The 56447-nt window shown below is 71.6% G+C and carries 56 protein-coding genes (1 of these 56 only partly in view); 42 read left to right on the top strand and 14 right to left on the bottom strand.

Going from position 1 to position 56447, the window contains the following annotated elements:
* Positions 1–162: 162 nt before the first annotated feature.
* The 3 genes from BMZ50_RS14150 (at position 163) to BMZ50_RS14160 (ending at position 2653) form a co-directional block, all read left to right on the top strand.
* Positions 163–1002, top strand: a complete 840-nt coding sequence (locus tag BMZ50_RS14150; RefSeq protein WP_091325682.1) for a carbon-nitrogen family hydrolase — start codon at positions 163–165, stop codon at positions 1000–1002.
* A 360-nt stretch (positions 1003–1362) separates the two neighbouring features.
* A complete protein-coding gene (locus BMZ50_RS14155; RefSeq protein WP_091325683.1) occupies positions 1363–1914 on the top strand; it encodes an LURP-one-related/scramblase family protein in 552 nt (183 codons plus the stop codon).
* A gap of 454 nt (positions 1915–2368) precedes the next feature.
* Positions 2369–2653, top strand: coding sequence for a DUF4333 domain-containing protein (locus BMZ50_RS14160; protein WP_218146250.1), 285 nt, complete (start codon positions 2369–2371; stop codon positions 2651–2653).
* Between the two features lie 110 nt (positions 2654–2763).
* Here the strand turns inward: BMZ50_RS14160 and BMZ50_RS14165 are convergent, their stop codons facing one another.
* From BMZ50_RS14165 to BMZ50_RS14180, 4 genes are all read right to left on the bottom strand, one after another.
* Positions 2764–3834 (bottom strand): sodium:calcium antiporter, encoded by a 1071-nt coding sequence (locus BMZ50_RS14165; RefSeq protein WP_091325685.1) that lies wholly within the window; start codon positions 3832–3834, stop codon positions 2764–2766.
* Between the two features lie 200 nt (positions 3835–4034).
* Entirely contained in the window at positions 4035–4616 is a 582-nt protein-coding gene (locus tag BMZ50_RS14170; RefSeq protein WP_091325687.1) for an antibiotic biosynthesis monooxygenase, read from the bottom strand.
* Between the two features lie 279 nt (positions 4617–4895).
* Positions 4896–5714, bottom strand: a complete 819-nt coding sequence (locus tag BMZ50_RS14175; RefSeq protein ID WP_177212785.1) for an alpha/beta fold hydrolase — start codon at positions 5712–5714, stop codon at positions 4896–4898.
* Between the two features lie 82 nt (positions 5715–5796).
* The gene (locus BMZ50_RS14180) at positions 5797–6132 is read right to left on the bottom strand and encodes a hypothetical protein (RefSeq protein WP_091325691.1); all 336 of its coding nucleotides are present in this window, start codon (positions 6130–6132) and stop codon (positions 5797–5799) included.
* Positions 6133–6224: 92 nt separating this feature from the next.
* Between BMZ50_RS14180 and BMZ50_RS14185 the strand changes: the two genes are divergently transcribed.
* Complete coding sequence (locus BMZ50_RS14185; protein ID WP_091325693.1) at positions 6225–7490, top strand: MFS transporter; 1266 nt, start codon at positions 6225–6227, stop codon at positions 7488–7490.
* Between the two features lie 99 nt (positions 7491–7589).
* Here BMZ50_RS14185 and BMZ50_RS14190 read toward each other — a convergent pair whose 3' ends face one another.
* Positions 7590–8489: a LysR family transcriptional regulator gene (locus BMZ50_RS14190; RefSeq protein ID WP_177212786.1), complete on the bottom strand. Its 900-nt coding sequence runs from the start codon at positions 8487–8489 to the stop codon at positions 7590–7592.
* A 208-nt stretch (positions 8490–8697) separates the two neighbouring features.
* On the opposite strand from BMZ50_RS14190, the gene BMZ50_RS14195 reads away from it, so the two are divergent.
* The 5 genes from BMZ50_RS14195 to BMZ50_RS14215 all read left to right on the top strand — a co-directional run bounded on the left by BMZ50_RS14195 (position 8698) and on the right by BMZ50_RS14215 (position 12326).
* Entirely contained in the window at positions 8698–9411 is a 714-nt protein-coding gene (locus BMZ50_RS14195; RefSeq protein WP_218146251.1) for an alpha/beta fold hydrolase, read from the top strand.
* A gap of 73 nt (positions 9412–9484) precedes the next feature.
* A complete protein-coding gene (locus tag BMZ50_RS14200; RefSeq protein ID WP_091325699.1) occupies positions 9485–9790 on the top strand; it encodes a hypothetical protein in 306 nt (101 codons plus the stop codon).
* A gap of 86 nt (positions 9791–9876) precedes the next feature.
* Positions 9877–10218 carry a PspC domain-containing protein gene (locus BMZ50_RS14205; RefSeq protein WP_091325701.1) on the top strand — a complete coding sequence of 114 codons (342 nt, stop codon included), beginning with the start codon at positions 9877–9879 and terminating at the stop codon, positions 10216–10218.
* A 231-nt stretch (positions 10219–10449) separates the two neighbouring features.
* On the top strand, positions 10450–11589 hold the full coding sequence (locus BMZ50_RS14210; RefSeq protein WP_091325703.1) for a globin domain-containing protein: 1140 nt from the start codon (positions 10450–10452) through the stop codon (positions 11587–11589).
* Complete coding sequence (locus BMZ50_RS14215; protein WP_091325705.1) at positions 11586–12326, top strand: DivIVA domain-containing protein; 741 nt, start codon at positions 11586–11588, stop codon at positions 12324–12326. The genes BMZ50_RS14210 and BMZ50_RS14215 overlap by 4 nt, the downstream gene beginning before the upstream one ends.
* Positions 12327–12338: 12 nt before the next feature.
* Here BMZ50_RS14215 and BMZ50_RS14220 read toward each other — a convergent pair whose 3' ends face one another.
* Positions 12339–12620, bottom strand: coding sequence for a hypothetical protein (locus tag BMZ50_RS14220; RefSeq protein ID WP_091325707.1), 282 nt, complete (start codon positions 12618–12620; stop codon positions 12339–12341).
* Between the two features lie 16 nt (positions 12621–12636).
* The gene (locus BMZ50_RS14225; protein WP_091325708.1) at positions 12637–13032 is read right to left on the bottom strand and encodes a VOC family protein; all 396 of its coding nucleotides are present in this window, start codon (positions 13030–13032) and stop codon (positions 12637–12639) included.
* A 195-nt stretch (positions 13033–13227) separates the two neighbouring features.
* Here BMZ50_RS14225 and BMZ50_RS14230 point away from each other — a divergent pair, with 195 nt between their 5' ends.
* The 17 genes from BMZ50_RS14230 to BMZ50_RS14310 all read left to right on the top strand — a co-directional run bounded on the left by BMZ50_RS14230 (position 13228) and on the right by BMZ50_RS14310 (position 30730).
* Positions 13228–13845, top strand: coding sequence for an LURP-one-related family protein (locus tag BMZ50_RS14230; protein ID WP_245753651.1), 618 nt, complete (start codon positions 13228–13230; stop codon positions 13843–13845).
* A gap of 393 nt (positions 13846–14238) precedes the next feature.
* Complete coding sequence (locus BMZ50_RS14235; RefSeq protein ID WP_091325713.1) at positions 14239–15069, top strand: mycofactocin-coupled SDR family oxidoreductase; 831 nt, start codon at positions 14239–14241, stop codon at positions 15067–15069.
* A 111-nt stretch (positions 15070–15180) separates the two neighbouring features.
* Entirely contained in the window at positions 15181–16152 is a 972-nt protein-coding gene (locus BMZ50_RS14240; protein ID WP_091325715.1) for an aldo/keto reductase, read from the top strand.
* On the top strand, positions 16149–16988 hold the full coding sequence (locus BMZ50_RS14245) for an SDR family NAD(P)-dependent oxidoreductase (protein WP_091325717.1): 840 nt from the start codon (positions 16149–16151) through the stop codon (positions 16986–16988). Before BMZ50_RS14240 ends, BMZ50_RS14245 begins: the two co-directional genes overlap by 4 nt.
* Before the next feature lie 335 nt (positions 16989–17323).
* Entirely contained in the window at positions 17324–18142 is an 819-nt protein-coding gene (locus tag BMZ50_RS14250) for an acetoacetate decarboxylase family protein (protein ID WP_091325719.1), read from the top strand.
* 108 nt (positions 18143–18250) lie between these two features.
* Complete coding sequence (locus BMZ50_RS14255) at positions 18251–19009, top strand: SDR family NAD(P)-dependent oxidoreductase (protein WP_091325721.1); 759 nt, start codon at positions 18251–18253, stop codon at positions 19007–19009.
* Between the two features lie 231 nt (positions 19010–19240).
* A complete protein-coding gene (locus BMZ50_RS14260; RefSeq protein WP_091325724.1) occupies positions 19241–20146 on the top strand; it encodes an SMP-30/gluconolactonase/LRE family protein in 906 nt (301 codons plus the stop codon).
* Entirely contained in the window at positions 20143–20865 is a 723-nt protein-coding gene (locus BMZ50_RS14265; RefSeq protein ID WP_091325726.1) for a bifunctional 4-hydroxy-2-oxoglutarate aldolase/2-dehydro-3-deoxy-phosphogluconate aldolase, read from the top strand. The genes BMZ50_RS14260 and BMZ50_RS14265 overlap by 4 nt, the downstream gene beginning before the upstream one ends.
* A complete protein-coding gene (locus tag BMZ50_RS14270; protein ID WP_091325728.1) occupies positions 20865–21971 on the top strand; it encodes a sugar kinase in 1107 nt (368 codons plus the stop codon). The genes BMZ50_RS14265 and BMZ50_RS14270 overlap by 1 nt, the downstream gene beginning before the upstream one ends.
* Before the next feature lie 103 nt (positions 21972–22074).
* Complete coding sequence (locus BMZ50_RS14275; protein ID WP_091325731.1) at positions 22075–22941, top strand: IclR family transcriptional regulator; 867 nt, start codon at positions 22075–22077, stop codon at positions 22939–22941.
* Positions 22942–23442: 501 nt separating this feature from the next.
* Complete coding sequence (locus BMZ50_RS14280) at positions 23443–24483, top strand: substrate-binding domain-containing protein (protein ID WP_091325733.1); 1041 nt, start codon at positions 23443–23445, stop codon at positions 24481–24483.
* Between the two features lie 33 nt (positions 24484–24516).
* The gene (locus tag BMZ50_RS14285; protein WP_218146252.1) at positions 24517–26025 is read left to right on the top strand and encodes a sugar ABC transporter ATP-binding protein; all 1509 of its coding nucleotides are present in this window, start codon (positions 24517–24519) and stop codon (positions 26023–26025) included.
* Positions 26022–27056 (top strand): ABC transporter permease, encoded by a 1035-nt coding sequence (locus tag BMZ50_RS14290; protein ID WP_091325735.1) that lies wholly within the window; start codon positions 26022–26024, stop codon positions 27054–27056. Before BMZ50_RS14285 ends, BMZ50_RS14290 begins: the two co-directional genes overlap by 4 nt.
* Entirely contained in the window at positions 27053–28075 is a 1023-nt protein-coding gene (locus tag BMZ50_RS14295) for an ABC transporter permease (RefSeq protein ID WP_091325738.1), read from the top strand. Before BMZ50_RS14290 ends, BMZ50_RS14295 begins: the two co-directional genes overlap by 4 nt.
* 141 nt (positions 28076–28216) lie before the next feature.
* Positions 28217–28990 carry an SDR family NAD(P)-dependent oxidoreductase gene (locus BMZ50_RS14300; RefSeq protein ID WP_177212788.1) on the top strand — a complete coding sequence of 258 codons (774 nt, stop codon included), beginning with the start codon at positions 28217–28219 and terminating at the stop codon, positions 28988–28990.
* A gap of 53 nt (positions 28991–29043) precedes the next feature.
* Positions 29044–29589, top strand: a complete 546-nt coding sequence (locus tag BMZ50_RS14305; RefSeq protein WP_091325743.1) for a type 1 glutamine amidotransferase domain-containing protein — start codon at positions 29044–29046, stop codon at positions 29587–29589.
* 13 nt (positions 29590–29602) lie between these two features.
* Positions 29603–30730, top strand: coding sequence for a mandelate racemase/muconate lactonizing enzyme family protein (locus BMZ50_RS14310; RefSeq protein WP_091325745.1), 1128 nt, complete (start codon positions 29603–29605; stop codon positions 30728–30730).
* 222 nt (positions 30731–30952) lie between these two features.
* Here the strand turns inward: BMZ50_RS14310 and BMZ50_RS14315 are convergent, their stop codons facing one another.
* Positions 30953–33283, bottom strand: a complete 2331-nt coding sequence (locus BMZ50_RS14315; RefSeq protein ID WP_177212789.1) for a putative bifunctional diguanylate cyclase/phosphodiesterase — start codon at positions 33281–33283, stop codon at positions 30953–30955.
* 166 nt (positions 33284–33449) lie between these two features.
* Between BMZ50_RS14315 and BMZ50_RS14320 the strand changes: the two genes are divergently transcribed.
* Positions 33450–34403, top strand: coding sequence for a DUF1028 domain-containing protein (locus BMZ50_RS14320; protein WP_091325751.1), 954 nt, complete (start codon positions 33450–33452; stop codon positions 34401–34403).
* 126 nt (positions 34404–34529) lie between these two features.
* On the opposite strand, the gene BMZ50_RS25075 is transcribed toward BMZ50_RS14320, so the two are convergent.
* A complete protein-coding gene (locus BMZ50_RS25075) occupies positions 34530–35441 on the bottom strand; it encodes a histidine phosphatase family protein (protein ID WP_091325752.1) in 912 nt (303 codons plus the stop codon).
* Between the two features lie 182 nt (positions 35442–35623).
* On the opposite strand from BMZ50_RS25075, the gene BMZ50_RS14330 reads away from it, so the two are divergent.
* Positions 35624–36967 carry a cation:proton antiporter gene (locus tag BMZ50_RS14330; RefSeq protein ID WP_091325754.1) on the top strand — a complete coding sequence of 448 codons (1344 nt, stop codon included), beginning with the start codon at positions 35624–35626 and terminating at the stop codon, positions 36965–36967.
* Between the two features lie 26 nt (positions 36968–36993).
* Positions 36994–38190, top strand: coding sequence for a sulfate adenylyltransferase (gene sat / locus BMZ50_RS14335; RefSeq protein WP_091325756.1), 1197 nt, complete (start codon positions 36994–36996; stop codon positions 38188–38190).
* Between the two features lie 19 nt (positions 38191–38209).
* Here the strand turns inward: sat and BMZ50_RS14340 are convergent, their stop codons facing one another.
* On the bottom strand, positions 38210–39130 hold the full coding sequence (locus BMZ50_RS14340; RefSeq protein WP_091325758.1) for a sulfotransferase family protein: 921 nt from the start codon (positions 39128–39130) through the stop codon (positions 38210–38212).
* 320 nt (positions 39131–39450) lie between these two features.
* On the opposite strand from BMZ50_RS14340, the gene BMZ50_RS14345 reads away from it, so the two are divergent.
* Positions 39451–40020, top strand: a complete 570-nt coding sequence (locus tag BMZ50_RS14345; protein ID WP_091325761.1) for a flavin reductase family protein — start codon at positions 39451–39453, stop codon at positions 40018–40020.
* 41 nt (positions 40021–40061) lie between these two features.
* Here BMZ50_RS14345 and BMZ50_RS14350 read toward each other — a convergent pair whose 3' ends face one another.
* Positions 40062–40745, bottom strand: a complete 684-nt coding sequence (locus BMZ50_RS14350) for a GntR family transcriptional regulator (protein WP_177212791.1) — start codon at positions 40743–40745, stop codon at positions 40062–40064.
* A gap of 308 nt (positions 40746–41053) precedes the next feature.
* Here BMZ50_RS14350 and BMZ50_RS14355 point away from each other — a divergent pair, with 308 nt between their 5' ends.
* The 5 genes from BMZ50_RS14355 (at position 41054) to BMZ50_RS14375 (ending at position 47943) form a co-directional block, all read left to right on the top strand.
* Positions 41054–42481, top strand: a complete 1428-nt coding sequence (locus tag BMZ50_RS14355; RefSeq protein WP_091325766.1) for an amidohydrolase family protein — start codon at positions 41054–41056, stop codon at positions 42479–42481.
* A gap of 71 nt (positions 42482–42552) precedes the next feature.
* Positions 42553–44109 (top strand): 4-hydroxyphenylacetate 3-hydroxylase N-terminal domain-containing protein, encoded by a 1557-nt coding sequence (locus tag BMZ50_RS14360; protein WP_218146253.1) that lies wholly within the window; start codon positions 42553–42555, stop codon positions 44107–44109.
* Between the two features lie 107 nt (positions 44110–44216).
* Positions 44217–45428 carry an alpha/beta fold hydrolase gene (locus BMZ50_RS14365; RefSeq protein ID WP_177212792.1) on the top strand — a complete coding sequence of 404 codons (1212 nt, stop codon included), beginning with the start codon at positions 44217–44219 and terminating at the stop codon, positions 45426–45428.
* 36 nt (positions 45429–45464) lie between these two features.
* On the top strand, positions 45465–46367 hold the full coding sequence (locus BMZ50_RS14370; RefSeq protein WP_091325774.1) for a fumarylacetoacetate hydrolase family protein: 903 nt from the start codon (positions 45465–45467) through the stop codon (positions 46365–46367).
* A 187-nt stretch (positions 46368–46554) separates the two neighbouring features.
* Positions 46555–47943, top strand: coding sequence for a hypothetical protein (locus BMZ50_RS14375; protein ID WP_091325777.1), 1389 nt, complete (start codon positions 46555–46557; stop codon positions 47941–47943).
* Positions 47944–48016: 73 nt separating this feature from the next.
* Here the strand turns inward: BMZ50_RS14375 and BMZ50_RS14380 are convergent, their stop codons facing one another.
* The 3 genes from BMZ50_RS14380 to BMZ50_RS14390 all read right to left on the bottom strand — a co-directional run bounded on the left by BMZ50_RS14380 (position 48017) and on the right by BMZ50_RS14390 (position 51497).
* Positions 48017–48772, bottom strand: coding sequence for a succinate dehydrogenase/fumarate reductase iron-sulfur subunit (locus tag BMZ50_RS14380; RefSeq protein WP_091325779.1), 756 nt, complete (start codon positions 48770–48772; stop codon positions 48017–48019).
* A 62-nt stretch (positions 48773–48834) separates the two neighbouring features.
* Entirely contained in the window at positions 48835–50781 is a 1947-nt protein-coding gene (locus BMZ50_RS14385; protein ID WP_091325781.1) for a fumarate reductase/succinate dehydrogenase flavoprotein subunit, read from the bottom strand.
* 14 nt (positions 50782–50795) lie between these two features.
* The gene (locus BMZ50_RS14390) at positions 50796–51497 is read right to left on the bottom strand and encodes a succinate dehydrogenase cytochrome b subunit (RefSeq protein WP_245753652.1); all 702 of its coding nucleotides are present in this window, start codon (positions 51495–51497) and stop codon (positions 50796–50798) included.
* 157 nt (positions 51498–51654) lie between these two features.
* Between BMZ50_RS14390 and BMZ50_RS14395 the strand changes: the two genes are divergently transcribed.
* The 7 genes from BMZ50_RS14395 to BMZ50_RS14425 all read left to right on the top strand — a co-directional run.
* The gene (locus BMZ50_RS14395) at positions 51655–52263 is read left to right on the top strand and encodes a sulfite oxidase-like oxidoreductase (RefSeq protein WP_091325786.1); all 609 of its coding nucleotides are present in this window, start codon (positions 51655–51657) and stop codon (positions 52261–52263) included.
* On the top strand, positions 52256–52972 hold the full coding sequence (locus tag BMZ50_RS14400) for an FAD-binding oxidoreductase (protein ID WP_245753653.1): 717 nt from the start codon (positions 52256–52258) through the stop codon (positions 52970–52972). Before BMZ50_RS14395 ends, BMZ50_RS14400 begins: the two co-directional genes overlap by 8 nt.
* Positions 52973–53075: 103 nt before the next feature.
* Positions 53076–53591 (top strand): GNAT family N-acetyltransferase, encoded by a 516-nt coding sequence (locus BMZ50_RS14405; RefSeq protein WP_091325788.1) that lies wholly within the window; start codon positions 53076–53078, stop codon positions 53589–53591.
* A 270-nt stretch (positions 53592–53861) separates the two neighbouring features.
* Positions 53862–54560: a sensor histidine kinase gene (locus BMZ50_RS14410; protein WP_091325790.1), complete on the top strand. Its 699-nt coding sequence runs from the start codon at positions 53862–53864 to the stop codon at positions 54558–54560.
* Positions 54561–54590: 30 nt separating this feature from the next.
* Positions 54591–55220 carry a response regulator gene (locus BMZ50_RS14415; RefSeq protein ID WP_091325792.1) on the top strand — a complete coding sequence of 210 codons (630 nt, stop codon included), beginning with the start codon at positions 54591–54593 and terminating at the stop codon, positions 55218–55220.
* Between the two features lie 82 nt (positions 55221–55302).
* Positions 55303–55947, top strand: a complete 645-nt coding sequence (locus BMZ50_RS14420) for a response regulator transcription factor (protein WP_091325794.1) — start codon at positions 55303–55305, stop codon at positions 55945–55947.
* 218 nt (positions 55948–56165) lie between these two features.
* Positions 56166–56447, top strand: the 5' end (the start) of a protein-coding gene (locus BMZ50_RS14425; protein WP_091325796.1) for an NAD-dependent epimerase/dehydratase family protein. It continues 693 nt past the right edge of the window; 282 of the gene's 975 nt are visible here — the first part of the coding sequence; the start codon lies at positions 56166–56168; its stop codon lies beyond the right edge, outside the window.

Raw genomic sequence — 56447 nt, forward strand, 5'->3', positions numbered from 1 at the left:
CGTGGCTGTGTGCTCGCCGGCCGACGGCTGGCGAGCACACAGCCGCGTCCAACCAAGGCTGGGCCTGGAGTGCCCACTCGACAGAGGAAGAACGAACGACGAGCCGTGACACGACTTCCGCAGCCGACGCCCTCCGCACCGGTCGGGCATGACGCCCGGCCGGTGCTCCAGGTCCGTGTCGTCCAGGTCGCTTATGGCGACGACGAGTCCGTCGAACAGCGAGTGACCCGTGTCGCCCAACTGGTGCGCCAGCAGCAGGACGCGGACCTCATCGTGCTGCCCGAACTGTGGTCGCACGGCGGGTTCGCACACTCCGCGTGGCGTGCGCGTGCCGAGCCGCTCACCGGCCCGACGGTCGCCGCCCTGTCGGCCGCCGTGCGGGAGACCGGTGCCGTCGTCCACATCGGCTCGTTGGTGGAACGGGTCGCCTCCGGGTCGTCGCCCGGCCCGGAGGGGCGTGGCCTCTGGAACACCTCCGTGGTTCTGGGCCCCGACGGGCAGATCCGCGCGACGTACCGCAAGGTGCACCGTTTCGGGTTCGGTGAGGGTGAGCCGGTGCTCCTCGAGGCGGGGGAGGAGATCGTCACGAGCGAGCTGACCGGCCGGCGCGGGGGCGGGGTCACGCTGGGCCTCGCCACCTGCTACGACCTCCGGTTCCCCGAGATGTTCCGTGCTCTGCTCGACGCGGGCAGCGAGGTGTTCGTCGTCCCCGCGGCGTGGCCCCTGGCTCGGGTGGAGCACTGGCAGCTCCTCGGTCGTGCCCGTGCCCTGGAGAACCAGTGCTTCGTCATCCAGTGCAACACCGCCGGGACGCACAGCGGCGTGGCCATGGGCGGAAACAGCCAGGTGGTGGGGCCGGACGGAGCAGTGCTGGCCCGCGCGGGAGTGGGGGAGGAGGTGCTGTCGGTCGCCCTCGACCTGGCCGAGTTGGAGGACTTCCGCAGCTCGTTCCCGGTACTCGGTGATCGCCGGCTCCTTCCGTCCTCCGGTCACGACAGCTAGAGGGGCACGGGTACCGGTTCGCGAAGACGCGGGAGATCGCCGGCAGTGGGAGCCGGGTCCACGGAGGCAGGGCCACCTCGGCATCGTTCTTGGTGGGGCCGGTGCCGGGACTTTCCGATCTCGGGCACAGCACGCGCAGGCAGCGCTCATGAGCTACGAGGGGGCGCGTGGAGGAGCTCCGCCGCTGTTCATCGCCTCTTGTCAGACCCCGAGCGCCTGCTGGGGACTCACCATCCCGGCGTCGAGAGGCGGAGGGTGCCCGTCAGGGCAGTGGGGTGCGGTCGATCCGCCACAGCGGATGAGGCGCTGTCCCGGCGCGCCCGCGAGGCTGAGGCCTGCGAACCGAAGTGAGGTGACGGCATGCTGCGAGGCAGGCGGGAACGACGCGAGGAGCGGCGGGAAGAGCGCCGGGGCGGCGAACAGCGGGTGCACTACAGAATGCGCCAGCGGCTGGTCTCCATCGGCGACGACTACTGGATCGAGACCGACCGCGGGCAGCGAGCGTACAAGGTCGACGGCAAGGCGCTGCGGCTGCGCAAGACGCTGGTCTTCGAGGACCCGGACGGGCGCGAGTTGGCGAAGATCCAGGAACGGGTCGCCCGGATCAAGGACTCGATGGAGATCGAGGACGCCGAGGGCCACCGGGTGGGGATGGTGAAGAAGGCGCTGATCACCCCGCTGCGGGATCGCTGGGTCGTGAAGATCGGAGACGGGCCGGACCTGGACATCCAGGGCAACGTCCTCGACCACGAGTACACGGTCACCGACGGCCGCACCCCGGTGGCCAGCGTGTCGAAGAAGTGGTTCCGGGTGGCCGACACCTACGGCGTGGAGATCGCACCCGACCAGGACCCGGTCGTCGTACTGGCAGCCACGGTCGCGGTCGACATGATGGCGCACCAAGGGCGGTGACACCGGCGCCGGCCAACGAGGCGAACGCCGAGGGTCGGCGCCCGTGAATGCGACGGCCGTCCTCGTCATCGCCGCGGCGATCTTCCTGTGGGCCGTGCCGTCGGCGCGGTTGGAGCGGGCAGGTCCCGGCCCGGGGCGCGGCTGACATTGGCCGCGCGGGTGGCCACCAAGCCCGGCTGTCGGCGTTCCGGTCCGTCACCGCCGGAGCTGGACCACCTCGTCGAGCCGGAGGTCAACCGGCCGTGACGCGCGGGGTGGGCGACCCGGGCTCGCACCGCGGGTGGTCGTGGATCACCGTCTGCCACTCGCGTCACGGCTCGACGCATCAGCGGATGCGAATGCCCAGCTCAGCGACATCCCGCTGCTACTTTCCCGGCGCTTCGCACGGGAACCTTCCGCGTGCGTCCGACCCGGGGAGATAGTCATCAGCCGCACCGCACGCCGCCTGTACCTGTTGGCAGCCGCGCCCGCACTCGTTCTCGGCCTGAGCGCCTGCTCGAGCTCCATCGCCTCGGACGACCTGGCGACCCGGACCGCCGATCTCCTCGAGGAGGAGGTCGGCGTCCGTCCGGACATCTCCTGCGACGAGGACCTCCCGGCGGAGGTTGACGCGACCACCCGCTGCCTCCTCACCGACGAGGAGACGGGCGAGGAGTACGGCGTCACGATCACCGTGACCGCGGTCGACGGCAGCGACGCCGAGATCGACATCGCGGTGGACGACGCCCCGAGCGAGTGACGACGCCGGGAACCGGCGTCCGGCAGGGGCGGGCGCAGCACTCGAGCGCCGGCGCCTGAGGATTCCGGACCCCGGGGCGGTCGTCCCTGACGGCCGCCCCGGGGGCCTCATCAGTCCAGTTCGACGGGAGCTCCGCCGAACGCGACGAGGCTGACCACCCAGTAGGCGGCGTAGAGCGCCAGCAGGGTGCAGCCGTGCCATCGCTTCAGCCGGCCGGTGGACAGGAAGTACGCGGCGAGGCCGGTGAGGCCGATCAGCGCCGGCAGGTGCCAGGTGAGCACGTCCGCGCCGACGACGATGCCCCCCGCCAGCAGGGTGATGCCCAGCTTCCCGGTGACCGAGAAGACGACGCTGCCGATGACGTTTCCGACTCCCATCTCCGGCACGCCCCGGCGGAAGGACTCCACCGTCAGGAAGATGTCCTCGATGGTCAGCACGGCGGTGGCGATGGTGGCCCCGAACACCGTGCCCTCCAGCCCGTAGGTCGAAAGGATCCCCGCGGTCCCGGTGCTGGTGGTCGCCGCGCCGATGATGAGCCCGGCGAGCGCGAGCACCGCCAGCCCGAGGTTGGCCCAGCCGGGCAGCTCGCGCGCCTGGGCGATCGGCATGTCGTCGAGGGCCTGCCGCTCCCGCTCGGCCGCGTCCCGTGCTCCGCCGCCGGCCGGTTCGACCCGCCCCACGTACGTCTCCGGCCCACCGACGGTGGCGGCCTCGTAGATCTCCACGTCCCGGAACACCGGCACGCTCCGGCGCAGCTCCCGCGCCGCGACATAGGCGATGAACAGGACGAACAGGCCCAGGAGGATCAGGCCGTCGGTGCGGGTGAGCGGCGCGGTGAGCGTGAACGGCACCGTCACCAGCGGGGCGGCGGCGAACAGGACGACGTAATCCCGCGGGATGTCGACCCGGCTCGGCGTGAGGATCGCGGCGAGCGCCAGCACCACCCCGGTGAACGACAGTGCCGTCCCGAACACGATGCCGAGCGCGACCCCGCTGAACCCCTCGAGGTTCAGCGCGACGCCCAGCGTGATGTCGTCGAACTCCACCCCGGTGAACACGATGGCGAGCAGGAACAGCGGGAGCCGCAGACCGCTGGCCGCCCCGACGAGGTGGGTGATCAGCTTCTCGGCGCTGACGATCAGCAGCGTCGCCCCGGAGATGAAGATGAAGATCGAGGTCACAGGCGGAGCTCCTCCCCGCCGCGGCCGGACGGCCGGGGCGTCGAAGCCTCAACCCGCGCAAGCTAGGGCGGCGCCGGGCGGGGTGACAATCCCTTCGGACCGCGGAGACGCCGGGTTCGCCGCGGAACGGCGGGGCCGCTGGGCGCGGCACACACGAAGCGCTACGGCCGGCGAACTCCCACCGGACCGGAACCGCGCGATCAGAGCCAGCGGCGTAGACCCCGGGTGACGACCGGCATCACGACGTACGTCATCAGCGTCAGCAGCACCAGCGGGAACAGCGCCGAACGCACCGGGAGCGGCAGGGACTCCGTGCGGGGCACGACGAAGGTCTGGAAGGCCAGTACCAGCGGGTAGATGGCCAGCAGCGAGACCAGCCACATCTTCCACCGCGGTGGGGGCCGCATCATCGCCGTCGGATGGGAGGGGACGTGGAACCAGGTCTCCAGCCCGGTCCGTTGCTGCACCGCCGTGCGGGCATCCGCCAGCGCGGCGCCCCGCTCGACCCACCGCGCCCGTTCCTCGGAGTCCAGCCAGCGTTGGAGGTCGCTCTGGTGGGCGAACTGGTGGATCAGGTGGAAGTCGCGGCTGCCGTCCTCGTGGATGACGGTGGCGCCCAGATGCCCGCGGAACCGGGCCGTCGCCGCGTGCGCCTCCTGCGCCCAGTCGGCGAACTCCTCCTCGCGTCCCGGCGCGGCCCGCCAGCTGAAGACGGCGGTCACCGGGTCGTCGCGGACAGCGCCGCGCCCTCGCTCAGCGGACTCGTCGCCGGCCCCGGCCATGCCTTCAGTGTCCGGCCGACACCGCGGCCCCACCACACGTCCTACGTCCTACGTCCTGCGTCCGGCTCCGCAGCCCGGCCTCGACGTCGCGCCGGGCCGTCGGGCTGCCCTGACCGTCGTCGAGAACGCCTGCCAGTTCCCCGACCGACGGGTTGTGGCCGACGACGGCCAGCGTCCGCACGTCCTCGGGCACGTCCCGTCAGGCGGAGAGCAGCGACTCGACGGAGTTGCCGTAGATCCGCGCGTCGACGAGGAGTCGGCGTGGCTGCACCGGCAGCGTCAGGTCCCGGCGACGGCCAGGCCCACCTGCGTCCGGACGAACTCGGCCACGACCTCGTGCACGGCCTCGCGGTCGTGCTCGTTGAGGACGTCGTGCAGGTCGCCGGGGAAGGTGCGCAGCGTCGCCCGCGGCAGCTGCGCGACGAGCGCCCGCGAGTCCACGACCGGGACCATCGGGTCGTCCTCGCCGTGCACGAACAGCGTCGGGATCGACGGCCGGCCCTCGGCCACCGCGGCCGCCACCTCCGGCCAGGTGCGCATCACCGCCTCCATGGTCGGCCGCGGGGCAGGCCCGCGGTAGACCAGCGGATCGTGCAGCAGCGCGTCCACGTAATCGGGGTGCGTGCTGAACATCTGCCGGGGGTCGGGCGACTCGATCTCCTCGGCGCCGGCCTCGAGCTCCGCCGCCACCCACGGCAGCGGACTCGCCGGCGGCGCGGAGACGACCAATGCCTGCGCCAGCCGGGGCGAGCGCTGGGCCAGCAGCAGGGCGGCCAGCCCTCCACCGCTGTGCCCCATCAGCACCAGCGGCCGGTCCGGGTGCTCGGCGCGGGCGAGGTCGGCCAGCGTGCGCGCGTCGTCGACGTACTCGTCCCAGGACAGGAACAGGTCACGCTCGCCGTCGCTACGGCCGTGGCCGATGGCGTCCAGGGCGTGCACGGCCATCCCGTCGGCGGTCAGCCGCCGGGCCAGCGCGTCGTAGAGCCCGAGGTGCTCGCCGAACCCTCCGTGGCAGAAGACGACGATGCCGCGGACGTCGCCGTCCGGCAGCCAGGCGTCGTGGTGGATGCGTCCCCGGGAGCCGATGAAGAACGGCATCGTCGGGATCCTTCCTGAACGGGCCCGTCCAGCAGATGGCGGGGAGCATCCACCGGTCATCGCGCCGCCCGCAAGGCGGTGGCTACTCGGCCTGGTCCGGGTCGTCGCCGTGCGCCTCGGCCGGAGGGTCGTTCGCGGGGTGGTCCGGCTCAGGTACGGCGTCGGGGCGCATCTCGTCGAGGCGACGCTGCAGGTCGCCGCGGACGGCGTCGTTGCGAGTGCTGTCCCTGGCCTCGGTCAGAGCCGCGCGGTAGGCCAGGGCGCCGACCGCCGTGCCTGCGGCTCCTGCCCGCCGGTACCACCCGTACCTCTCGACCACCTCGCCGGTGCCGGAGTGCAGTCGGCAGACCAGGTGCCACTCCTGCTGCTTGCGCAACGTCCAGTAGGTGCCATCGCGCGTGTACGCCGTGTAGGACATGGGCTCCGTGTACCCCGCCGACACCGGGCAGCCCCAACCCGACGGCGAGAGGGCATGCGGCGCACGGCGTTCGACCGGCGCACAGTGATCTGGTGACTTCGACGCGCGACGCCGCAGGCGCTCCGTCGCCACCGGCCGGGTCGGCGGACCACGCGGGCCACCGGGTCGGTGAGCCCGGTTACCGCCGGATCACGGGAGCGCTGTTCGCCGCGGGGGTGGCGACCTTCGCGGTGCTGTACAGCACCCAGGCGCTGCTCCCGGAGCTCGCCCGCGCGTTCTCCGTCTCCGCCGCGCAGAGCACGCTGTCGCTGTCGCTGACCACGGTCGGCCTCGGCGTCGCGCTGCTCGTGGCCGGCCCGCTCTCGGAGGTGGCCGGCCGCACGCGGCTGATCCACCTCTCGCTGACGGCGTCCGCGGTGGTGGCGCTGGCCTGCGCGGCCGCGCCCAGCTGGGAGGTGCTCCTGGGCATGCGGCTGCTGGAGGGGATCACCCTCGCCGGGCTGCCGGCGGTCGCCACCGCCTACCTGCGCGAGGAGTTGCACGCCGACACCCACGCCCGCGCCGCCGGCCTCTACATCGGCGGCACCGCCCTGGGCGGGATGACCGGCCGCCTGGTCACCGGCGCCGTCGCCGACGTCGCGGGCTGGCGCTGGGCGCTGGCGGCCGTCGGGGTCCTCGTCCTCGCCTGCGCCCTCGTCGTCCGGCTGTTGCTGCCGCCCTCGCGCAACTTCGTCCCCGCACCGGCCCGGCTGGGTTCCCTCGCGACCATGACGCGGCGCGCGGTCGCCGACCGCGGCCTGCTCGCCCTCTACGCCATCGGCGCCACCTCGATGGGCGCGTTCGTCGCGGTCTTCAACGCGATGGGCTTCCGCCTCACCGCGGCGCCGTTCTCCCTGGGGCTCGCCGCCGCCGGCCTGGTCTTCCTCGTCTACCCGATCGGCTCGCTGAGCTCGATCGTCGCCGGACGCCTGGCCGACCGCTTCTCCCGCCGCGGGGTCGCGCCCATCGGCTGCCTGATCACCGTCGCCGGCGTGCTGCTCACGCTGCCCGGCTCGCTGCCGCTCGTCCTGCTCGGCCTCGCCGTGATGACCGCTGGGTTCTTCGCCGTCCACGGGGTCGCCAGCGGCTGGGTGCCCACGCGTGCCCACGCCGGCGGCGTCGCCGCCGGCCAGGCGGCCTCGCTCTACCTGTTCGCCTACTACCTGGGGGCCTCGGTCTTCGGCAGCCTCGCCGGCCGGGCCTGGACGGCGGGCGGCTGGCCGGCGGTCGTCGCGCTGTCCTCCGCGCTGGTCCTCGTCAGCGGCCTGCTCGCCCTCCTGCTGCGGCGCACCCCCTCGCTCGACCCGGTCCGTCGCTGACCCGGGGGGCTCAGGTGCGCGGATCGTTCACGACGGCGAGGAACAAGGGCGAGCGCGTCGCGGGCCGATCTCGATCCCGTGACGCCGAGGGCTGCGGGGCTACCCCCGGGCCCCGAGGCTCGCGATCTGCTCCCGGTAGGCGGCGAGGAAGGCGCGGCCGGCGGCTCCGCGGAGCGTCTCGTCCCGGGTGACGATGCCGAGCTCCCAGAGGGGGGCGCCGGTCAGCGTGGCGACGGCGACGCCGTCGAAGATCTCGTGGTCGACGCAGTCACGCGGCCCGTAGGCGATGCCCATGCCCTGCTGCACCATGCTCAGGAGACCCCACCAGCCGTCGACCTCGAGGCGTACCTGCCGCCGCACGCCGTGCTCCTCCAGCAGCCGGTCGAACAGCTCGCGGGACTGCCATCCGGGGGTCAGGTCGATGATCGACTCGTCGACGAGGTCGTGGGGGTCCACGTCGTGCGCTCCGGCCAGGCGGTGCCCCGCGGGGCAGAAGACGGCGAGCGGCGTGCTGATCAGCGGCTCGAACTGCAGCGCGGGAGTCATGCGCTCGGTCCTCGGGGCGAGCGCGAAGTCGACCTGACCGTCGATCACCAGGTCGGTCATGGACCTCGCACCGGCCGGCACCACGCGCACGTCCACGCCCGGATGCTCGGCGTGGAACCGGCGGATCGTCGCGACGATGTCGAGGCTGCGGGGGGCGGCCACGGCAGCGACGCGGACCGACCCGCGGAGCAGCCCGGTGATCTCCGCGACGGCGTTCCGTGCCCGGTCGGCGTGCTCGAGCACGGCCCGCGCCGGCTCGAGGAAGGCCCGGCCCGCATCGGTGAGCTCGGCGCCGCGCCGGCCACGGATGAACAGCTCCGTGCCGAGCTCGCGCTCGAGCGCCAGCAGCGATGCCGAGAGGCTCGACTGCGCCAAGAACACGCGTCCTGCGGCGGAGGTGAACGAGCCCCCCTCGACGACGGCCAGGAAGTGTTCCAGCTGTCTCAGTTCCACAAACGGAGGAAACGATCGATGCGGACAACGGCAACGGAGAGTGATCTTGGGTGCTCGGCTCCACCGGCAGAAGTGATGGCCCCCGGCGTGCCGACCTGACGGCGTCCGCGCCCCGGCCACGCCCTACGCTGGGCAAAACGCTTTCCTCCACCCAGCGAGAGAGGCTTCCATGCACTCCGGGTCCGCGTCATCCCTCCCGACCTCCACCGTGACCCCCACGGTCGTCCTCGTCCACGGGGCCTGGCACGGTCCCTGGTGCTGGGACAAGATGCTGCCCCTGCTGGCCGAGCAGGGCCTCCAGGTGCGCACGGTAGACCTGCCCAGCAGCGGCCCCGACGTCGACGCCCTGGGCACCCTGGACGACGACGTCGCCGTCGTCACCGCGCTGCTCGACGAGGTGCCCGGCCCCAAGGTGCTGGTCGGCCACTCCTACGGGGGGCTGCCGATCACCGAGGCCGCGGCGGGGCGGGACGACGTGGTGCACCTGATGTACGTCTGCGCCTTCATGCTCGACGTCGGCGTCAGCCTGCTGGACGCCGCCGGTGGTCAGCCGATGTCGTGGTGGCAGGTCTCCGAGGACGGCCGGTCCATCACGGCGGGACGGCCGGAGTCGGTGTTCTACGACGACTGCGACCCGGAGGAGACGGCGGCCGCGGTCGCGCGCCTGACCCCGCAGTCGATGAGCTCGTGCACGACCCCGCTGCGCGCTGCCGCCTGGTCCACGGTCCCCTCGACCTACGTCGTGGCCGACCTCGACCCCGAGCTGCCCCAAGCCGTGCAGGAGATGATGGCCGCCGGCAAGGCGACGCACGTGCGGCACATCGACGCGGCGCACTCCCCGTTCCTCTCCCGCCCGCGGGAGCTGGCCGCGCTCATCACCGAGACCGTGCGCGCGGCAGTGGCGGAGCCGGCCGAACGCTGAGTTCCCCCGGCGGCTGCCGGCGAGGAGCCCGGACGGGCTCCTCGCCGGCCGGTCATCCGGCACGCTCACCGACATGAGCGACACCGCGCAGGTCGGGCTGGCCGTCGTCTGCTACGCCGTGGCGGTGTCGGCGCAGCTGGCCGGCCTCGCCCTGCTGGTCACGGAGGCGCGGAGGACCGGCGCCGCCCTGCGCCGGTGGCGCGACGAGGATCCCGAGCGCCGGTGGAGCGACGAGGACCCCGAGCCGGCGGGGCAGCACGGGGACCTCGACCGCGTGGTGGCCCGCCTCGTGGGCAACTCCTTCGACCGGACGGCCGCCGTCGTCCTGCTGGCGGTCGGCGTCGTGGCCGGCGCCCTGGGCCACTTCCTCAGCCTCTGACCGGGGACCTCCCCGACCCCGGAACCCGGGACGGATCCGGGCGTTCCCCGATGGTCCGCGGCCGGGCCGGTCGCGAGGCTGCTCCCATGACTTCAACGCCGAACCCCGTCCCGCCGGCCGTGGCCCAGCCCACCGGGGAGCAGCGCCCGCCGGTCCGCCCCCTGCTCCGCAGCGGCACCGATCGGATGGCCGGGGGCGTCTGCGGCGGGCTGGCCGAGTACAGCGGCATCGACACGGTCCTCTGGCGCGTCGGCTTCGTCGTCCTCACGCTCCTCGGCGGGGCCGGCGTCCTCGTGTACCTGCTGCTGTGGGTCCTCACCCCGTCCGCGCCCCTGGCGCCGGACCGCGCGCCCACCCCGCTCGACGGGCTGGTCGACCGGCTGCACGCGACGCTCACCGGCCGCCCCCGCCCGGGTGAGCGCGGCTAGCGGACCGGCGCTGGGCAGGGGCGATCAGCCGCGGGCGGGTGCCTGGCCGCATCGGACCGGAGGCGCCGTCGCCCTCGCGCGAGTCCATCGCTACGCTGGGTGAGTGGCTGCTGCCGCATTCCGCACCGCCGGGATGGGGTTGCCGCTGCTGACAGTCGGGTGCGACGGTCTCCGGGAAGGGTGCCTCGCCTCAGGAGATCCGAACAGCACGGGGGAGATGGAGGCGCGCGCTTGGACATCCCCGCGATGCGGGCCAGCTTCGCCAAGGCCGCTGCGGCCGGCGACGAGGCTCCCCTGTACTTCTACTCCCACCTCTTCCTCAGCCACCCCGAGACCCGGCGGTTGTTCCCCGTCTCGATGGCCCACCAGCGCGACCGGCTGTTCCAGGCGCTCGGCGACGTGGTCGCCTACGTGGACGACCTCGACCGGCTCGTGCCGATCCTCCAGGCGCTGGGGCGCGACCACCGCAAGTTCGGCACCGTCGCCGAGCACTACCCGGCCGTCGGCGCCAGCCTGCTCGCCACGCTCCAGCACTTCGACGACGAGTGGACCCCGGAGCTGGCGCAGGACTGGACGGCGGCCTACCAGCTGGTCGCGCAGGTGATGATCGAGGCGGCCGAGGAGGCCGCCGATGCGCCGCCGTGGTGGAACGCCGAGGTCGTCGCGCACGAGCGGCGCACGATCGACACCGCGGTCCTGTGGCTGCGTCCCCGGCCGGACTTCCCGTACCTGTCGGGGCAGTCGGTCTCGCTGGAGACCGACATCCGCCCCAAGCTGTGGCGCTACTACTCCCCGGCCAACGCCCCGCGCCCGGACGGGCTGCTGGAGATCCATGCCCGCGCCTACGCCGGCGGCCCGGTCAGCACCGCCCTCGTGCGCCGGGTCGGCGTGGGCGACGTGCTCCGCCTGGGGCCGCCCCTGGGGCACATCGACTTCGACGTGGACTCCGACCGCGACCTGCTGCTCGTCGCCGGCGGCACGGGGCTCGCGCCGCTCAAGGCGGTGATCGACCAGGTTGCGCGGTACGGGCCGCCGCGCCGGGTCGACCTCTACGTCGGGGCGCGCACCGAGGAACAGCTCTACGACCGCGCCGACCTGGAGCGCCTGGCGGCCGAGCTCCCCTGGCTCACCGTGACCTTCGCCGTCTCCGACGACGAGCTCTCCTCCCTGGAGCACGGGGACGTGGGGGACGTCGTCCTGCGGCACGGTCCGTGGGCGAGCCGGGACATCTACGTCGCCGGGCCGGAGCCCATGGTCGAGGACACGAACCGGCGGCTGCTCAAGGACGGCGTGCGGCCCGAACGGATACGCAGCGAGGTGTTCGCCCCCAGCCGGCTGGGGCCCAGTCTCGACGGAGAGGTGACCGAATGACCAGCCACGAGCACGGCCCCGTGCAGGGCGAGCGACGTCTGGCCCCGGCCGACGTCCGGAACGTCCAGTTCACGCGGGGGACCATGCTCCGCCCGGGCTACAGCGAGGACGAGGTCGACCGCTTCCTGCTGTGGATGGCCGACGAGCTGGCCCACCTCCACGCGGACAAGGCGGAGCTGCGCGACCAGGTGCGCGCCCTCCAGGCGCAGGTGGCCGACGCCTCCGCGGTCGAGCCGCCGAGCGAGCAGGCCGTGCGCATACTGGCCACCGCGCAGCAGACGGCCGACAGCTACGTCGCCGAGGCCGAGGACTTCAGCCGGCAGATGACCACCGATGCCCGCGCGCAGTACGAGGAGCAGCTGCGCCGGGCGCGGGACAACGCGGGCGCGATCATCGCCGCGGCCCAGGAGGCCGCGGCCAAGCTGGTCGCTGGCGGGCAGCCCGCGCCCGACGCCGCCGAGCGCCCCACCACCCAGGAGCTCGAGGACCAGGTCGCCTACCTGAAGGCGTTCGCCCAGGCCTGCCGGGTGCAGCTGCGGGCCTACCTGGAGGCGCTGCTCACCGACGTCGAGACCGAGTGGGGCCGGGCCGACCCGGGCTCCCTGCCGCAGCCGCCCCTCCGGGCCCCGGCGCAGCGCTCGACCGCCGACGCCGCCTCCTCCGCGCTGAACGTGGCCCGCGAGGTGCCGCTGGACGACAGCACGGGCAGCTCCGGGGTGATCACGCCGCGCGGGTGAGCCCGGGACCGCTCAGCGGGCGGCGAAGTGCTCGCTGATCCGGCGGGCGTAGTACTGCTCCCAGGGCTGCGCCGGCTGCACGTCGGCGATCTCCCTGTCCAGGAGGACGAGGAGGTAGGTCAGCTCGCTGCGCACCGGTGTGCGTCCCAGCAGTTGCGGTAGCTCGGACAGCTCGACGAGCCACTGCGCGTACCAGGACGCCCAGTCCGGGTCCTCCCCGTCGGTGATCCGGTAGACCCGGTGGTGGGTCTCGGCGGCCTCGTGCAGGAGATCGGCGATCGGTCCCGGTTCCATTGCGGCCCGTCCCCGGTCAGCCGCGCGGCGCGGCCTGGTCGATGCACATGGTGTTGCCCTCGCTGTCCTTGAACCAGGCCGCCCGGCCCATGCCGTCCAGGGTGGCGATCTCGCCGTCCCACCGGACGCCGGGCATGTCCGCGTAGACCTCGAAGGTCACGCCCTTGGCCTTGAGGTCACGCACCTCGGCCTCGATGTCGTCGACGTGCCACTGGGCGATCGTGTGCCCGGCCTGCCCGGCGTAGGCGGTCCGGTAGATCTGGAACGACGTCCCGCCCGCGGTCGTGTAGGCGAGGTACACCTCATCGACCTCGAGGGTCGGGGAGAGGCCGAGCTTGTCGGCGTAGAAGTCCCGCGCGCGCCGCAGATCGGCCGCCGGGATGTTCGCCTCGACCCTGCTGGTGGTGAGCATGCTTGCTCCCGACTCGCTGTCGTGCGCGCTGCACCGCTGGGGTGCCGCGACGCTAGTCCTGGCGCCGGCAGCGGGCAATGCCTGCGCCGACGCGGGAGCCCACCTCACCACGTCCGTGCTCCCGCCCGGGGGGTGCGCCAGGATGAGGTCCGCTCTCACCGCTGCACTCAGCCTCCGACTCCCGGGAGTCCCGCCGTGACCTCTCCTTCCGGCCAGCCGCCGGCCGCCATGGTCGTGCCCGCGTTCTTCGTGAAGCAGCGGATCACGATGATGGTCAACCGGTACGAGATCCTCGCCGCCAACCCCGACGGCAGCGAGGGGCAGATGCTGGCCTTCGCCGAGCAGAAGCGGATGAAGCTCAAGGAGGAGGTCGTCTTCTTCGCCGACGAGTCGAGGACCCGCCGGGTGTTCTCCTTCCGGGCGCGCCAGGTGCTCGACGTCTCGGCGCAGCACGACGTCCTGGACGAGAACGGCGTGGCGCTGGGCATGTTCAGCAAGGAGTTCGGCGCCAGCCTGCTCCGCTCGACGTGGCACCTGTCCGCGCCGGGCATCGAGGCCGTCGGCCAGGAGCGCCGCCCGCTCATCGCGATTCTCCGTCGGGTCTGGGACTTCATCCCCTACGTCGGCGACGTGTGGGTGCCCTTCGTCTTCCACTTCGACTTCGTCGACACCGCCACCGGCGCGGCCGTCCTGGTCAGCGAGCGGCAGAAGGCCATCCGCGACCGCTATGCCGTGACGGTGCCCGACCCCCGCCTGGACTTCCGCGTCGCGGCGTCCATGGCCGTGGCGCTGGACGCCCTGCAGAGCCGCTGACCCCGGCGAGGAGGGGGGCACCGGCTGTCGACCGGTAGCCGCCACCCGACCATGCGCTGGCCTCCCCGCACACAGGATCCCCAGGACGACGTCGACTCCGGCGCAGCAGCACTCCTCCACATCGCCGCCCACGTAGGTCCCGTCGGCAGCGCCGTGTCCGGCCTCGCGGCCGGCATCCGGGGGGTGCCTGCACCCGCATGTCGTCGGCGCACTCGCCGACTGTGCGTGGGGCCTTGACGACTGTGATGCACGTCCCTAGCCTTTGACTCAGTGAGACGCCATTCCGTTCAGCGGAACCACCTCACATGCATTGTGTCCTAACCGCAATACGGCGGGCTCTGTCACTCCCGGCATGGGAACGGCCTGTCGAACCACATCAAGGGAGATGCCTCCATGGGACGTGTCGAGGGCAAGGTTGCATTCATCACCGGGGCGGCTCGCGGGCAGGGGCGGTCTCACGCGGTGCGGCTGGCCCAGGAGGGCGCCGACATCATCGCCGTCGACTTCTGCACCCAGATCGACACCGCCCCGTACGACCTGGCGACCCCTGAGGACCTGGCGCAGACGGTCAAGGAGATCGAGGCGCTCGATCGGCGGGTCGTCGCGGTCCAGGCCGACGTGCGGGACTACGGCGCGCTGAAGGCCGCGCTCGAGCAGGGCGTCGCCGAGCTCGGCAAGGTCGACATCGTCGTCGGAAACGCGGGAATCCTCAGCCTCGGTCGGGCGCACGAGCTCACCGAGCAGGAGTGGCAGGACATGCTGGACATCAACCTCACGGGCGTCTGGCACACCGTGAAGGCCGCCATCCCGCACATGCTCGAGGCCGACAACGGCGGGTCGATCATCCTGACCAGCTCCACCGCCGGCACCAAGGGGCTCGGCAACGCGGCCCACTACGTCGCCGCCAAGCACGGTGTCGTCGGCATCATGAAGACGCTCGCCGTCGAGCTGGGGCCGCACAACATCCGCGTGAACACGGTGCACCCCACCCAGGTGAACACGCCGCTGATCTTCCACAAGCCGCTGTACAAGGCGTTCCGGCCCGACCTCGAGGACCCGACGCTGGAGGACTTCATCCCGCCGTCGATCGGGATCAACCTCATCCCGGTTCCGTGGATCGAGTCCGTCGACGTCAGCAACGCGGTGCTGTTCCTCGCCTCCGACGAGGCGCGTTACGTCACCGGCACCGAGCTGCGCATCGACGCCGGAGCCCTCACCAAGTAGTCCGCCGGGATGGTGACCGAGGCCAGGGATGGGTCGCGATCGACTGCGCGTCCCGCGACCCATCCCTCAGTCCGGCCGGCGGTGCGGCCCCCACATCTCAAGGAGACAGGCATGCAGACGCGTCCGCTCGGTCGGACCGGCGTGGAGCTGACGGTCCTCGGCATGGGCACCTGGGCGATCGGGGCGGGCAAGCGCCGCACCTCGAACCTGGGTCCGGTGGATGACGAGGAGTCGGTCGCCGCCATCCACCGCGCGCTGGATCTGGGGATCAACTGGATCGACACCGCGGCCTACTACGGCTTCGGGCACGCCGAGCGCATCGTCGCCCGGGCGCTGCGCGGCCTGCGGGAGCGGCCGCTGGTCTTCACCAAATGCGGGCTCGTGCCGAGCGAGGTCGCCGACTTCGAGAACCGCATCACCGCCGCCTCGATTCGCGAGGAGGCGGAGGCCAGCCTGGCCCGGCTGGAGACCGACGTCCTGGATCTGCTGATGATCCACTGGCCGATCCCCGACGACGACATCGAGGAGGGGTGGAGCGCGCTGGCCGACCTCAAGGCGGCGGGCAAGGTCCGCTTCATCGGCGTCTCGAACTTCTCGGCCTCCCAGATGGCGCGGTGCGAGCTGGTCGCGCCGATCGACGCGATCCAGCCCGAGTACTCGCTCGTCGACCGGACCGCGGAGGAGGAGGTGTTGCCCTACGCCGAGAAGGTCGGCATCGGGACAGTCACCTACTCGCCGCTCAAGCACGGCCTGCTCAGCGGCAGCATGACCCGCGAACGCGTCGCTGCGTTGACCCCCTCCGACTGGCGGCGCGGGCACGAGCAGTACACCGAGCCGAAGCTGTCCGAGAACCTCCGACTCGTCGACGCGCTCCGCGAGGTCGCCGGCCGGCACGGGTGCACGGTCTCGGAGGTAGCGATCGCCTGGGTGCTCCGCCGTCCGGCCGTGACCAGCGCCATCGTCGGTCCCCGGCGACCGGAGCAGCTCGGCGACCTGGTGGGCGCGGCGGACCTGCAGCTGCGCGACGAGGACCTGGCCACCATTGAGGCCCGTCTGGGCATCGCCCCGGGTGCGTTCCGGTGAAGGCCTGGTTCATCACCGGGGCCTCCCGCGGTCTGGGGCGCGCCTTCACCGAGGCTGCCCTGGGCCGGGGGGACCTGGTGGCCGGGGTGGCGCGCGATGTGGGTCCGCTGAAGGACCTCGTGGACCGGTACGCCGGAGCCTTCATGCCGGTGCAGCTCGACGTGACCGCCCGCGCGGACGTGCTGCTCGCCGTCGACCGGGTGCACGAGGTGTTCGGTCGCCTGGACGTCGTCGTCAACAACGCCGGCCACGGGGTCCTCGGCGCCATCGAGGAGGCGGGTGAGGCGGAGACGCGTGGGCTCCTGGACGCGAACCTGCTGGGCCCGATGTGGGTGGTGCAGGCTGCTCTGCCCTATCTGAGAGCGCAGGGCAGCGGGCACATCGTGCAGGTCTCGAGCATCGCCGGCGTCGCCGCCTTCCCCATGGTGGGGCTCTACTGCATGAGCAAGTGGGCCCTCGAGGCCATGAGCGAGAGCTTGGCCGAGGAGGTCCGGCCCTTCGGTATCGACGTGACGCTGCTCGAACCGGGAGCCATGCGCACCGACTGGGCGCACACGTCGATGCGCCGTGTCGCGACGACTCTCGATGCGTACGCGGACGCCTGGGACGCCAGGTTGGAGGCCATGTCCTCGGAGTTCGACCGGCAGCAGCCGGGCGATCCGGCCCGTGCCGCCGACCTGCTCCTGGAGATCGTCGACCACGCCTCGCCGCCGCGGCGGGTGCTGATGGGCTCTGGAGCGTTCGACCTGGCCGTCGATCGCCACCGGTCGACCTTGGCCGAGTGGACGGCGTGGGAGCGGTCCTCCCGAGGCGTGGATTTCCCGCCGGCCGACTGAGCCCATGAAGCGGGGGAGCGGTTCTGCTCCCGCGTGCACGCAGGTCCTGACGCCCGGGGGCGGTGCCCGCCCCCGGGCTGGACGTGCTTCCACGTCGTGCCTGCTCAGGGCCCTGCTCCGGGCGGGACAACTTCCTCCCGGGGTTTCCGGTCACGTCTTGACGTGACCGGAACCACTCTGCAAGCATTCAATCCACCGAGACAGCGTTTCGTTCAGCAGAACAAGCGGTGGACGGTACCCCGGAGGGGCCGCGCCTCGCGTCTCGATCGGATCGGCTCCGTGCCGAGGTAAGTCACCCCAGCGGCACCTGCCGCAGATGCAGTGAGGAGAAAGACATGGTTCAGAAGCAGGCAGAGGTGTGCCGCAACTTCGAGCTGGACTGGCTCGCCTGCGCGCAGGGCGAGGACGAGACGGGTCAGATCGACGCCGACTACATCGTTCTCCGCGCGAAGGGCGACATCGAGCAGCTCCGCAAGCTCGTTCCCGCTCCCCTGGAGGCCACCGACGAGGTGATCATCTACATGGGGTGGTTCAAGGAGACCCAGAAGGAGGGGAAGACCACCTGGGCGTGGCCGTTCCACGAGTGGGGCATCGGTGTCGTCTCCCAGCTCCCGGGCCGGCCGGAGACCAAGGGCAACTTCCTCGTGCAGCTCTACGTCGACGACGACCTCGTGCTGGTGCACGGCCGCGAGGTCTGGGGTTACCCGAAGAAGATCGGCGAGATGGAGATCTCGCCGAAGACCACCGACGGTGACTCGGACAGCTACGAGTACACGGTGAGCCGGCGCGGCACCAAGCTCATCTCCGCCCGGGTCGAGAACCTCCAGCCGATCGAGGCCTCGGAGTTCCCCTTCTTCGGCCGGACGCACGCCATCTGCTTCCGCCAGGTGCCGTCGCCGGACAGCGTCGCCGTCGAGAAGCAGCAGCTGGTCTTCGTCCAGCTCGACTTCGACACGACCGACGCCAAGAAGGGAACCGGGGAGATCACCCTCACCGACGGCCCGTTCGACCAGCTGCCGATCGGCCCGCTGACCGACATCGAGGCCTTCTTCGGCCGGTCGGCCTTCAACCACCGAGGCATCAACAACCTGGTGGTGGACGCCGAGGAGCTCGCCCGCCCGCTCGACGTGAGCAAGGCCGGCAAGAGCTCCTGATCGCCAGTGCTCGCCGGCGGGGGCTGCGTCCGAGAGCCCCTGCCGGCGAGCCGCCCACTCCGGTCAGCGCACCGGGTCGAGACCTCCGTGGAAGGCAGTGCTGAGGACATGAAGTTGAGCGGGAAGGCGTGCATCGTGACCGGGGGAGCGTCCGGCATCGGTCGCGCCACGGCGGTCGCTTTCGCGCGCGAGGGCGCCCGGGTCACCGTGGCGGACTTCAACGCCGCCGGCGGCGAGGAGACCGTCGAGACCATCCGGGCGCACGGCGGTGAGGCGGTCTTCGTCAAGAGCGACGTCGCGCAGGAGGACGACTGTCGCCAGGTGGTCGAGGCCACCGTCGACGCGTTCGGCCGGCTCGACGTCCTCTTCAACAACGCCGGCATCAACCCCATGGAGGGCAGCGTCGTCGACATGAGCGTGGAGGACTGGCGACGGGTCCTCTCGGTCAACGTCGACAGCATCTTCTTCTGCTCGCGCTTCGCGATCCCGGAGATGCGCCGCACCGGCGGCGGCCGGATCATCAACACCGCCTCCCCGGCCTCGTTCAAGGGATGGCCCGGCAACGCCGCCTACATCACCTCCAAGGGCGCCGTCCTGTCGCTCACCCGGGCGATGGCGATGGACCTGGCCAAGGACGGCATCAGGGTCAACGCCCTCGTCCCCGGCCTGATCATGACCGGCATCGGCCAGGACTTCCTCGCGGCGCAGGCCGATCCCGCGGCGGTCGCCGCGAGCAACCCGATGAGCCGCCCGGGCGAGCCCGAGGAGGTGGCCCCGATGGTGGTCTACCTTGCGTCGGACGAGTGCACCTTCTCCACCGGAGCTCCCTTCTTCGTCGACGGCGGCGAGCTCTCCGGCGTCGCCTGATCCCGGCCCCGCGCGACCGCCGGGCCGGCGGTCGCGCGGGCCCGGTGCCCCCCCTTGTCGACCGCCCGCGGGCGCCCCTGCGCAGCCGCCGGCGGTCCCTGCCGCGCCGATCCAGCGCGGTTTCTCGCTCCGCCCCCGGTGCGCGCGCCGTCACGAGGAGGGCGGACGCCGAGTGCCAGGAGATCGCGCGAGGCCGGTCGGCCCTCGCGGTACCGGAAGGAACGACGCACGATGACAAGCCACCCAGGAGACGGTCTCGCCGACCTCGTGGAGCCGGGCGCCGCGGTTGTACGCGTGGCGAAGGACTGCATCTTCACCGAGGGCCCGGTCTGGCTGCCCGACGGCTCCCTCCTCTTCAGCGACATCCCGGCGAACCGGCTGATGCGCTGGCACCCGGACGAGGGGCAGAGCGTGCTGCGCGAGCCCAACGCCAAGGGCAACGGCATGACGCTCGACAACGCGGGCCGGCTGGTCGTGTGCGAGCACGCCACCAGCACGGTCACCCGGGGGACCCCGGGGGGCGAGCGGACGCCGATCGCCTCGCACTGGCAGGGCAGGGAGCTCAACAGCCCCAACGACGTCATCGTCGCGTCGGACGGGTCCGTGATCTTCACCGACCCGACCTTCGGCCGGCTCATGGAGTCCGTCGGCGTGGTCCGCAACGTCGAGCAGGACATCCAGGGCGTGTACCGGGTCCCCGCCGATGGTGGCGACCTCGAGCTGCTCGTCGATGACATGGCGCAGCCCAACGGACTCTGCCTCTCCCGGGACGAGTCCCTGCTCTACGTCGGCGACACGGCGCGGGCCCACATCCGCGTCTTCGAGATGACCGGCGCGCGCCCGCTGGGCCGGGGACGGGTCTTCGCCGAGGGCATCACCGAGACCGCCGCCGGCGACGACGGCTACGTCGACGGCATGAAGCTCGACGAGCGCGGGAACGTCTACGTCACCGGCCCCGGCGGCGTCTGGGTCTACGCACCCGATGGCGCCCGGCTGGGCACCATCGAGGTGCCCGAGCAGGTCGCCAACCTCAACTGGGGTGACGCCGATTGGCGCTCGCTCTACCTGACGGCCAACACGTCGGTGTACCGGATCCGGATGCAGGTCGCCGGTCACCGCCTCGGATACATGCGATGACGCCGGTGGATGCGGCCGTGCTCACCGGCACGACCGCCGCGGGCGGCCCCCGCGCGGCCACGTCGGACGTCGTGGTGGACCGCCTCGCCGAGCTCCGGGTGGTCCCGGTGGCGGTCGTCCACGAGGTCGCCCACGCCGAGCCGCTCGCGCAGGCACTCGTCGCGGGCGGCCTGCCCTGCGTCGAGGTGACGATGCGCACGAAGCATGCAGAGCGCGTGCTGGCGCGGATGGCGGAGACATCCAGCCTGCTCGTGGGCGCGGGGACGGTCGTGCGGCCGGAGCAGGTCGACCGGGTCGTCGCGGCCGGCGCCCGGTTCGTCGTCACGCCGGGGTTCAGCCCGTCGGTCGTCGCGGTGTGCCGGGAGGCCGGCGTCCCGGTGATCCCGGGGGTGGCCACCGCCACCGAGATCGTGATGGCGCTCGACGCCGGTCTCGACGTGGTGAAATTCTTCCCCGCCGAGGCGGCAGGCGGTCTGAAGGCGCTGTCCGCCCTGAGCGACCCGTTCGCCTCGATCAGGTTCATCCCCACCGGTGGGGTCGACCTCCAGAACATCGACAGCTATCTCGGGCACCGCGCCGTGCTGGCCGTGGGCGGCACGTGGATCACCGCCCCCGCGCTGCTGGCCGCCGGCGACTTCGCCGCCGTCGAGCAACGGACGCGCGAGGCCGCTCTCCGCGTCGCTTCCCTTCCCTCCGCTGACGAGTCAGGAAAGGCCTGATGTCCGAGCTCACCTTCCGCCCCCGGGAGGAATGCCGCTACGACCTCGTCTCCCTGGGCGAGATCATGCTGCGGCTCGACCCCGGGGATCTGCGCATCCGCACCGCCCGTTCCTTTCGCGCGTGGGAGGGGGGTGGCGAGTACAACGTGGCCCGTGGTCTGCGGCGTTGCTTCGGCCTGCGCACCGCCGTCGTGACGGCGCTCGCCGACAACGAGGTCGGTCGCCTGATCGAGGACCTCGTGCTGCAGGGCGACGTGGAGACCGACCACATCCGGTGGGTGCCCTACGACGGCTGCGGTCGCACGGTGCGCAACGGGCTCAACTTCACCGAGCGAGGGTTCGGTGTGCGTGGCGCGCTCGGCATGTCCGACCGTGGGCACACCGCCGCCAGCCAGATGCGCACGGGCGAGGTGGACTGGGACCACATCTTCGGCACCCTCGGTGCCCGCTGGTTCCACACCGGCGGCATCTACGCCGGCCTGTCCGACACCACCCCCGACGTCATCGAAGAGGCGATGCTGGCCGCCAGGCGACACGGGACGATCGTCTCCTACGACCTGAACTACCGGCCCAGTCTGTGGCAGAGCTACGGAGGCATGGCGCGTGCCCAGGAGGTGAATCGCCGGCTGGCGCCGCACGTCGACGTGATGCTCGGCCTGGGCAACGCAGAGGATTTCACTGCGGCGCTCGGCTTCGTCGTGCCCGACTCGGACGCCGGACCCGGAGCTCTCGAGGCGGAGAAGTTCGCGAAGATGGTCGCCACGGTCTCTGCCGAGTACCCGAACTTCACGGTCGTGGCGACCACCCTGCGCACCGTCAGGACCGCGTCGGTGAACGACTGGAGCGCCCTGGCCTGGCTGGACGGTGACGTCTTCGAGTCGGTGCCCCGGCCCGGCCTGGACATCCTCGACCGGGTCGGCGGGGGAGACAGCTTCGCCGCAGGTCTGATCTACGGATTGCTGGAGAGGGGCGACATCCAGGCCGCGGTTGAGTACGGCGCGGCGCACGGCGCCCTTACGATGACGACACCGGGGGACGCGTCGATGGCCACCCTTGCGGAGGTGGAGGCGCTGGTCCGCGGGGTGGGCGCCCGTGTTCAGCGATGAACCGTGATGACGACCCCGGACGAGCCCCGACGTGCCACGGATCCCGGGATGGACGAGTACCGTTTCTCATCTTCACGGGATATCGGGACCACGGGGCAGGGGAATGACGCAGATCGACGACCAGGGGCCACCCAGTGCGATCGACCGCGCACTGGATCTCCTGTCCATCGCCGTTACCGCCCATCGCCCGCTGACGCTGGCCGAACTGGCCAGCGAGGCCGGCATCCCCAAGCCGACGGCCCATCGGATCCTGCGGCTCCTGGTGGCCCGGGACCTGTTGCGCCAGGCGGACGACCGGTCCTACTGCCTGGGCTCGAAGATGTTCGCGCTGTCGGGAGAGGCGCTGGCCCAGCTGGACTACGCGAGCGAGGCCAAGGAAGGGCTGCGCTGGCTCCAGACGATCACCCCCGACGCCATCCACTTCGGGGTCATGACGGGTGGCGTCCCGGTGTACGTATCGAAGATCGAGGGCAGCCGGCCCTACCGCATGGCCTCGACCATCGGGACGTCGCTGCCGGTGCACTGCACGTCGATCGGCAAGTCGATCCTGGCGTTCATGCCGCCGGAGCAGGCCGAGCCCTACATGCGCGGCCCGTTGGCGCGGCGGACGCCCTGCACGATCACCTCGTCCCGGGCGCTCAAGCAGCAGCTCGAGGAGATCAGGGCCCGGGGCTTCGCCATCGACGACGAGGAGAACGAGCAGAACGTGCGCTGTGTCGGGGCTCCGGTGTTCGACGCGCGGGGAGCGGTCATCGGCGGTGTCAGCGTCTCCTCGGCCACCTTCGACCTCAGCCTGGACGAGGCGCTCCGACTCGGGCCTTCGGTCGTGCAGGCTGCGCAGCTGATCTCGGCCTCGCTGGGTGCCCCCCGGGAGGTCCTCTCGCGGCTCGCGGCCCGCGCCGAGCCGGGTGCGGTTCTTTCGCTCGGGTCGGCGCGGTCCGACGGCCTGCCCCGGGTCGAGAAGGCCTGACGACCGGGCTCCGCTGAGCCGCATCGCCCCCGGCGGACGCGCATCCGCGCACGTCCGCGGGCTGCTGGGTCCCACGTAGTCCCGCCGCACCACCCCTGAGCCAGACCGCAGAGAGCTGTCCGCAGCTCCTCTGCGGCCGCTCCCAGCCCTGCCCTGCTCCGCCGTCCGGCGCTCTCGGGACCGCCCCTGGACGGGTGCTCCGTGCTGCCCTCCACCGGTGCGCACGACACGAGAAGAACTCCTCCTCGTGTGGCTCTTGACACATCCCCCGAGCCGGCGGCACGCTACGGACCGTTCCGGTGAGCGAAAGACCGTTTCGCTCCTGAACGCGATCGGCGAGAGCCCGGTCACAGCGCGGGTGACCTTCCGCGATCCGTTGGCACCGTGCCGACCCGGTTCTCGGGTTCCAACCCCTGCAGTTCAGCGCTCAACGCCAGCCCGACGCGGGATGGCCCCCAGCTCGGCCGCTGCGCGGCGAGCCCTCAATCCCAGGAGAGATGGATGACCCGAGCAAGGACCAAGGCGATGGCCGCGATCGGCGCCGGCCTGATGTCCCTCGCCGTCGTCGGCTGCGGCCGCGGCGAGGACGCCCAGGCCAGCGGAGGCGGCGGGGACGGCAGCTGCACGGTCGCGTTCTCGCAGGAGTCGCTCGGCTTCGAGTGGATGGTCGAGAACTCCCGCGACATGAAGGCCTCGGTCGAGGCCGCCGGCTGCGAGTTCATCCAGGCCGACGCCGAGGGTGACCCGGCCAAGCAGCTGCAGGACGTGCGCGACCTGCTCGCCCGCAAGCCCGACCTCCTCGTCGTCCGGCCGGTGACCTTCGAGCCGCTGGCCCCGGTCCCGGACCTGGCCGAGCAGGCCGGCGTGCCGCTGATCGTCGTGGACCGGTCGCTGCCCGGCACGCCCGGTGAGGGGCAGTACAAGGCCTTCCTGACCATCGACTTCGTCGAGACCGGCCGCCTGGTGGCCGAGAGCGTGGTCAAGGGCCTGACCGAGAGGAACGGCTCGGCGACCGGGCGCATCGTCCACATCACCGGCACCTCGGGCGCGTCCCCGGTCCTGGACGAGCAGGAGGGCATCGACGGGGTGCTCGCGGACAACCCGGGCATCGAGGAGGTCGCCCAGTGCGACGGCAACTACTCCCGCGAGCCGGGACGCCAGTGCATGGAGGACCTGCTCCAGCGCTTCGGGGCCGGTGAGATCGACGGCGTCATCGCCGACAACGACGAGATGGCCCTCGGTGCGATCGCGGCGATCAAGGCCGCCGGCCGCGACGAGCTGCTCGGCTGGATCTGGGGCAAGGACGCGCAGCGCACCGGCCTCCAGGCGATCCTCGACGGCGAGATGCGGATGACGATCTCGACGCCGCCGCAGTTCGGCGAGCTGACCATGCAGACCTGGGAGCAGGTGAAGGACGGCTCGCTGACCGAGACCACCCAGCTCCTGCCCAAGACCGTCTACGAGGCCGACTCGGACCAGGCGAAGCAGGAGATCCAGGCGCGGATCGACGAGCTGACCGAGCTCGGCATCGACTGCTGCTGATGTCCTGGGACGCAGAGAAGGAGCGCTGTCGACGTGACTGACGACGTCCTGGTCCGGATGGCCGGAATCACCAAGAGCTATCCCGGTGTCGCGGCCCTGCGCGGGGTCGACTTCGACCTGCGCGCCGGTGAGGTCCACTGCCTCATCGGCGAGAACGGTGCCGGCAAGTCCACGCTCATCCGCATGCTCACCGGTGCCGAGCAGCCGGACCAGGGCGTCATCACGATCGGCGGCCAGGAGTACACCGGCCTCCGGCCGGCCCTGGCGCACCGGCTCGGGGTGTCGGCCATCTACCAGGAGACCGACCTCGTGCCGCAGCTGACCGTGGCCGAGAACGTCTTCCTGGGCCACGAGCCCCGGGGTCGGTCCGGTGCCCTCGACCGGTCCGCCATGCGGAGCGAGGCACAGCGGGTCCTCGACGAGCTCGGGGTGACCCTGCCCGTCGACGCGCCGGTGAGCGACCTGACCGCCGCCAACGCGCAGCTGGTCCAGATCGCGAAGGCGCTGTCCCGCAACTGCAGGGTCCTGATCATGGACGAGCCGGGCGCGGTGCTCAGCGACCACGAGCTCGAGTCGCTGTTCGAGATCGTCCGGTCGCTACGGGCCCGGGGGATGGCGATCGTGTACATCTCCCACCGGCTCGAGGAGCTGATGCTCATCGGCGACCGGGTCACCGTGATGCGCGACGGCCAGTGGGTTCAGACCCGGGCCGTCCAGGACACCTCGGTGCCCGACATCATCCGCGCGATGGTCGGCCGCGAGCTCTCCGACCAGTACACCAAGACCACGGTCGTGGGCGACGACGTCGTCCTGTCGGTGCGCGGGCTGACGCTGCACGGCCACTTCGAGGACGTCAGCTTCGACCTCAAGCGGGGCGAGGTGCTCGGCCTGGCCGGCCTGGTCGGCGCCGGCCGCAGCGAGCTGCTCAACTGCATCTTCGGCGTCGTGCCCGCCGACAGCGGGACGGTGACCCTGAACGGTCGCCCCCTGCGGGCGCGGACGCCGCAGCAGGCCATCGACGCGGGCATCGGCCTGGTCCCCGAAGACCGCCGCGGTGCGGGGCTGATCCTCTCCCGCTCGGTCCAGGAGAACCTCACCCTGCCGTCGCTGGGGAAGCTCTCCCGCGGCGTGGTCGTGCGGGCCAAGGAAGTCGCGGCGGTGTGCCGCAGCTTCATCGAGGAGCTGCGCATCAAGACGCCGTCCGCGGCGCAACCCGTCCGCTTCCTCAGTGGCGGGAACCAGCAGAAGGTCGTGCTCGCGAAGTGGTTGGCCCGTGGCACCACGGTGCTGCTGCTCGACGAGCCCACCGCCGGGGTCGACGTCGGCGCGAAGAGCGAGATCTACGCCCTGATGGACCGGCTGGCCTCCGAGGGGATCTCGATCCTCATGGCCTCCTCCGAGCTGCCCGAGGTCCTCGGGATGAGCGATCGGGTCCTGGTCATGGCCGAAGGCCGGCTGACCTGCGAGTTGTCCAGAGAAGAAGCCACGCAAGAGGTGATCATGAGTCACGCAGTCCCCACGTCGGCGGCGATCGCGTCATGACCAACAAGATGGTTGCCGCCGTCGGCCCCGACGCCGCCGTCGGGATGCCGGCGACGAGCACGCGGCCGCTGGCCGGTCACGGGCCGTCGCGCTGGCTGTCCGCCCTGTCCGGGCGGGCGGTCGAGATCCTGTTCCTCGGGATGGTGCTCACCGGCTTCATCGCCAGCCCGAACTTCCTGACCTCGTTCAACCTCGAGGGGCTGCTGAGCCAGGCGGCGGTGCTGGGGATCCTCGCGATCGGTCAGTACATCGTCATCGTCGCCGGGGGGTTCGACCTGTCGGTCGGCGCCGTCGCGGCGGCGAGCTCGATGGTCGTCGCCTCGACCCTCGACGGCATGGGCCTGCTCGGCATCCTGGTCGCGGTGGCGGCCGGCGGGGTGCTGGGCCTGCTCAGTGGGTTCGCGGTCACCGTCGGCCGGATCCCGCCGATCGTCGCGACCCTCGGCGTCATGGGGATCGCCCAGGGCGTGGCCTTCACCATCTCCAACCGCGGCATCGTGATCACCGACTCGACGTTCATGGCGATCAACAGCACCTCGTTCGGGTTCGTCCCGCTGCTGTTCGTCATCTGGGCGGTGCTCGTCGCGCTGGTCTTCGCGTTCCTGCGCCTCACGCGGACCGGGTTGTACTTCTTCGCCGTCGGCGGCAACGCCGACAGCGCCCGGCTGGCCGGTGTGCCGGTCGCCCGGGTGCAGATCACCGCCTTCGCCCTCTCCGGTCTGCTGGCCGGCGCCGCCGGTGTGCTCTTCGCCGCCCGCGCCAGCAGCGGTCTGCCCGGACTCGGCGTGGGCTGGGAGCTGGACACCATCGCCGCCGTCGTCATCGGTGGGGTGAGCCTCTACGGGGGGTCCGGCAACCTCGTCAAGGCCATGATCGGCGTCCTCACCTACCTCATGATCACCAACGTCATGAACCTGGCGGACGTCGACTCGTACCTGCAGAACGTCCTCAAGGGCCTGCTGATCCTGGCGGCCGTGGCCGTCCCGGCCGTCCTGCTGCGCCGCAACCACCTGCTGGGGAGGACCTCGTGACCGTGTCCCAGAGCGAGACGAAGCCGGCCACCGGCAGCACGGCGCAGCCGGCCGGAGGCAAGGACAACCGCCGGCGGATCCCCGGTGGCGCGATGGTGTGGGTGCTCGTGCTGCTCATCATCGCGGCCATCGTGCTCAGCAAGGGTGTGTTCATCCGGCCGAGCAATCTGACCACGGTGCTGTACCAGACCGCCGTCGTCGGGGTCCTGGCGATGGCACAGGCGTACGCGGTGATCAGCAAGGGGCTCGATCTGTCCATCGGGGCGACCGCGATCCTCGCCGCGCTGGTCATCGGTGACGCCAGCTCGGCCGACCCGCAGTTCCTGCCGCACCTGCCGCTGCCGCTGGCGATCCTCGCCGGTCTGCTCGTCGGCCTGCTGGTCGGCGTGGTGAACGGGTTCATCGCCGGCCGGACCACGGTCCCGCCGTTCATCATCACGCTCTCGACCTACCTGGTGATCGTCGGCATCACGTTCATGCTCACGCAGGGCGCGCCGGTGACCCAGCCGGACCAGCTGCTGAAGGACCTCGGGGATGCGCGGGTCTGGATCCTGCCGGTGCCGGTGCTCCTGTGGTTCGTGCTGATCGTCATCGGTCACCTGGTGCTCAGCCGCACCAAGCAGGGCGCGATGCTCTACTCCGTCGGCGGCAACGAGACCGCCGCCCGGCTCTCGGGCGTCCCGGTGCCGCGGATCAAGGTGTTCATCTACGCGGCGGCGGGCGTCTTCGCCGCGGCGGCCGGCCTGCTCTTCCTGACCCGCACGGGCAGCGTCAGCCCCTCGGCCGGCAGCGAGTTCATGCTGATGTCCGTCGCCGCGGTGGTCGTCGGCGGGATCCCGCTCAGCGGTGGGCAAGGCAAGATCCGCGACGTCGTCCTGGGCGTGCTGATCCTCGGCATCGCCGGCAACCTGATGAACCTGATGCTGATCTCGCCCTATCTGCAGATGGCGGTGCAGGGCGCCATCATCCTGGTCGCCGTCGGCGCCAACCAGCGCCTCGCGCAGGGGCGCGGCGACTAGCGACCCCCTCCGCAGCGCGGTCCTGCCCGGGTGCCCGGCGCCCGGGCAGGACCGCGGCTGCCCCCACCCGCCCGCCGGCCGACGGCAGGGCTCCCCGTCCCGGCACAGGGACGCCCCCATGGACACCGAAGGAGGTCGACCGTGCGACTCGAGGGCAGAACGGCGATCGTAACGGGCGCCGCGCAGGGCATCGGCGCGCACATCGCCGAGGGCCTGGCCCGCGAAGGGGCTCGCGTCGGCGTGGCCGACATCCGGGCGACGCACCCCGTCGTCGACGCGATCCACGCCGCGGGCGGCACCGCCGTCGGGATCCACCTCGACGTCACGTCGGAGGACTGCGTCGCCGACGCCTTCGACCGGCTGGCCGACCAGTGGGGCCCGGTCGACATCCTGGTCAACAACGCCGCGCTGGGCACCCCGGTCGCGCTGGTGCGAGATCTGGAGCTCGCCGCTTGGGAGCGCACGCTCCGGGTGAACCTGACCGGGGCGATGCTCTGCACCCGCGCCGCGCTCCGGCAGATGACCGGCCGCCCCGGCGGCACGGTGATCAACATCGCCTCGAACGTGGCCAAGCGCGGCCTGCCGCACCGCTCGGCCTACGTCGCCAGCAAGTGGGCCCTGCTCGGGCTGACGCAGACGCTCGCACTGGAGGTCGCCTCGGAGGGGATCCGGGTGAACGCCGTCTGCCCCGGGCCGGTCGAGACCCCGCATCTCGACGAGGTGATGCGCGGCCACGCCGAGGCCGAGGGCACCACGGTGGCCGACATCGCCGAGCAGTGGCGCACGGGCGCGCCGATCGGGCGCTTCATCGAGGCGCGCGAGGTCGTCGACGTCTGCCTGTTCCTCGCGTCGGGCGCATCCTCCGCCCTCACGGGCGAGGCGATCAATGTCAGCGGCGGGCTCGTCATGAGCTGACTGAGCCGTCCCCAGCACGACCCACGAGCACGAACCGAAGGGAAGGGCACGACGTGAGCCTGGAAGGCAAGACCATCGCACTGCTCATCGAGGACGAGTACCAGATCCTCGAGGGCTGGTACCCGCTGCTGCGTCTGCAGGCCGCCGGCGCCACCGTGCGCGTGGTCGGCAGCGGGACCAAGCAGTCGTACGCCAGCAAGGAGGGCTACCCGATGCCGGCCGACTGCGCGGCGGCGGACGTCCGCGCGGACGACCTCGACGCTGTCGTCGTCCCGGGTGGGTTCGCACCGGACAACATGCGACTGCACCCCGAGATGATCGAGCTGGTCCGCAGCGTGCACGACGCCGGCCGGCTGACCGCGGCGATCTGCCACGGCGGCTGGGTGCTCGTCTCCGCCGGTGCGCTGAAGGGCCGCCGGGCGACCGGCTACCTGCCGATCCGGGACGACGTGGAGAACGCCGGCGGCACGTGGGTCGACGAGGCGGTCGTCGAGGACGGAAACGTCATCACGTCGCGGACGCCCACCGATCTGCCGCAGTTCGTCGAGGCGATCATCGCCCACCTCACGCGCACCGGCGACGCGCCGGCCGCCGGCTGAGCGGACGGGCGAGATGAAGATCGTGCGCGTCGAGGCGATCCCGCTGGGCAGCCCCCTCGACGAACAGCTGCGCTGGGGCGCCATGGTCGTCGGGGTCAAGGGCGGCATCGTCGTCCGCGTCGAGACCGACGGGGGCGTCGTCGGGCTGGGCGAGGCGGGGTTCTCCGCCGAGTACTTCCCGACCGTCGGCCCGATCGTCAACGACCAGCTGGCGCCGATGCTCGTGGGACAGGATCCCCGGGACATCGCCGCCCTGTGGCAGCAGATGCTCGATGCCACGCACATGTGGGGCCGGCGCGGGATCGAGACCTATGCGCTGAGCGGCGTGGACATCGCGCTGTGGGACCTGCTCGGGAAGGTCAGCGGGCAGCCGGTGTACCGCCTGCTCGGGGCGGCGAAGTCGACGGTGCGCGCCTACTTCGCGCCCTCGCTCAAGCCGACGCAGGACATCGTGGAGGAGTGCCGGCGGGCGGTCGCCGACGGATTCACGGCCATGAAGTTGCGGGCCACCCGGCGGCTGCGCGAGACGGTCGACCTGGTTGCGAGCGTGCGGGACGCCGTCGGGGTCGACATCGAGATCATGGTCGACGGCAACATGTCGTTCGACCGGCGAACCGCCCTCGCCCTGGCCCGCGAGCTGGAGCAGCTGGGCGTCTCCTTCCTGGAGGAGCCGATCCTGTCGCGCAGCCTGACCCAGTACGTCGACGACCACTCCTGGCTGGCCGACCGGGTCTCGCTGCGGCTGGCCGGCGGGGAGTCCCTGCTGACCAGGTACGAGTACCTCGACCTGCTCTCCCGCCGGACCTTCGACGTCCTCCAGCCCGACTGCACCAGTGTCGGCGGCATCTCCGAGGCCAAGCGGATCGCCGACATGGCGAGCGCCTGGAACATCGAGTGCGTCCCCCACATCGCCTGCTCCTCGGGCACCGGGATCTCGCTCGCGGCCGGCCTGCACCTGATCCTGGCCTGCACGAACGCCCCGCTCATCGAGTTCGACGCCTACGGCGGCCCCGGTTGGGACGGGCTGCTGGTCGAGCCGCACGCGGTGCAGGACGGGCACCTGGGCGCTGACGACCGGCCGGGCCTCGGCGTGGAGCTCGCCGACGACGCGATCGCGCGGTTCTCGCTGCTCGCGCGGTGAGCAGGTGACGGATTCACCGCGGCCGGCACGGTCGCGAGGACCGAACGAGCCCGCGCTGTCGCGCGGCCCCTGGATGTGACGAGGGATCTGGCATGGCCAGGACGTGTCGATGCCGGTGCTGATCAGCCCGACCGGGGTGCAGGCGGTCCACCGGGACGGCGAGGTGGCGGTGGGCGCGCGCCGCGGCGGGTGCTGGGCGTGTGCCGGGGATCGGGACGGGTGTCAGAACCGGGCGAACCGGTCCCGGGCGGCCTGAGGGCCCGTCCGGCCGGCCAACCAGGTGCGCAGCTCGCCGGCGGGAACCGGGTGCAGGACGAGGTAGCCCTGCACCGCGTCGATGCCCGCCTGCTCGACGAACCGCTGCTGCTCGGCGTCCTCCACGCCCTCTGCCACCGTCTGCAGGCCGAGCCGGGCGGCCATCTGGGCGATGGCCTCGAGCACCGCCTGGTCGGCGACCTCGGTCGCCGCCCCGGCCACGAAGGACTTGTCGATCTTGACGACGTCGACCGGCAGGGTCCGCAGCGTGGTCAGCGCCGAGTACCCGGTGCCGAAGTCGTCGACGGCGAGACCGACACCCAGACCCGCCAGGACCTCGACGCCGGCCTGGACGGCGGGGGAGTCCAGCACCGTGGACTCGGTGATCTCGATGATCAGCTGCCCGGGGGCGAGCAGGTGGGTCTCCAGGCACTCCCGCACGACGGCCCCGAAGCGCGGGTGGGCCAGCTGTGAGGGCGAGGCGTTGACGTGCAGGGCCACCGTCTCGCCGCGGTCCCGCCACGCGGCAGCATCGGCGCAGGCGCGCCGCAGCACCTGCTCGCCGATCGGGATGACCACGCCGGTGTGCTCGGCGACGTCGAGGAAGTCCGCCGGCGCCAGCAGGCCGCGAGTCGGGTGCGCCCAGCGCACCAGCGCCTCCACGGCGGTGCACCGCCCGTCGCGGGTGGAGACCATCGGCTGGTAGAGCACGACGAACTGCTCCTTCTCCACCGCGGCGCGCAGCTCGACCGCCAGGGCGGCGGCCGCGTCCACGTCCAGCAGGGTGGGGGAGAAGGTCTGGACGCGGTTCTTGCCGGCCGCCTTCGCGGCGTACATCGCGATGTCCGCCTGCTGCACCACCTCGGTCCCGGTGGCCCCGGGCTGCAGGCAGGCCAGGCCGATGCTGGCCCCCACCCGGGTGAGCCGCCCGTCCAGCGTGATGGGTGCCGAGAGCAGCTCGACCAGGCGCTGGCTGATCCGGCGGGCTTCGGTCTGCCCGGCGTCGCGCAGCAGGACGCCGAACTCGTCCCCGCCGAGGCGGGCGCAGAGGTCCCCGTCGCGCAGGGCGCCGAGCATGCGGGCGGCGACGTGCCCGAGGAGCTCGTCCCCGGCGACGTGCCCCAGGCCGTCGTTGACCACCTTGAAGTCGTCCAGGTCGAGAAAGAGCACCCAGGTCCGGCCGATCGCCTCGCGGGCGGCCTCGTCCAGCGCGGCGGTGAACGCCGCCCGGTTGGCCAGCCCGGTGAGGGCGTCGGTGAGCGCCTGCGCCTCGAGGTCGCGGTGGGCCTGGCTGCTGTGGAGCGCCAGCGCGACCAGGTTGTTCAGGGACTGGATCGCCGTGATCGCCTCGGCGGGAACGCCGTCGGGCGCCCCGAGCAGCATCGAGTGCCCCGGGAACACCGTGGCGTGCCCCGGGAACGCGGGCAACGGCATGCGCAGCCACTGCCGGATGAACCCGGTCGCCTCCGCCAGCGCTCCCGCATGCGCGAGCTCCTGGATCTCGTCCCCTGCCTCGCCGGCGGGCAGCAGATCCCGGGGCAGCGCGATGAGGTCCCGGTCGAACTCGCCGGCTCGTTCGACGATGCGCAGGGACCCCTGCTCGTCGTCGGCGACGGCGGCCGCGCGCAACCCCGGGGTCATCCGGCAGATCTCCTCGACGGCGCGCCAGCCCTGATCGCGGATCGCCATCGGATCGGTCAGCCCGAGCAGGCCGGTGCTCAGCGCGAGCAGCGCCGAGTCGCGGCCCCGGGCCTGTTCCCGCGCGAGCATTCTCAGGGCCAGGTGCCGGGCGCCGATGAAGGTCAGGCCGAGCACGGGAAGAGCGCCCACCACCGGGCCGGCCTCGGTCGAGCCGGCATGCCCGGGGACGAGCCCCCAGGCCAGGGTCGCGGCGACCAGCGCCCCGCCGAGCCCGACGACGTAGAGCCCCACGCGCCACGTCCGGCCGTACATCACGCGGAACCACATGGCCGGGAAGGCGATGCCGTAGGCGACGGCCGGTATCGGGCAGGCCAGCGCGAACGCGGTCGTCGCCATGACGTCGACGGCGTCCCACGCGAGTGATGTCGTCTGCGACCGGTAGCGGTGGGTCCAGGAGACGACCAGGGCCAGGCAGGAGACGGCGATCAGGACCAGGTCCGCGGCGCCCGCGCGGACGAGCGCCCCCGGGGTCGTGAGCAGCAGCGAGACCAGGGCGATCACGAAGAACAGCCACCGGGTCTGCTCCACCGGCTGGGCGGGGCGCGCCAGGAGCCGGCGCGCGCGACGCCACAGCGAGGGAGCGCCGGTGCGGCTCATCTCGGTCCTCCGGTCGACGGTCATGGCATGAAATCACGCGATCAGGGCATCGACCTGCGGCGTTCGGTGCTGGAGGCCACAGGGACCGACCTACCCCGAGGGGGTGGGAGCGCCTTCCGGCCGAGCGGTGTTTGCCGTCCGGGGGGTATCCGGGTAGGCGCTGTCCGTGACCTACTCGATCGTTGCCCGTGACCTGCAGACCGGAGAGATGGGCGTCGCCACGCAGTCGCAGGCGTTCGCCGTCGGCAACAGCGTGCCCTTCGCACTGCCCGGCCAGGGGGTGATCGCCAGCCAGTCGATGGCCGAGCCGATGTACGGCCAGATCGGGCTGGACCTGCTGCGCGGCGGGTTCACGGCCAATGAGGCGCTGATCGCGCTGCGCAGCGTCGACCCCCATCCGGAGCGCCGCCAGGTCGCCGTCCTCGACGTCTCCGGGGACCTCGCCGCCTACACCGGGAGCAACTGCGTGCAGGCCGCCGGCCACCTGGTGGGAGAGGGCTGCGTCGCGCTGGGGAACATGGTCACCGGTCCCGAGGTCTGGGAATCGATGGTGGCGATGTTCGAGACCTCCGACGGCCCGCTGGCGCACCGGTTGCTCAGTGCGCTCCGTGCGGCCGAGGAGGCCGGCGGGGACCTCCGGGGCCGGCGGTCGGCCGCGGTGATCGTCGTGCGGGCGGTCACCACCGGCCGACCCTGGCACGACACCGTCGTGGACCTGCGCGTCGACGACTCACTCGACCCGGTCACCGAGCTGGGCGAGCTCGTGGTCCGGCTGAGCCGGTACCAGGACGTCGTCCGCGGCTTCCAGCAGGCGATCGGCGGCGACCCGGTCACCGCCGACCTGGTCCTGGAGGAGCTGCGGGTGCCCGACCCGCACACCGAGCCCGACCACGTCCTGTGGCGCGCGATCGTCGCGGGCCTGGCCGGCCGGGAGGACGCCGCCCGAGAGCTGATGACCGAGCTGGCGGCAGTCGCCCCGCAGTTCGTCGAGGTGGGCCGCCGGTTCGGCGCGGCCGGGCTCGTGCCCGAGGACCTGCTCGAGCGCATCCTGCCCGCGCCCGACCGCGGCCGCCCGCGGGGGGCGACCGGCATCGCCGGTGAGGAGGCCGCCAGCGCCTGACCGGACCGGGTCAGCGGGGTACGGGTACGGGGAAGACCAGCGACGAGCTGGACGTCGTCGCCACCGCCCGGACGGAGCAGCGTGCACCGGGAACAGAGTGGGCGCCGGGGTGCCGGGGTGCTGCCCCTAGTCGACGTCGTCGCCCTCGGGGAGCTCGGCCAGCACCATCCGGCCGTCCTCGACCTCGAAGTGGGTGAGCGAACCGCGTCCCACCGGGATGCGCCAGTTCTCGCCCTCGACGCCCGTCAGCCGGGCCACGGCGAGCCGGATCATGACGGCGTGGGTGACCGCCACCACCGTCTCGCCGGCGTGTCGGCTGCCGATGAGCCGGAGCGCCTCCACCATGCGGGTCTGCGCGTCGCGGAGTCGCTCGCCCTGCGGGCACACCGCCCGGCTCGGTGACGTGCGATACAGCTCGAACGCCTCCGGGTCGAACACGGCGGCCTCGGTGGCGGTCATCGCCTCCCACGCGCCGTAGTCGACGTTGTTCAGCCCGTGCAGGATGCGCAGATCGGGCACCCGCGCCTCGTCCGCGATGATCTGCGCGGTGGCGATGGTGCGCCGGAGAGGTCCGCAGTACACCGCCGTGAGTCCCACTCCCGACAGCTGGCGCGCGGCATCGACCGCGTCCTGGTAACCCTGCGCATCCAGTGGCACGTCGCAGCGCCCGCGGTAGCGGTTCTCGACGTTCATGGTGGTGGTTCCGTGGCGGACCACGAACAGCCGGCACGCGGTGGCCCGCTGTGCTGTGACGGAGGGGGGCGTGAGCAGGGACTGCTCCGAGACGTCCACGGTTTCCCTCGCAATCGGTGCAGGAGATGCACCCGGTATCGGCCACCGATCGACGGACCGGCGCCACAACACCGGCGTGCAGGCGTGCGCAGACGTTAGGTGGGGCAACCGTGCCGATCGAGTTCCCGTACTCGTGGTGCGGTGAATCAAGGAGCGTTCTCGGCGGTGCGGAGCTACCCGCTCCCGCGCCGCCTCGCAGCGTGATCCTTTGCGTTCAGTAATTGCTGGGCCCTCGTGCATCTGCATGGTGGCGTGTCATGCAGATGACGGTTGACGACCGCCGTTCTCCGAGGGGGTCACCGATTTCCGGGGATTGTTGGGCACTGGGCGCCGACATCCTGCCCCCGACGTTCTCGACGCCGCTATCTTGACCGCCACCGAGGCCCGCCGGGCGGTCCGTCGGCACCATCACACGGGGTGGGGGATCCATGTCGACCGAGAGTCTGGGCTCGCTGGCGCTGGCGCTGTTGCTGCTGGTCGCCGGCGCCAACCTCCTCGGCCTGCTCGCCGTGCGGCTGCGTCAACCGAGAGTCGTGGGGGAGATCCTGGCCGGCGTCGTGCTCGGGCCGTCGCTGTTGGGGCTCCTGGCGCCGCAGGTCGCGGCGCAGATCTTCGGAGACGGTGACAAGGATCCTGCCACGGTCGTCCTGGGCTTTCTGTACCACCTCGGTCTGTTGCTTCTCATGTTCATCTCCGGCACGAGTGCGCGAAATGTGCTCAGCCGGGAGAATCGGAGACCGACGGCCTGGCTGCTCGGCCTGGGAACTGTGCTGCCATTCTGCTTCGCACTGGGCGTCGCGTCGATTCTCCCGTTGGGCGCATTCATGGGGGAGGCGCGCAGCGAGGCTGCGGTGATCCTCGTGATCGCCATTGCCGCAGCGGTGACCTCGATCCCGGTCATCACCAAGATCTTCTACGACCTCGGCATTCTGCACACCCGATTCGCGAGCCTGATGCTCGGTGTCGCCGTCCTCGAGGACATCGTGCTGTGGGGTTTCCTCGCCCTGGCGACGGCGATCGCGTCGGCGACCGTCGCCGCCGGCGGGCAGGCGGTCGCCGGGACGGTGGCCGTGCACGTGGGGATCAACATCGCCTTCGTCGTCCTCGGGATGACCGTGCTCCCACGGCTCCTGCGGCGGATGAGTCGGGCCCGCTGGAACGTCGTCGCCAGGCAGTCCCCGATCGCGTGGATCATCGCGGTGTTCCTCGCCTACGTCAGCGTCGCGGCGGCCCTCGACGTGACGCTGGCCTTCGCCGCGTTCCTGGCCGGCTTCGCGATCGTCGGCGGTGTCGACGGCACGGAGACGCAGCGCCTCCGGGCACCCCTGGACGCGATCGCGCACGTCTCCGGGGCGGTGTTCATCCCGATCTACTTCGCGATCGTGGGCTACCGGCTCGACTTCACCCAGGGCTTCTCGCCGCTGATGCTGGTCGCGTTCCTGGTCGGGTCCACGCTGGTGGTCGTCGTCTCGATCGGTGTGGCCGCACGCCTGGCCGGGTTCCGCGGGCTGGACATCGTGAATCTGGCGCTCACGCACAACGCCCGCGGCGGGCCGGGCATCGTGCTGGCGAGCGTGGCCTTCGACGCGGGCATCATCAGCGCCCCGTTCTTCACGACGCTGGTGCTCACCGCCGTGCTGACGTCGCAGGCGTGCGGATTCTGGCTCGACTTCGTCCTCCGCAGGGGCTGGCCCCTCCTGGCGACGGAGGGCCCGGTCGAGCAACGGCCCCCGGTGCTGGGCTCGGCGCCGGCGCCCGTGCACCCGACCTGACACGCCGGTCCGACCGGAGGAGCGCCATGGCAATCCCGGGTCCGCCCCCGCACGGCGGCGCGCTCGTCGACCTCCGGGTCGAGGACGGTCGCGCCGTGGCCGCGGCCGCGCAGGAGCTGCCCCGCTGGGAGTTGACCCGCCGGCAGCGCTGCGACCTGGAGCTGCTGGCCACCGGCGGGTTCTCGCCGCTGCGCACCTTCCTCGGCCGGGCCGACCACGCGTCGGTCTGCACCGCCATGCGCCTCACCACCGGCGAGCTCTGGCCGATTCCCGTGACCCTCGACCTGCCCGAGTGCGTCGTGGCGGCGGCCTCGTCAGCCGGGGGGCTCACGCTGTGCGCCCGGGGCGCCGACCTGGCCGTGCTGTGGCTGCGGGAGGCCTGGCGGCCGGACCGCGTGGCGGAGGCGGCGGCCGTGTTCGGCACGACCGACCCGGCCCACCCCGGCGTCCACACCTTGTTGCACGAGACCCACCCCTGGTACGTGAGCGGCCCGCTGGCGGTCCTGGCGCTGCCCACCCACCACGACTTCCGCTCGCTGCGCCACACGCCCGCCGAGTTGCGCCGCGAGCTGGCCGACCGCGGCTGGGACACGGTCGTCGCCTTCCAGACGCGCAACCCGATGCACCGGGCACACCAGGAGCTCACGATCCGGGCGGCCCGGGAGCTGGGGGCGCACGTGCTGCTGCACCCGGTCGTGGGCATCACCAAGCCGGGCGACGTCGACCCGTCCGTGCGGGTCCGCTGCTACCGCGCCCTGCTGCCCACCTATCCGCCGGGCACGGTGCTGCTGTCGGTGCTTCCCCTGGCGATGCGGATGGCCGGCCCGCGCGAGGCCCTGTGGCACGCGATCGTGCGCAAGAACCACGGGGCGACCCACTTCATCGTCGGCCGCGACCACGCGGGGCCCGGGCCGGACTCGCAGGGGCGGCCGTTCTACGAGCCGTCCGAGGCGCAGGACCTGCTGCGCAGGCACGAGGACGAGCTCGGCATCGGCGTCGTCCCGTTCCGGCAGATGGTCTTCGTCCGGGAGCTGCAGCGCCACGTCCCCGAGGACGAGGTCCCGCCCGGGCACCACTGCCTGCGCATCTCCGGGACCGAGCAGCGCCGGCGGTTGGCGCAGGGGGAGGAACTGCCGGAATGGTTCACGCCGCCGGAGGTGGCCGCCGAGCTGCGCCGCGCTTTTCCCGGCCGGACCGGTGAGGCGGTCGCGCTCCTCAGCTGATTCCCCAGGGGCGTCACCCTCAGGCGATTCCCCATCCGTCGAAGTCGGGCCCCAGGTGAGCGCGCAGGCGCCGCACGTCGTCTGCGAGCACGGCTCCGATCCGCTCCCGCAGCGCGTCGGCGATGTCGACGCGGGGCGGGGGGCCGGTCCGGCCGCCGCTCCGGCCGGTGACCCGGCGGATCCTGCTGAGCGTGTTGCTCTCCAGTTCCTTGAAGCGCCGGGTGCGGGGGAATCGGCGCTTGAGGCCCCTGCGGACCCGGAGCGGGACCAGTGAGCGAGCGGGGCGGTCCTCGGTCCGGTAGAAGTCCCGGTCCAGGTCGGCCGGCGCGAAGTCCGGATCGACCCCGATGAAGTCGTACACCCTCCGCATCGTGACCTGCCGGTCGGAACGGAGCTCCTCCGAGGTGATCACGAGGAGTTGTTCGCGTGGGAAGTGCTCGAGGTACTGCTCGATCTGCAGGGCGTACCGGCTGTAGTCGAGGTAGGCGGGGTCGGCGAACACCGCCTCGGCGAAGGCTGCCTTCTCCCTGCCCTCGGCGACGCGGTGCTGGTAGTGCGACCGGATCCGGGAGACCGGATCGCGCACCACGTAGACGAGCCGGACGTCGGGGAGATGCGTCGCGATCCGCGCAGGGACGCCCGCGTAGCGGGGGTACTTGGTGTACAGGTTGGACGCTTCCCCGACGGCCAGGATCTCCGGGCCGGGCGGCGGGAACTGCCGTCGGTACCAGTCGATCCCGCGATGCCAGTTGGACTCCGCGACGAAGAACTCCGGCGCCTTGTACCGGGGCGTGGCCACCTGGGGGTGCGCGCTGAGGTAGTGGTAGAGGCTCGTGGTGCCGGCCTTCATCGCCCCGATCAGCAGGAAGGTGGGCAGGCGCCCGGCGGTGGCGACCCCGGTCCCGGCCCGCAGGTGTGGATCGCGTGCGTCTCCGGTCATGATCGGCGCCCCTCGCGTTCTCGTGGCGGCCGCGCGATCGGCGGGCCGCCCTGGAGAGTGCGGCGAATCATCGCGTAGCGGCGCCCGCTCAGGAAGGGGGCGGGCAACCCTTCCCGGGATGCCGGCGGGCCTCCTGCAACCTGAGCGGGCGGGGTCCCCGCCCGCTCAGGTTGCAGATCCAGGTGCGCATGGTGAACCGGGCGGGATCGGTCGGGTTCCCCAACGGTGGTGGGCGCTTTCGTGCCTGAGTCTTGACGCGCGCAAAGGCGCCGCGCTTGTATACATCGAAATCCTGGAAAGACCGTAGGCGAGGAGTCAGCGTGAGCGATGCGGTAGTCCGGCCCCACGACGAGCTCGACCTCAGCGGGGCGTTCCGCCGCTCGATGAGTCTGTTGACGGCAGGCGTCGCTGTCGTGACGACCTCCGTGGGCGGTCGGCCCTGGGGCATGACGATCACCGCCACCTGCTCCGTCTCCGCTGAGCCCCCCATGGTCCTGGTGTCTCTTGCGCAGACGTCCGTCCCGGCGCGCATGATCGCCGAACACGGCGAGTACGGGCTGTGCCTCCTGGGTGCCCATGGCATCGAGACGGCCAAGTTCGGTGCCGCCCCGGGGATGCCGAAGTTCCTCGACGAGGTCGGCCGCGTCCTGCCCGGCGCTGGTCGCACGCCGTGCGTCAGTGGTTCGATCGCCCACCTGGACTGCGCCGTGGTCGAGCGGGTGGAGGCCGGTGACCACGTCATCTACATCGGGCGGGTCCGGGAGATCGCCTTCCCGAGCACCGGTGCGCCCCTCCTGTACGGCGCGCGGCAGTACCAGCGCACGGTGCCGGCGCTCCAGTTGGCGACGTCGGAGTCCGAGGACCACGCACTGGCCTATTCGGCCTGGTGAAGCGCGTCGCCTGACAGCCCGCCGGGTCCTCGTGCCCGGCGTCAGGGTCGGGGCACGAGGAGCGCGTCGACCGAGGTCGAGGCCTGGATGATCTCGGAGAGCTTCCGGCGCGTGGTGTCCAGGTGTTCCTTGACGATGGCCGCGGCCATCTCGGGGTCGCGAGCGCGGACCGCGTCGACCAGCGAGTGGTGCTGGACCCGGGAGTTGTCCCGAAACTCCTGGTCGACCGTGACCGCCAGGCGGACGTAGGGCTCGGACTGAGCTCGCAGGGACTGGATGAGCGAGGTGAGGCGCGGCATGCGGCTGCCTTCGAAGAGTCGCATGTGGAAGGCCTCGTGATCAGCGAACCAACCGGAGTCCACGCGGTGCTCCCGGATCTTCGCGAACCGCGCCTCGAGGTCGGCGACCAGTGCGTCGTCCGCGACGGCGGCGCACCGTGACGCGGCGAGTTGTTCCATCGGCAACCGGATGTCGTAGATCTCCAGCAGTTCGCTCAGTGAGGGGTGGAAGACGTAGGCCGTCCGGCCGTTCCGGGTCAGGAGCCCGCGTGCGACTAGTTCCTGGATCGCCTCCCGCACGGGAGTACGGCTGATCCCGAGCCGGGCGGCCCACTCCTCCTCATAGACCGGTTCATCGGGCTTGACCGCGCCGATGATCACTGCTTCCCGGATGGCGGCGGTGGCCAGTTCCGCAGCCGTTGCCTGGCCTGGGACTCGGCGGCTCATCCCCACCTCGCTGTGCGGTCGTCGTGGTGTCGGATGGGGCAAAGCGTCGGCGAGTCGCGGCCGGCGCCCGTTGAAGAGTAGCGGGTTCTCGCCTCCGGCGGTGCACAACCGTTCACTTCGCATCCAAGTCCCGATTTCTTTGTATGCAGAAGACCCTTGACTTGTATGCAAGCACGAGTACGTTCAGCGCCACGCAAGTCGACGGGCGCCTTGGTGTCCACGGACTCTGGCGGGCCACTCTGCCGCTGAGCCGTCGTTCTGCCAAGGCCCCGGGTGGCTGATCTGTCGTCCACCGGAGGTGGTCTGCCGTGCGAACCGAGTGGTTGCTCGTGGAGAACGGGAACGTCATCGATGCCACCGGCCGGGCGGTCCAGCCGAACGCGACGGTGCTCGTCCGCGGGAACCTGATCGAGGCGGTCGGCACGGACGTCGCCGACCGGGTGCCCCGGGGGGAAGCCGTCACGCGGGTCGATGCCTCGGGAAAGACCGTCATGCCCGGTCTCATCGACGCGCACTGTCACATGACCTACGGCGAGAGCCGGAGCGAGGAGGAGATCGACCTCTACACCAGTCCGGAGCTGCGCACGCTGAAGGCCGCCTTCCACGCCCAGAAGGTCCTGCGCGCCGGGGTCACCGGGATCTCCCAGCCCGGCGGCAGCTACTACATCGGCGTCGGCCTCCGGGAGGCCATCCGGGACGAGATGGTCCTCGGACCACGGATGACGGCGGCCGGTCGCTACATCACCACCAGCAACGGGCTGACCGACTGGTACCCCGACTCGGTGGGTGTACCGGAGGGGTCGATCGGGGTCCTCGCGAACACGGTGTCGGAGATGATCTCCGAGGTCCGGCACCAGGTGAAGAACGGCGTCGACCTGATCAAGCTGGCCGACAGCCCCTACGGGGACTACCAGGCCTTCACCGACGACGAGATGAAGACCGTCACCGCCCTGGCCCACCAGCTGGGCAAGCGGGTCACGATCCACGCGCGTGGCTCGTCAGAGGTCGGCGCGGCAGTCAACGCCGGCATCGACTGGATCATGCACGGCAACACGATGACCGACGACGTCATCGAGCGACTCGCCGACTCCCGGACACCGCTCGTCCCGACGCTGCTCCTGCTCGCCAATGTCGCGGAGTGGGGGCGGCTGGTCGGGGCGCCGGCGCCCCTGCGGGACGGGATGGCCCGCGCCCTGGACAAGACCGCGGCCACCCTGCACCGCGCCCACGAGGCCGGCGTCGTCTTCGTGACGGGCACGGACAGCGGCTTCTCCGTCACGCCCTACGGCGAGTGGCACGCCCGGGAACTGGAACTGCTCATGGACTACGCCGGGCTGTCGGCCATGGAGGCGATCCAGGCGGCGACCTGCAACGCCGCCGTGACCCTGAACCTCGAGGGCCGGGTCGGCACCCTCGAGCCCGGCATGCTCGCGGACATCATCGTCGTCGACGGCGATCCCCTGCAGGACATCCGCGTCCTCCAGGACAAGCGGAACATCCTCACGGTCATCAAGGACGGCGCTCCCGTCTCGTTCGACGAGGAGGCACTCGCCCGGCGCTGGCCGCACGAGCGAGGACAGACCTACTCCACCCATGACCTGACCTACGACCTCGTCCAGGGCAACGGCGAGGTGGAGTCCGACGGCGAGGAACAGCTCTCCTGGAGCGCGGACGACCAGCGTGACCTCGTCGCGACGGTGAAGCGCAGGGAGGCGGGTGCCGTCATGCCCGACTGAGGGGCATCCCGCTCGACCGTTCCGCGTCCGCACAGCCCGATCCCATGACCGGCCACATCCGAGGAGCAGACATGACCGAGCAACTGCTGTCCGAGCCCACGGGCACCGACGAGCCCGTCGCCACCCGACCTCAGACGGGGGACGAGTACCTGGAGAGCCTGCGGGACGGGCGCGAGGTCTGGTTCCGCGGCGAGCGGGTCGAGGACGTCACGACCCACCCGGCGTTCCGCAACAGCACCCGCATGATCGCCCGGCTCTACGACGCCCTGCACGACGAGACCCGCAACCAGAAGCTGGTCGTCCCCACCGACACCGGCAACGGCGGGATGACGCACGCCTTCTTCAAGGCGCCCTACACGGTCGAGGACCTCCAGGCCGGCGCCGACGCCTGTGCCGAGTGGGCGCGGCAGACCTACGGCTTCATGGGCCGGACTCCCGACTACAAGGCCGGGTTCCTCTCCACCCTCGGGTCGAACACGGAGTACTACTCGCCGTTCCAGGACAACGCGCGGCGCTGGTACAAGGAGGGCCAGGAGAAGGTCCTCTACTTCAACCACGCGATCGTCAACCCGCCCGTCGACCGGAACAAGGCGATGGAGCAGGTCAAGGACGTGTACATGCACGTCGAGAAGGAGACCGACGCCGGTCTCCACGTCTCCGGCGCCAAGGTTGTGGCCACCGGCTCCGTCCTGTGCCAGTACAACTTCATCGGGAACTACTCGCCGACTCCGATCAAGACCAAGGAGTTCTCGGCGATGTTCGCCGTCCCCATGGCGACGCCGGGGGTGAAGCTCATCAGCCGGCCGTCCTACGAGTACGCCGCCGGCCGGACCGGGAGCCCGTTCGACAACCCGCTCTCCAGCCGCCTGGACGAGAACGACTCAGTCTTCATCTTCGACAACGTGTTCGTCCCGTGGGAGAACGTCTTCTGCTACGACCCCGACAAGGCGTCGGAGTTCTACATGGGCTCCGGGTTCATCTGGCGCGGGCTCCTGCAGGGCTGCATCCGCTACGCGGTGAAGCTCGACTTCCTCTGCGGTGTGCTGCTCAAGAGCCTGGAGATGACCGGCACCCGTGACTTCAGGGGGGTGCAGACCCGGATCGGTGAGCTGATCACCTACCGGCACCTGTTCTGGTCCCTCGTGACCGCCATGGTGCAGGGCGCCACCAAGTGGTCGGACGGCACCTACGTCCCCAACGTCGAGGCCTGCACCGTCTACCGCATCATGGGCGGCCAGGTGTACCCCCGTATCCGGGACATCTTCCAGAAGGACATCGCCAGCGCCCTGATCTACACGAACTCCTCGGCCCAGGACTGGGGCGTGGAGGAGCTCCGTCCCTACCTCGACAAGTACGTCCGCGGTTCGAACGGCTTCTCCGCCGAGGAGCGCGTCAAGGTCCTCAAGCTCGCCTGGGACGCGATCGGCACCGACTTCGGGAGCCGGCACGAGCTCTACGAGCGGAACTACGCCGGCAACCACGAGCAGGTCCAGGTCGACGCCTATCTCGGCGCCACGGCCGCCGGACGGGTGGACGAGTTCGTGTCCTTCGTCGACCAGTGCATGTCGGAGTACGACACCGACGGCTGGACCGTTCCGGACCTGATCGACCCCCGTAGCGGGCTGTGAACCAGCCCGTCCCCTCCGGGACACGCCGCGGGCCGGGCGCGCCCGGCCCGCGGTACCCCCAGCCGGTCCTGACCTATCCCCTCACGGTGCCGTCGGGCACGACGAGGGTGATCGAGGCTGGCGACGGGGACGACGTCGTGGTCCTGCTCCACGGTGTCGGCGCCCGCGCCGACCGCTGGCGGGAGAACCTGGCGGCCTTGACCGATGCGGGGTTCCACGTCTACGCCCTGGACTTCCCCGGGCACGGCTTCGCGCAGAAGGGCATCGGTCCCGACTACTCCGTGCGCGGCTTCGCGCAGTTCGTCCGGGAGGTCCTCGACGAGCTGGGGGTCGTGTCGACGGCGGTCGTCGGCACCTCGCTCGGCGGCCACGTCGCCGCCCGCCTGGCGGTGGACGAGCCCGAGCGCGTCACCGCCGTCGTCCTGGTCGGCCCGATGGGGCTGGTTCCGGTGGGCGCCGATGCCCGGCAGGCCCTGGCCGACGCCGTCGTGGACACCGGTCGCGACAGAATTGCGCGGAAGCTGCGCGTCCTCGTCCACGACGACGGCCTGGTGACCGAGTCGTGGATCGAGGAGGAGTGGCGGATCAACAACTCCGGCGGCGCGGCGGAGTCGATGGCCGCGCTGGCGGCCTACTTCGCCGAGCGGATCGACGACGACCTGGTCGGCGGTGAGCTCGCCGCCTCGGCCCCGGACGTGCGGTGCCTGCTCGTCTGGGGCAGCGACGACGTCCTGGTCCCGACGGCGCTGGCGCAGCCGGCCCTGTCCGTCCTCCCGCCGGGCACGGAACTGGTGCTGATCGAGGCCGCCGGCCATGCCCCGTACCTGGAACGGCCCGACGACTTCAACCGTCCGGTCGTCGACTTCCTGACGAGCGCCCGAGGGCGCCTGTCACCCACCCACCGTCCTGAGGAGGACCAGGTGTCCATCGCAGACAGACGCGAGGTCCGCGTGCCCGGTCTCGCGGAACCGCTCAGCCACTACACCGACGTGGTCGTGCACCAGGGCGTGGCCTACGTCTCCGGCTGCATCGCCGTCGACGAGGAGGGGCAGCTGGTCGGGGAGGGGGACGTCGTGGCGCAGACGCGGCAGTGCCTGCTGAACATGGAGCGCGCCCTCCGCGCGGTCGGATCCACGTTCGGGGACGTCCTGAAGGTGACGGTCTTCCTGACCGACATCGCCGACCGCACGCGGATCAACCCGGTCCGCCAGGAGTTCTTCGGCGAGGCGCGACCGGCGAGCACGCTGGTCCAGATCAGTGCGCTCGCCCTCCCCGGAGCGGCCGTCGAGATCGAGGCCGTTGCGGCGGTCCGCTCGTGAGTGCGGCGGCGCACCGGGCCGCGGGGAGGTGCTGACGTGCGCCTCTACAACGTGGCCGGCCGCGCTTTCGTCGCGGCCTCCGACCGGTTGGTCGACGTGGCCGAGGCCAGTGCCGGCCGCTTCGCGGCCGATCCGCAGGCGCTCTACGAACGCTGGGACGAGTTCCGCGACTGGGCCGCCGGGCTGCCGGCGGACGGAGCCCCATCCGTGGACCCCACCTGTCTGTCCGCACCGGTCCCGCAACCGCGGCAGGTCTTCGCCATCGGCCTGAACTACGTGGACCACGCCGGGGAGTCCGGGTTCGCCGTGCCGACCGAGCCGGTGGTCTTCACCAAGTTCGTCAGCTCGTTCACCGGCCCGGCCGGACCGATCGCTCTCCCGCCCGGCAACGTCGACTGGGAGGTCGAGCTCGTCGCGGTCATCGGCCGGACCGCGAGCGCGGTCCCCGAGGACCGGGCCTGGTCCTACGTGGCGGGACTCACGGTGGCGCAGGACCTGTCGGAGCGGGCCAGCCAGCTGCGGGGGCCCGCGCCGCAGTTCAGCCTGGCGAAGTCGTTCCCCGGCTTCACCCCGCTGGGGCCCGCGGTCGTCACCCTGGACGAGGTGGCCGACCCCGACGACCTCGCGATCGAGTGCCGGGTGAGCGGCGAGACGGTGCAGAGCGGCCGGACGTCGGACATGGTCTTCCCCGTCCCGGAGCTCATCGCGCGGCTCTCGCGGGTGGTCACCCTGCTCCCCGGTGACGTCATCCTCACCGGCACACCGCCGGGCGTCGGGATGGGGCGGACCCCGGCCCGCTACCTGCGGCCGGGGGACGTCCTGGAGAGCCGCATCGAGGATGTGGGCGAGATGCGGCACCACATGGTCACGGTGCCGCCGCCGGCCCGGGAACCGGCGGACGACGTCCGGGGCGGCGACGAGGTCGCGGCCCTGGGCTAGCGCTCCGCACGAGCCGGCGCCCGGGCGCGCACGTCACCCGGGCGCCACCGAGCACCGAACTGCTCCGGAGCTGGGTGACGCATGCCCATCGGCCGGGGGAGTGCACCTCGCAGTCCGTCCCCGGGGCGCCCGGGGACGCACCGGTCCACCCCCGGACGGCCCGGGGAGTCAGTGGAGGGATCAGTACATGTTCGAGGAACAGGCAACGTTCGAGTTCATGACGCTGGCCTTCGTGTACGTGGTCGGCGTCGTGGCCATCATCATGGTCGTCCTGGGGCTGGGTCTGGTCGACGCCGGGCTCGTCCGCAGGCAGAACCTGGTGAACACGTGGGTGCAGAAGCTGATCGCCACCATGATCGCGGGCGGCGGGCTGATGCTGGGCGGCTACGCCTTCTGGCAGTGGCAGTTCAACCAGGCCTTCGGTGTTCCGGACCCGCTCCGCCAGGCGATCAGCGACTGGTGGCTGTTCGGCGCGTTCATGAACACGCCGGGTAATCGGATCGACCCTGCGGTGCTCCCCGAGGCCGATGTCCTGCAGGTCTTCGTGCCGTTCTTCGCGACGTTCTCGATGGCCACCATGGCGCTGATCCACTCCGGTGTCGTGGAGCGCATCCGCTCGGGCCCGCTCTACGTCATGTCCTTCGTCGTCGGAGCCGTCCTGTCCCCGCTGGCCGGCTACCTCTGCTGGGGCAGCCTGTCCCCGCTGACCAACCGGGGGGTGCACGACTACGACGGCGTGTTCCCGCTGTACATCTTCGCGGGCACCTTCGCGCTGGTCCTCGCCTGGCGGCTGCGCCCGAGGCTCGGGGCGTTCACCCCTGACCCCAGCGGTGCCCGTCCGTTCGCCCACGCGCCCGGCCTCGTCGCGATCGGCGTGCTGCTGGTGCTGTTCGCCAAGCCGATCATCTCGATCGGTAGCGGTTACATCATCCCCGGCCAGGGCTACTTCGGTATCTCCATGACGTCGTCGGGCATCGGCCTGGTGATGCTCAACTGGGCGTGCGGGGTGTTCGCCGGCGGGGTCGTCGGCGGCATCATCGCCCACCGCCAGAAGAACCCGACGTACGCGTTCCTCGGGCCGATCTGCGGTCTGGTCATCTGCGGGGCCCTCTTCGACGTCGGCCGTCCGTGGGAGTGCCTGGTCCTCGGAGCGGCCGGCCCCCTGGTTGCGCTGGGCACCGCCAAGCTGATGCGCCGCCTGCGGATCGACGAGAGCAAGGTGGTCCCGCTCGCGCTCGGCCCCGGCATCGTCGGCGCGATCGCGACCGGCTTCTTCGCCTGGGGGGAGAAGACCGGTGGCTACTTCGGTCTGGAGGGGGAGTACGCGTTCCAGCACGCGGAGATCACCCCGTGGTGGCAGCTGGTGGGTGTGGTGACGATCGTTCTCCTCGCCGGTGTCCCCGCACTGGCCATGGCGCTGTTCTTCGAGCGCGTCGGCGGCGGCCTCCGGATCACCAGGGAACTGGAGATCGCCGGCCAGGACGCCAGCCTCTGGGGTCTGGACGAACCGGCCCGGCGGGATGCGCCCGTGCCGGCGCCCCGGGGCTCCGACGCCGGGGAACCGGCCCAGGTCTGACTCTTCTCCGGTAATACGCGAAGCGGGCGGGGACCCCGGGTGGGGTCCCCGCCCGCCGGCGGTCGTGCTGGGCTCAGCTCTTCGGCCGGACACCGGCGCGCAGGGCGCCGAGCAGGTCGTGGTTGAGCCGGGAGATGGTCTCCATCGAGATGCCCTTGGGGCACGAGGCGGAGCACTCACCGATGTTGGTGCAGCCGCCGAAGCCCTCGCGGTCCTGCTGGGCCACCATGTTCACCACCCGGTCGTCGCGCTCGGGCTGGCCCTGCGGCATCAGGCCGAGGTGGGTGACCTTCGCGGCGGTGAACAGCATCGAGGACGCGTTCGGGCAGGCGGCCACGCAGGCGCCGCAGCCGATGCAGGTCGCCGCGTCGAAGGCCGCGTCGGCGTCCTTCTTCGGCACCGGCACCGAGTGCGCCTCGGGGGCGGTGCCGGTCGGGGCGCTGATGTAGCCGCCGGCCTGGATGATCCGGTCGAACGCCCGCCGGTCGACGGCGAGGTCCTTGATCACCGGGAAGGCACTGGCCCGCCACGGCTCGATGGTGATCGTGTCGCCGTCCTTGAACGACCGCATGTGCAGCTGGCAGGTGGTGGTCTGCTCAGGACCGTGCGCCTGCCCGTTGATCATGACGCCGCACATGCCGCAGATGCCCTCGCGGCAGTCGTGGTCGAAGGCGACCGGGTCGTCGCCGCCGAGGATCAGCTGCTCGTTCAGCACGTCGAGCATCTCGAGGAAGGACATGTCCGGCGAGATGTCGGCGAGCTCGTAGGTCACGATCCCACCCTTGACCGACGGGTCCTTCTGCCGCCAGACCCGGAGGGTCAGGGTCATGCCGCGCTGCTCCGGCGCCGGCGTACCGGCGGTCGTGTGGGCTGCGCCCTCACGTGTGGCTGTCACTTGTAGCTCCGCTGGGCGAGGTGGACGTACTCGTACTCGAGGGCTTCGCGGTGGAGGACCGGGGGAGCGCTCTCCGGCGTCCACTCCCACGCGGCGACGTAGGCGAAGTTCTCGTCGTCGCGCAGCGCCTCGCCCTCGGGGGTCTGGCTCTCCGCGCGGAAGTGGCCACCGCAGCTCTCGGCGCGGTGCAGGGCGTCGATGCACATCAGCTCGGCGAGCTCGATGAAGTCGGCGACCCGGCCGGCGTGCTCCAGCGTCGGGTTGAACGACGACCAGTCGCCGGACACCTTGACGTTGCTCCAGAACTCCTGGCGGATCTCGGGGATCCGGTCCAGCGCCTTGCGCAGGCTCTCCTCGGACCGCTCCATGCCGCAGAGGTCCCACATCAGCTTGCCGAGCTCCCGGTGGAAGGACGCCGGGGTGCGGGTGCCGTTGATGCTGAGCAGCTTCTGCACCTGGTCCTGCACACCCTGCAGCGCCTCGGCGGCGGCCGGGTGGCTCTCGTCGACCTTCTCGAACGGGCCGTCGGCCAGGTAGTCGTTGATCGTGTTCGGCAGGACGAAGTAGCCGTCGGCCAGGCCCTGCATGAGCGCGCTCGCGCCCAGGCGGTTGGCGCCGTGGTCGGAGAAGTTGGCCTCACCGATCACGAACATGCCGGGGATCGTCGACTGCAGGTCGTAGTCGACCCACAGGCCACCCATCGTGTAATGCACGGCCGGGTAGATCCGCATCGGCGTCTCGTAGGCGTTCTCCCCGGTGATGCGGTTGTACATGTCGAAGAGGTTGCCGTACTTGGCCTCGACGGCCGAGAGGCCCAGCCGCTGGATCGCGTCGGCGAAGTCCAGGTACACGCCCAGCCCGTTGGGGCCCACGCCACGACCCTCGTCGCAGACGTTCTTGGCCTGCCGGGAGGCGATGTCGCGGGGCACCAGGTTGCCGAACGAGGGGTAGATCCGCTCGAGGTAGTAGTCGCGCTCGTCCTCGGGGATCTCCCGCGGGTCGCGGGTGTCGCCGCGCTCCTTGGGCACCCACACGCGGCCGTCGTTGCGCAGCGACTCGCTCATCAGGGTCAGCTTCGACTGGTAGTCGCCGCTGACCGGGATGCAGGTCGGGTGGATCTGCGTGTAGCAGGGGTTGGCGAAGTACGCGCCCCGCTTGTGCGCCCGCCAGATCGCCGTGGTGTTGGAGCCCTTGGCGTTGGTGGACAGGTAGAAGACGTTGCCGTACCCGCCCGTGGCCAGGACGACCGCGTCGGCGAAGTGCGTGCTGATCTCGCCGGTGACCAGGTCGCGGGCGACGATGCCGCGGGCCCGGCCGTCGACGACGATCAGGTCGAGCATCTCGGTGCGGGCGTGCTGCTCGACGTTGCCCGCCGCGATCTGCCGCTCGAGGGCCTGGTAGGCGCCGTAGAGCAGCTGCTGACCCGTCTGGCCGCGGGCGTAGAAGGTGCGTGACACCTGCGCGCCACCGAAGGAGCGGTTGTCCAGCAGGCCGCCGTACTCGCGGGCGAAGGGCACGCCCTGGGCGACGCACTGGTCGATGATGTTGGTGCTGACCTCGGCCAGCCGGTGCACGTTGTTCTCGCGGGAGCGGAAGTCGCCGCCCTTGACCGTGTCGTAGAACAGCCGGTGCACGCTGTCGCCGTCGTTGCGGTAGTTCTTGGCGGCGTTGATGCCGCCCTGCGCGGCGACGCTGTGCGCCCGGCGGGGGCTGTCCTGGTACCAGAAGGACTTGACCTTGTAACCGGCCTCGCCGAGCGTGGCGGCCGCCGAGCCGCCGGCCAGGCCGGTGCCGACGACGATGACGGTCATCTTGCGGCGGTTGGCCGGGTTGACCAGACGAGCCCGGAAGCGGCGGCTGCTCCACCTTTCCGCGATCGGCACGTCCATGGGTGCCTTGGTGTCAGCGATCGGGTCGCCGACGTTGAAGAGGTCGAGAGGCATCGCGGGAGGACTCCTTAGTCGACGAGCCCGAAGAGGACGGAGAAAGGCACGAGGAGGAAGCCGGCGATCAGCAGCGTGGAGAAGGCGATGGCTGCGGCGTTCGCCGTCCGCTCGCGCCGCCGGTTGCTGAGACCCAGCGTCTGGGTGGCGCTCCAGATTCCGTGCCGCAGGTGCATGCCGAGAAGGAGCAGGGCGAGCACGTAGAACGCGGTGATGAACGGGTTCGAGAAGCTGGCCACCAGCCGGTCGTAGGGCGTGCCGTCCCCGTCAGGGTTGATCGCGCCGACCGTGAGGTCGAGCAGGTGGTAGATGATGAACAGCAGGACGATCACGCCGCCCCACCGCATGGTGCGCGCCGCGTAGGTCTGCGCGACCGCCTTCTTCACCACGTAGCGCTCGGGGCGGGCGCGCCGGGCCTGACGCCACAGCGACACCGCCGCCCAGAAGTGCGCGACCACGGCGACGAGGAGGACGATCCGGATGATCGTCAGCACCGTCTGCGCCGGGACCGCCGGCTCCCCGATGGTGCGGATCCACTCCGAGTAGTGGTTGAAGTTCTCGCGGCCCGTGAAGACCTTGAGGTTGCCGATCATGTGGGCGACCAAGTACAGCAGCATGATGATGCCGCTGACCGCCATTACCGCCTTCTTGAAGACCGAGGTGGTCTTCGCGGCCTTGGGGGTCCTGCCCTGGCCCGCCTGCGTCACCGTTGCCACGAGAGTCCAAGCTAGGTCGTTGCCCGCTTTGCGGCCAAGTTAACGCGCGGTGACCCATGTCTCGTAAGGGCATCCTTACCCCGTATTCCCGCTAGGGTGCGCCGCGCAACACTCCGCGGCGGGGTTGCCCCCACCCCGGAAGGGGGAGGACGACGACATGGCTGGACCCACCCGCGGCTTCCTCGGCCGCCAGCGCAACCGCGATCCCCGCCTCCCGCCCGGGCAGTACGACGTCGGCCGCGACTGGCCGGTGCTCACCGCCGAGCCGACCCCGCGGATCGCCCCCGAGACCTGGAGCATCACCGTCGACGGCCAGGTCGAGGCGCCCACGACGTGGAGCTGGGAGGAGGCGCACCGGCTGCCCCGCTCGGAGTACCGCGGGGCGATCCACTGCGTCACCACGTGGTCGAAGTTCGACACCCGGTTCGCCGGGGTCAGCCTCGACACGCTGCTCGAGGCGGCCCGGCCCACCGCCGACGCGCACTTCGTGCTGGCCACGTCGCGGACCGGCTACACCACCAACCTGCCTCTGGCGGACGTGACCGGCGGCAAGGCCTGGATCGTGTGGGAGTACGACGGTGCGCCGCTGCCGGTGGAGCACGGCGGGCCGGTGCGCCTGCTCGTGCCGCACCTGTACTTCTGGAAGAGCGCCAAGTGGATCAGCCGGCTCACGCTGACCACCCGCGACCAGCCCGGGTTCTGGGAGCAGAACGGCTACCACGACCGCGGGGACCCCTGGCGTCAGCAGCGGTACCAGGGTGACTGACCTGCTCCGCGGTACGGCGGCGCCCAGCGGCGGCTGGCGGACGGCGACGGTGGCCGGGGTGCGCCGGCCGATCCAGCGCGCGGTCCAGCTGCGCCTCGACGTCCCCGACCGGGTCGACCACCTGCCGGGCCAGCACTACGTCGTCCGGCTCACCGCCGAGGACGGTTACACCGCCCAGCGGTCCTACTCGGTGGCCTCCTCGCCGGGGGACCCGCTGGTCGAGCTGTTCGTCGAGCGGCTCGACGACGGCGAGGTCTCCACGTACCTGGCCGACGTCGTCGAGCCCGGCGACCAGCTGGAGGTGCGCGGCCCGATCGGCGGCTGGTTCGTGTGGGAGGGGGAGACGCCGGCGCTGCTGGTCGGCGGGGGCTTCGGCGTCGTCCCGTTCGTCGCGATGCTGCGCACGGCCCGGGAGCGCGGCGGCCTGTCCCTGCTGCGGATCGCGGTCTCCGCCCGCACGCTGGCCGCGCTGCCCTACGCCGAGGAGCTCGCCGCCGCCGGCGCCCTCCTGGTGACCACCCGCGAGGCGACGGGCACCCGGCCGGCCGGGCGGCTCACCGCGGCCGACCTCGCCCCGCTGCGGGACCCGGGGCAGACCGCCTACGTGTGCGGGTCGGCGGCCTTCGCCGAGGCGGCCAGCCAGCTGCTGGTGGACATGGGCGTTCCCGCCCCGGAGATCCGGATCGAGCGCTTCGGCCCGAGCGGCTGACCGGGGTGGGGCGGCCGCTGCGGCCGGGCGGCCTCGCCCAGCGCCGCGCGGGCCACCGTGCCCGCGTCCGGGGTGTGAGGAGCGGACCGGGAGAATCGTTGCCATGCGCACCGAGGTCTGCCCGTCCACAACCGTCGACGAGGAGCTCCGCGCGCAGTTGCTCCGCTGCTGGGTCGACGTCACCAACGCCGGGGGGGCGGTGGGCCTCGTCCCGCCGGTGACGGCCGACGACGTCACGCCCCTGCTCGACCAGCTGGTCGAGCGGGCGGCCGACGGCCGGGCGGTCCTCGGGGTGCTGCGGGTGGACGGCGCGGTGGCCGGCTTCGCGGTGCTGTCGCTGTCGACGGGCCCGCTGCGGCGGCACTGGGCCACCGTGCTGCGGGTCCAGGTGCACCCCGCGCTGCAGGGCCACGGGCTCGGGCGGGTGCTGATGACGGGGGTGCACGCGATCGCCCGGGACCGGGGGTTGGAGTTCCTGCACCTCACCGTGCGCGGCGGTACCGGGATCGAGAAGTTCTACGAGGGGCTGGGCTATCGGGAGTTCGGTCGCATGCGGGGGGCGATCCGCGTGGCCGAGGGCGATGACCGCGACGAGATCCACCTGACCTGCCGGCTGTAGCCGGTCGGGGTGCCGGTCCGCTGACCTGGGGGTCTGATCCACCGGAGCGCGACGGGCCGGCGAGAACGGACCGTGCCGGAACCCTGCGTGCGTGATCGCGTGCCGGCGGTGAGAACGAACGCCGCGTGAACGGATCGGAAACGGGACGGGAACGCGTCACCTGTTCTGGTACGCACCCGTGGCCTACCTTCCGCACGAAGCCCGCCGGAGACTAGTCCGGCCTGCAGCGCAGCGCGGGGCGGGGTACGCATCGAGCAGGGGGTGCGCGGTATGGCTGAAGCGTCGATGGGCAACCGCGGATACGCCGACGACAGGGTGTGCGAGCAGGTCGAGGAGCTCGTGCGGACGGCGTTGCACGAGATCCGCCAGCCGGTGGCTGCGGTGCTCGCGCTCGCCGAGGCGGCGCGGGGACTGGACGGGACGACACCGGAGGTGCGCAGCTACCTCGACCAGATCATCGCCCAGGTCATGGAGGTCTCCGGCGCGGCAGCGAGCGTGCTCGAGCGGCCGGAGAACGCGGATTCCCCGGTCGACGTCGACGAGGTGCTCGACTCCGTGCTGGACGCCTACGCGCTCACCTGGTCCGGCACGCTCACCCGGCGGGGCTGCGTCGGCGGGCTGTGGAGCACCGGTGACCGATCGACGATCCGACGCTGCCTGGTGAACATCGTCGACAACGCGGTCCGCGCTGCCGGACCGGCCGGCCGCGTCCAGATCACGGTGCACCGCGGCGCGCGGTCGGCCTGGGTCCTCGTCGAGGACGACGGGCCCGGGTTCGGCCGAGGGCCGAGCGGTACCGGGATCGGGCTGCCGACCACCCGGCGAGCACTGCAGGGCATCCGGGGGCACCTGTCGCTCGGCGCCGGGTCGGGGATGGGGGGAGCGTGCGTCGCGATGAGCCTGCCCCTCCGCGCCGGCGCCGGGTACACCGACGGGCCCGGACTGGGGGGAGCCGCGCGGACGGGCTGACCGTGCAGTGCCTTTCGGAACGGAGATCTCGTGCGCCTCGTGCTGTGTGACGACCACCGGCTGTTCGTGGAACCGCTCGCGGCCGCCCTGGCCACGCGCGGCCACGAGGTGGTGGTGGTGACCACGCCGGAGCGGGCGCTCCAGGCGGTCGTCGAGCACCGCCCCGATCTGGTGGTCATCGACCTGCGGTTCCCCGAGGGCAGCGGGCTCGATGCGCTCGTGGAGCTGCGCACCCGGAACGCCGGCTGCCCGGTCGTCGTCCTCTCCGCCTCGGCCGAGGACCAGGACCTGGCTGCCGTCGCCGACGCGGGCGCGGCGGCCTTCCTGCGCAAGGACCAGCCGATGCGCGCGATCTTCGATGCGCTGGACCGCGTCGCAGCCGGACGGGCGGTGACCACGCCCGCGCTCACCCGCACGCCGCCGGTCTCGGCGGAGCAGAGCCGGGTGCGCCGGCTCGTCGGCCACCTCACCGAGCGGGAACGGCAGGTGCTCCACCGCCTGGTCGAGGGGGAGGACACCACCGAGATCGCCCGATCGCTGGGGGTGGCGCACAGCACCGCGCGGACGCACGTGCAGAACGTCCTGCTCAAGCTCGGCGTGCACAACCGCCTGCAGGCGGTCGCCCTCGTCGCCTCACTGGGCGTCGATCGTGAGCTGTGAGGGTGCGCTACTGCAGCCGACGTACGCCCTCCTGCGTCACCTGCGGGTCGACCACCCCGCCGTCCCACCAGACCATCTCCTCATGCGCGAGATCCGGGTGGTGCTGGGCGACGGGCACCGGTCCTTCCTCGACGCGCTCGCCATGCGCCTGGATGCCGAATGCGGCCTCGACGTCGTCGGGACGGTCTGCGAGCCCGAGGAGGCGCTGAATGTGGTCCGGGCGCACTCGGTGGACGTCGCGGTGCTCACCGTGGACGGCGACGGCTTCGTCGGGGTGGGCCGCCGCCTGCTGGAGATCCGCCCCGATCTGAAGCTGGTCGGCGTCACCGGCGGCGACGACACCGCTGCCCTCGTGCACGCGGTCCGGCAGGGGTTCCGGGCGTGGGTGTCCAAGGACGTCGGCATCTGCGTCCTGCTCGACGTCCTGTACGCCGTCTGCAGGGGCGAGACCTGGATCCCGCCGATGCTCCTGACCCGGTTGCTGCAGAGGCTGCTGGAGGAGCGGGAGGAGCAGCGCGTGGCCGAACTGCCGCTGGCGGCCCTGACCGCCAGGGAGCAGCAGGTGCTGCGGACCATGGCCGGTGGGGCCACCCGGGACGAGATCGCCGAGCAGCTGTCCATCTCGGCGAACACCGTGCGCACGCACACCCAGAGCATCCTCAACAAGCTGGGAGTGCACTCGTCGCTCGCGGCCGTGACCCTCGCGCGCAAGGCCGGCGTCGCCTGAACCGCTCCCGGAGACGGGCCTGTCTCCACCCCGCGGGTCTGATCGACGCCGCGCGAGCGCTGCCCGTCTCCGCGACCTGCTGCCCCTGGTCCGCTTCGGTCGGGTATCCCCTCCGGCACACTGCGTACTGCGTCTCGTCCCCGTGGCGGATCCGGGGCCCGCACCCCCGACCTAGCGTCGGGCACTCCGTCGAAGACGGCGAGTGCCTGGGGGTAGCGATGAGATGCGTCGTCACCGGAGTCGCCGGGTTCGTGGGCTCGCACCTGTGCGAGAGCCTCCTGTCCTGGGGTGACGAGGTGGTGGGCATCGACTGCCTCACCGACTACTACGACCCCCGCCGCAAGGAGCAGAACCTGCGCGGCGCCCTGGAGCACGACACGTTCCGGTGGTGCCGCGACGACCTGCTGCAGGCCCCGCTGGTCGACCTGTTCACCGGGGCCGACGTGGTCTTCCACCTCGCCGGGCAGCCCGGGGTACGCCCCTCCTGGGGGCGGGACTTC

It is taken from the genome of Geodermatophilus ruber (assembly GCF_900114385.1).
Taxonomy (GTDB): Bacteria; Actinomycetota; Actinomycetes; order Mycobacteriales; family Geodermatophilaceae; genus Geodermatophilus; species Geodermatophilus ruber.

Coding starts and splice junctions, on each gene's coding strand:
- BMZ50_RS14240 (WP_091325715.1), top strand. CDS start 15,181: ATGCAGACGCGTCCGCTCGGTCGGACCGGCGTGGAGCTGACGGTCCTC.
- BMZ50_RS14375 (WP_091325777.1), top strand. CDS start 46,555: ATGTTCGAGGAACAGGCAACGTTCGAGTTCATGACGCTGGCCTTCGTG.
- BMZ50_RS14420 (WP_091325794.1), top strand. CDS start 55,303: ATGCGCGAGATCCGGGTGGTGCTGGGCGACGGGCACCGGTCCTTCCTC.
- BMZ50_RS14315 (WP_177212789.1), bottom strand. CDS start 33,283: ATGAGCCGCACCGGCGCTCCCTCGCTGTGGCGTCGCGCGCGCCGGCTC.
- BMZ50_RS14270 (WP_091325728.1), top strand. CDS start 20,865: ATGTCCGAGCTCACCTTCCGCCCCCGGGAGGAATGCCGCTACGACCTC.
- BMZ50_RS14410 (WP_091325790.1), top strand. CDS start 53,862: ATGGCTGAAGCGTCGATGGGCAACCGCGGATACGCCGACGACAGGGTG.
- BMZ50_RS14250 (WP_091325719.1), top strand. CDS start 17,324: ATGGTTCAGAAGCAGGCAGAGGTGTGCCGCAACTTCGAGCTGGACTGG.
- BMZ50_RS14330 (WP_091325754.1), top strand. CDS start 35,624: ATGTCGACCGAGAGTCTGGGCTCGCTGGCGCTGGCGCTGTTGCTGCTG.
- BMZ50_RS14310 (WP_091325745.1), top strand. CDS start 29,603: ATGAAGATCGTGCGCGTCGAGGCGATCCCGCTGGGCAGCCCCCTCGAC.
- BMZ50_RS14220 (WP_091325707.1), bottom strand. CDS start 12,620: ATGGAACCGGGACCGATCGCCGATCTCCTGCACGAGGCCGCCGAGACC.
- BMZ50_RS14340 (WP_091325758.1), bottom strand. CDS start 39,130: ATGACCGGAGACGCACGCGATCCACACCTGCGGGCCGGGACCGGGGTC.
- BMZ50_RS14380 (WP_091325779.1), bottom strand. CDS start 48,772: ATGACCCTGACCCTCCGGGTCTGGCGGCAGAAGGACCCGTCGGTCAAG.
- BMZ50_RS14385 (WP_091325781.1), bottom strand. CDS start 50,781: ATGCCTCTCGACCTCTTCAACGTCGGCGACCCGATCGCTGACACCAAG.
- BMZ50_RS14215 (WP_091325705.1), top strand. CDS start 11,586: ATGACCAGCCACGAGCACGGCCCCGTGCAGGGCGAGCGACGTCTGGCC.
- BMZ50_RS14260 (WP_091325724.1), top strand. CDS start 19,241: ATGACAAGCCACCCAGGAGACGGTCTCGCCGACCTCGTGGAGCCGGGC.
- BMZ50_RS14235 (WP_091325713.1), top strand. CDS start 14,239: ATGGGACGTGTCGAGGGCAAGGTTGCATTCATCACCGGGGCGGCTCGC.
- BMZ50_RS14175 (WP_177212785.1), bottom strand. CDS start 5,714: ATGCCGTTCTTCATCGGCTCCCGGGGACGCATCCACCACGACGCCTGG.
- BMZ50_RS14225 (WP_091325708.1), bottom strand. CDS start 13,032: ATGCTCACCACCAGCAGGGTCGAGGCGAACATCCCGGCGGCCGATCTG.
- BMZ50_RS14200 (WP_091325699.1), top strand. CDS start 9,485: ATGAGCGACACCGCGCAGGTCGGGCTGGCCGTCGTCTGCTACGCCGTG.
- BMZ50_RS14405 (WP_091325788.1), top strand. CDS start 53,076: ATGCGCACCGAGGTCTGCCCGTCCACAACCGTCGACGAGGAGCTCCGC.
- BMZ50_RS14290 (WP_091325735.1), top strand. CDS start 26,022: ATGACCAACAAGATGGTTGCCGCCGTCGGCCCCGACGCCGCCGTCGGG.
- BMZ50_RS14155 (WP_091325683.1), top strand. CDS start 1,363: ATGCTGCGAGGCAGGCGGGAACGACGCGAGGAGCGGCGGGAAGAGCGC.
- sat (WP_091325756.1), top strand. CDS start 36,994: ATGGCAATCCCGGGTCCGCCCCCGCACGGCGGCGCGCTCGTCGACCTC.
- BMZ50_RS14280 (WP_091325733.1), top strand. CDS start 23,443: ATGACCCGAGCAAGGACCAAGGCGATGGCCGCGATCGGCGCCGGCCTG.
- BMZ50_RS14350 (WP_177212791.1), bottom strand. CDS start 40,745: ATGAGCCGCCGAGTCCCAGGCCAGGCAACGGCTGCGGAACTGGCCACC.
- BMZ50_RS14360 (WP_218146253.1), top strand. CDS start 42,553: ATGACCGAGCAACTGCTGTCCGAGCCCACGGGCACCGACGAGCCCGTC.
- BMZ50_RS14255 (WP_091325721.1), top strand. CDS start 18,251: ATGAAGTTGAGCGGGAAGGCGTGCATCGTGACCGGGGGAGCGTCCGGC.
- BMZ50_RS14205 (WP_091325701.1), top strand. CDS start 9,877: ATGACTTCAACGCCGAACCCCGTCCCGCCGGCCGTGGCCCAGCCCACC.
- BMZ50_RS14395 (WP_091325786.1), top strand. CDS start 51,655: ATGGCTGGACCCACCCGCGGCTTCCTCGGCCGCCAGCGCAACCGCGAT.
- BMZ50_RS14170 (WP_091325687.1), bottom strand. CDS start 4,616: ATGGCCGGGGCCGGCGACGAGTCCGCTGAGCGAGGGCGCGGCGCTGTC.
- BMZ50_RS25075 (WP_091325752.1), bottom strand. CDS start 35,441: ATGCAGATGCACGAGGGCCCAGCAATTACTGAACGCAAAGGATCACGC.
- BMZ50_RS14275 (WP_091325731.1), top strand. CDS start 22,075: ATGACGCAGATCGACGACCAGGGGCCACCCAGTGCGATCGACCGCGCA.
- BMZ50_RS14265 (WP_091325726.1), top strand. CDS start 20,143: ATGACGCCGGTGGATGCGGCCGTGCTCACCGGCACGACCGCCGCGGGC.
- BMZ50_RS14180 (WP_091325691.1), bottom strand. CDS start 6,132: ATGTCCTACACGGCGTACACGCGCGATGGCACCTACTGGACGTTGCGC.